Below are 54,080 nucleotides of genomic sequence, written 5' to 3' on the forward strand. Positions count from 1 at the left end.
GCTGCCCGACGCGCTGGTGGAGGGGCCCATCGGGATGTCGGTGGTTCTGGCCGGGATCAAGCTGGGCACCTACGGTTTTCTGCGGTTCAGCTTCCCGCTGCTGCCGGACGCTTCGCAGAACGCCACGGTCGTCACGATCGTCATGGCTCTCGGGCTGGCCGCGATCCTCTACGGGGCGATCATCGCCCTGATCCAGCCGGACTTCCGCCGGCTCCTGGCCTTCAGCAGCGTGAGCCACCTCGGCTTCGTCGTGGTCGGGCTGTTCGCGCTGAACTTCCAGGGGCTGCAGGGGAGCCTGCTGACGATGATCAACCTGGGATTCAGCACGGCGGGCCTGTTCTTCGTCGCCGGCTTTTTGTACTCGCGACGCCAGACGACCAACCTCTCGGCCTTCGGCGGGCTGGCGGCCAAGGTGCCGCTGCTGGCGACGTTCTTGCTCATCATCGGGCTGGCCTCGATCGGGCTGCCGGGCACGAACGGGTTCGTCGGCGAGTTCCTGATCCTGCTCGGGGCCTTCAAGGCGCACTGGCTGTACGGGGCGATCGCGGTCACCGGCGTGATCGTCGGCGCGGCCTACTTCCTCTGGTACTACGAGCGCGCCATGTTCGGGCCCCTGACGCCGGGCGCCGCGCAGGCCATCCCGGACCTCACGAGCCGGGAGAAGGTGATCGTGACGGCCTTGAGCGTGATGATCTTCTGGATCGGGCTCTACCCCGCGCCGTTCCTGCGGATGATGAACGGTTCGGTGCAGGCCGTGGTCGAGCGGCTGGACAAGCGAGGGCCGGCGGTGGCGCAGCAATCGTTAGGCGCAAGGGGGCGGGGGGCGGGGAATCGGTCGGGGGCGAGGAGTGAGCGGGGCGGGGCATCGAGCTCCACCGTTCTGTCTGCCTCGCCGCACTCCTTACCCCGTACTCCTTACCGGTTGTAAGCGATGGGCGACTCCACGCTGCTCGTCATCCTCTTCGCGCCCTTCGTCGGGGCCATCGCGCTGATCTTCGTGCCGAACCGGCAGGCGCTCCAGGTGCGCCTCGTCGCCGCGGCCTCGGCCTTCATCTCGATGATCGCCTCCTTCTACCTCTTCTACGCCTTCGATACGGCCCGGGGCGGCTACCAGTTCATCCAGCGGTTCGAATGGTCCAAGGAATTGGGCATCGCCTTCTACCTGGGCGTGGATGGGGTGGGCACGCCGCTGGTCCTGGCCTCCGCGATCCTCCTGTTCGCCGGCGTCCTCGTCTCCTGGCACATCAAGGACCGGACGAAGGAGTTCTACATCTTCCTGCTGATCCTGGCGGCGGCCACGATCGGCGTGTTCATGTCGCTGGACCTGTTCTTCCTGTACTTCTTCTACGAGATGTCCGTGATCCCGATGTACCTCCTGTTGGGCGTCTGGGGCAGCCACACCAAGGGCTACCTGGAGATGACCGACCCGGAGGGGCTCAAGAAGCGCGACTCGGTCGGCTTCATCTTCAACTTCGCGGCCAACAGCAAGGAATACGCCGCGATGAAGCTGACGCTCTTCCTCTCGGCGGGCGCCGTGGTGGCGCTCATGGGCATCCTGCTGATCTACAAGTTCTCGGGGCTGCACACCTTCGACATCCTGGTGCTCCGCGAGCAGGCGCATTTCTCCGGCGGCCTCGCGACGCTGATCTGGCTGCTGATCTTCTTCGGCTTCGCGTCCATCGCGCCGATCTGGCCGCTGCACTCCTGGTCGCCGGTCGGCCACGCGGCCGCGCCGGCCGCCACGAGCATGCTCCACGCGGGCGTGCTGATGAAGCTGGGGCACTTCTCGATCATCCGCGTCGCCTACGAGATCCTGCCGGAGACGACGCGGGAGCTGATGCCGATCGCGGCGGTGCTCTGCATCTTCAGCATCGTCTACGGCGGGTTCGTGGCCTTCTACGCCAAGGACACCAAGTACGTCATCGGCTATTCCAGCTCCAGCCACATGGGGTACGTCTTCCTCGGTATGGCGGCCCTGGACTACATCAGCCTCAGCGGCGCGGTGCTGTACATGTTCGCGCACGCGCTGGCCACGGGGATGCTCTTCGCCATGGCCGGCTGGGTCTACGACCAGACGCACACGCGCGACATCCCCTCGCTGGGCGGCCTCGTCAACCGCATGCCCTTCGTGGCCGGCTGCTTCCTGGTGGCCTGCATGGCTTCGATCGGCATGCCGGGGACGGTGAATTTCATCGCCGAGGTCATGATCCTGGTCGGGAGCTGGAATAAGTATCCCTTCCAGGTGTTCGTCGCCGTCGTCGGCATCGTGCTCACGATGGCCTATCTGTTCCGGATGATGCGCGGGGTGTTCTACGGACCGATGGACGCCCACTACACCCACGCCCACGACGCGATCGCGGCCGTGGACCGGGCCCCGCTGCTGCTGATGATCGCCTGCAGCATCACGTTCGGGCTCTTCCCGGGCCGGTTCTACGACGTGATCCGCGCGGGGACGGACCCGCTGGTCGCGCGCATCGCGAAGGTCGTGCCGCTCGCGGCCCAGAGCGGCGAGGCGTCAGGGGTGAGGCGTGAGGCGAACGCCCTCGACAATCCGAGCCCGATGGAGGTCACCGCCGGCAACTCCTCGCTCCCCGCCCCTCACCCCTCACGAGGATTGGAATGACCTTCAACCTCACGTTATCGGGCTCCGATCTCCTGCTCATGCTGCCGGAGCTGTTCCTCACGCTCTGGCTCTGCGTGGTGCTGGCGGTGGACTTCCTCATGCCGCGGCTGCCCAAGGAGCGCATCGCCTACCTGAGCGCGGCCGGGCTGGGGGTGGTGCTCGCGACCCTCGTCTGCTTCGACGTCCAGGGGATCACCGGCTCGCTGTTCAACCGGATGTTCGTCCTGGACCGGCTCTCGCTCTTCTTCAAGATCTTCGTCGTCGCGGCGACCCTGTTCGTCGTGCTCGCCTCGATCGACTACGTCCGGCGCTTCCGATTCTTCAAGGGCGAATACTACTTCCTCGTCCTCATGTCCGCGCTGGGCATGATGTTCATGGCCTCGGCCAACGACCTCCTCTCGGTCTTCATCACCCTGGAGTTCTCGACCTTCGGCTTCTACGTGCTCGTGGCCTACCTGCGGGAGGACGTGGCGTCCAACGAAGCGGGGCTCAAATTCTTCATCCTCGGCGTGTTCGCCGCCGGCCTGCTGGCCTACGGCATCAGCCTCGTCTACGGCGAGACGGGCAAGCTGGTGTTCGCCGACATCGCAGGCGCCCCGGTGACGCCGGGGCTGGTGATCGGCTTCCTGTTGATCTTCGCCGCGCTGGGCTTCAAGGTCGGGGCGGTGCCGTTCCACTCCTGGATTCCCGACACCTACCACGGCGCGCCGACGCCCGTGACCGCGTTTTTGTCCATCGCGCCCAAGGGGGCCGCCTTCGCCATCCTGCTCCGCATGTTCCTGGTGTCGCTCGCGACGCTGAAGCCGGCCTGGGTGCTGCTGCTGGTGGGGGCCTCGATCCTCTCGATGACCTACGGGAACATCGTCGCGATCGCCCAGAAGAACATCAAGCGGCTGCTCGCCTACTCCGGCATCGCGCAGATCGGCAACGTCCTGATCGGCCTGGCGGCCGGCACGAAGATGGGCGAGGACGCGATCCTGTTCTACCTGCTGACCTACCTGTTCGCCAACCTGGGCGCCTTCGCGATCGTCATCGCGATCGGCAACCTGATCAACAGCGACGAGATCGAGGACTACAACGGCCTGAACCGGCGGTCGCCCTTCCTCGCCTTCGCGATGCTGGTCTTCCTGCTCTCCCTGGCCGGCGTGCCGCCGCTCGCCGGCTTCATCGGCAAGCTGTACATCTTCCTCGCCGCGATCAACGAGGGGCTCTACACGCTCATCCTCGTCGGGCTCGTCAACATCGTGATCTCGATGTACTACTACCTGATCGTGGTCAAGAAGATGTACATCAACGAGCCGCACGACCCCTCGCCCCTGACCATCTCCACGCCGATGAAGGCGGTGGTCTACGCGGGCCTGGCCGGCACGTTGATCCTGGGCATCTACCCCAAGCCCTTCATCGAATGGGTCATCGCCGCGACCATGATGGTCTCGAACCTCGCCGCTCCGGCCGCCTCCCTGCCTCCGACACTGCCCTTCGGCGGCTGATGACCGGCCGCCTGGCCGAGGGTGGACGTACCCGCAGGGCTCCGGCCCTGGCGTGTGCCTGCGCGCTCGCGGCCTGCGCGGCGATGGCGCCGAGCCTGTCCGCCGAGGAGGTCCGATGGGAGCGGCTCGCGGACGGCCTCGATGCGGCCTGGTGGGCGCCCGGCGAGGGGTGCGGGCAGCGGGTGCCGCCGCTCGTCGTCGTGCGCGTGGACCCGGAGCGGTACCGGTTCGCGACCTATCATTACCGTGACGAGGGGCTGGCGGAGCCGCCGACGATCGAGCAGTGGCGGCAACGGGTCGGCGCGATCCTGCTCGTCAACGCGGGCCAGTTCGCGGAGGACTACGCCTACCTGGGCTTGCTCTATAAAGATGGCCGGTCGCTCGGCGGGAAGCGGCATCCGCAGTGGCAGGGCCTGTTCGTCGCGGAGCCGGCCGAGCCCGGCCTGCGCAAGGCGCGCGTGCTCGACCTGACGGCGGAGCCCCTGGCGCCCAAACAGCCTGCCTACCGCGAGGCAGCCCAATCCCTGATGCTGGTGGACCGCGCGGGAAGGCCCCGGGTGAAGCAATCGGGCAAGCGCGCGCACCAGACGGTAGTGGGGGAGGACGGGGCGGGGAACATCCTCCTGCTCAAGACCGCGGAGGCGGTGACGCTCTGGGACCTGGCCCTCTGTCTACGGGATCGGCTGCCGTCCCTGGTCCAGGCGATGGCGATGGACGGGGGCAATTCGTCCGACCTGCTGATGGCCGGGTCGCTGCTGGAGCGGCGGGCGGGGCGGGGGGGCGAGGCGCCGCCTTGGGTGGCGCTGGCGGACGGGAGCGGAACGGGACACATCCCGCTCCCGGCGGTGATCGGGATCTTCCCGAGGAACTAGCCGACGGCGGGCGGTGGGGGCAGCTCACCGCGGCGGGGGCGCGATCGGGTAGCCGGCCGCCTGCCAGGCGTTCATGCTGCCCGCCACGTTGTACACGTTCTTGTAGCCGAGGTCGGCCAGCGTCTCCGCGGCGATGTTGCTGCGCTTTCCGGACTGGCAGTAAACGACGATGTGGTCGTCCGGCTTGGCGCCGATCTCCCTGTGGCGTTGTTTGATCTGCGTGTATTCGATGTTCATGTCCGTGCCCGGGATGACGCCGCCCGCATGCTCCTCGGGCGAGCGGACGTCGATGAGGAAGAAGCCCTTGTTCTGGTTCCTGGCCTTCTCCAGCCCGGCCCGGAGCTGGGAGACGGTCAGCACGTAGGAGTGATAGGCCTGGACGCCGCCGCCGACGGCCAGGATCAACGCCAGCCCCAGCCCGAGGCCGGCGAGCGCGGTGCGGGGTGTCATGGTCAGCCTCCTGTGAAACCTGGTGAGGGGGAATGAACCGGTGCCGCCATCATAAGATTGCGGAGAAAGCCCGGTCAAGGGTGCTCCTGGTCTGTCTCCTGCTGTGCGCGGGCTGTGGCGAGGGGGCGAAGCTCGTCCGGTCCGATGACCGGGGCGGCATCGTCACCTATCCCTACCGCGAGGAGGTCGGCCACATGGTGACGAAGTTCCGCGGCGAGGCGATCGCGCTCATCGAGCAGCAATGTCCGCGGGGCTATCAGATCGTCCGGGAGGGGGAGGCCAGGGGACGGGGGCGGATCGTCCAGAGCGCGGCGGGCGCGGAGGTCGTCGCTGAACACCGCTGGGCGATGCAGTTTAGCTGCCAATAGGGGTGGCGCGCCGCCTCGGTTTCAGCGCCGGCCGCCGTCCCAGACCGCCATCAGGTCGTCGATCGTCAGCAGGCTGTAGAGCGTCACGCCCTCCGCTTCCACCCGCGCCCGCCCGCTCTGCTCCCTGCGGTCCACGATCACCAGCGCGTGCTCGACCTTGAGGCCGAAGTCCCGCGCCGCCGCGAGGGCCTTGAGCACCGACCCGCCGCTCGTCAGCACGTCGTCCACGATCAGCGCCCGGTCCCCCGGTCGCGCCGCCCCCTCGATCAGCTTGCCGAGCCCATGGCCCTTGGCCTGCTTGCGCACGACGAAGGTCCGCCACTCCCGACGGTCCTTCGCGCGGAAGGCCTCGTCCGAGATGGCGGTCGCGATCGCGATGGCGCCGAGCTCCAGCCCGCCGAGGCAGTCGAACGACAGGCCGGCCAGCCGCTCGCAGGCCAGTTGCGCGACCAGGAGCCGCGGTCCGGGATGGGCCATCAGGCTCCGGCAGTCCACGTAGAAGGGACTGACCGCGCCAGAGGCCAGCGTGAAGCCCGCGCCGCGGTCCCACTTGAAGGACTGGGTGGCGAGAAAGGTGCGGGCCAGGTCGTCCGTCAGCATGCGCGGGTTCTTCCTGCGGCCGTGATGGGGGCGATCATACAGGGGGGAGAGCCGAGCGATCAAGCCGGCACGGCGCCCGGCCCTCCGGTCACTTACCGTTGACCGCCGCGTAGTCCTTGGCGAACTGGTCCGCCTTCCGCGCCACGATGTCGCGGATCTGCTTGAGGTTATCGTCCGGGACCGCGGTGATGAGCGCGGGCGGGGACCAGGTGACGGCCGTGACCTGCGCCTCCTCGTCGCGCATGAGCCGGACCCGCTGCCGGAGCTCCAGCTCGACGCAGAGGAAATAGCGGCCGATCTTGTCGTGGAGCGTGCTGACGCGGATGATCAGGGCCGCCGCCGGCGCCGTCTTGAGCCGGTCCTTCCGGCCGAGCAGGGGCACGCCGACCTTCCGCAGCCGTTCCCTGGCGGCCTCCTCGATCTCGGAGGGGCGCAGGCCCGCGTCCTGGACGTCGGGGCTCAGCTCGTCCACGATCACTTCCAGGCCCGGCAGGCCGCGGAGCGACTCCCGGCCCTGCTGCTCCGCCGCACCCTCCGCCCAGGCCGGCGCGGCCACGCACAGGAGTAGTCCCAGCGCCGGCGCCAGGCTGCGGCACAGGGCCGGGCGATTCATCCCCGCGAGCGACATGGCCTCCTCCTCCTCTCCGGTGACGATGTGTGGCCAGTGTACGTCAGCGTGCGGTCGGTGGCAACGGGCTGGCGAGGCGGCCGGGCGCTGGGACTCGCGGGCCTCCTGATGCTGGCCGCGCAGCCGGCGCTCGCGGCGGAGGGTCTGCCGCCGGGCCAGTCCAACTGCTATGTCTACCTGCCCAACGCGACGTCTCTCGGGGCGATCCTCTCGCAGGCGGACGGCACTGACCGGGCGATGAGCCAGGAGGTCGAGGGTGCCTACCAGTTCGCCGCCGCGACGGGCCCGGTGATCTGGAAGGACAAGCCGCCCCTCGGCTTCGAGGTCGCCATCCTGGAGGCCGGCCCCACGGCCGCCAAGCTCCGCCTCTATCGGACCGCGGCGGATGCCGGCAAGAAGTGGAAGGCCACCATGTGCTCACTGCAGAAGGAGAAGCCGTGAGGGGGCTTCGCCCCGGCCCTGGATGCGGACTTGGTAGACGTGCTGGGGATCGTAGGGCATCGGCTTGCCGGCGAGGTCGGGAAGCCCCCTGTCGTCGATCCGGAGCTGGTTCCAGCCCTGGCCCTCCTTGCCGCAGCGCCATTCGGCGGAGCACCACAGGGCGTCCAGCCCGTCCGTTTTGTCCCTCCAGTCGCTGATCACGCCGCTCGCCTCGATCACGTACCAGCGGCCACGCTCCAGGGCCGTCGCGCTCCTCACCTTGACGGGCTTGTCGTTGGGGATGACCAGGGTCTTGCCCGCGGCGCCCTTCTCGACGAAGGTGATGGAGCCGACGTCCTCCTTGCTCACCGGCACCGTCACGACCGTCCCGTCCTTGAGGTCGACCGTCATCTCCGCGTGCGCCTGGCCCCACGGTCCGAAGAACGCCAGGCCGGCCAGGGTGATGATGAGACGTTTCGACACGGCGCCTCCTTATCTGACCAACGGCCACCGCCTCGCCGAATCGCGTTGCCCATGCTGTTGTGGAGCCTTCGCCGAAAAGGTCACGCGGATGGCGTGGGAAAGTCCGTGAGTCGAGCGAGGCCGGGAGGACGATGGGGGGAATGATGGAGAAGCGCCCGCCTCGTGCGGCGTCCCGTCATTCAGTTCGTCATTCCGGCAAGGGCCGCCAGGCAGCCGCGAGCCGGAATCCAACGTCCTTACGCGAGCCTGGATGCCGGCTTCCGCCGGCATGACCATGCCACGAACTTGTGGGACGAAGCACTAGCCCGCATTACGCACGAACGCTTCTGCTGCAATCGCACATGCGCGGCTGCGACAAGCCTGGTCGCGGAGTCTGTGCGGCCAGGCGGGCGGGCTCGCCCCTCAGTCGGTCAACGTACTGGCAAGGAGTACGCTTCCCGCCCTCGGGGCTCCACGCGCCCGTCTCGCCAGCGACTGCGCGATTTCGCGACGAACCGCCGTGAATAATGTGGGATGGGATGAAAGGTGGTGCCGAAGCCGGGATTTGAACCCGGACACCCTTGCGGGCGCCAGACCCTGAATCTGGTGCGTCTGCCAGTTCCGCCACTTCGGCACTTGAGGGATGCTGAAATAAGCCTATAACTTCGTTCTCGCGTCGCTCAAGCCCTCGACGTACCGACCAAAGAGTACGCCTCGGGCTCTCGCGCGCTGCGGCCTTAGTTCTAGGCGCATTCGAGCATCCCTGAAGGATGCGAAGCCACCTCGGAGGCGGCATTATCACTGATCGGCCGCGGTCGCGTCAAGGCGAGCCGGCGGGCTGCGGCAGCCCGGCGATGGCGCTCGTCGGCCGCCAGCCCTCGGCGGGAATGTGGCGGGTGTCGCCGCAGAGGACGATCCGCTCGCGGGCGAGGCCGGCCGCGCCGAGCAGGAAGGGGGCGGGGATCAGGGGCGCCTCGTCGGCGAGCAGCACGTCGAAGCGGACGCGGCTGAAGAGCGGGTCGGAGACGACGCGCGCAGCCGAGGTGACGACCAGCCGCCGGTTCTGGATGAAGCCCTGGCGGTTGGTCCCTTCCTCCGCGGCGAGCAGCTCCCGGATCTTCCTGGTCCCGCCCAGCCGGATGATCTCCTCCTTCAGCTCGTTGTACTCCGGCCGCAGCTCCTTGGGGATCGCCGCCTCCGGCTTGAGCTCCTCGATGCGGTGCTGGGCGACCTCCAGCTCCTTCATGAGCCGCTGCACCTGCTCCTCGTGCAACCGCCGGTACTCCGGCAGCGACTGCTGGTTCTTGCCCACGGTCTGCATGCCGAGCCGCTTCCAGATCGGGAGCGCCTCGTACTCGGCCAGCGTCTTGTCGATCTCCTTGATCTTGCCCTGCAGCTCGCTGAGCTGGTGGAGCAGGCGCCATTCCAGGTGCTTGACCTCGTCGAGGTCCTTCTGCTTCTCGGCCTTGTAGGCGAGCAGGGGCGTCAGCTCGCGGAACCGCTCGTACTTGCGCCGGAGCGACGCCTTGCCGGCGCGCGCCTTGGCGAAGAACTGGTGCATCTGGGCTTCGAAACCCAGGTCCTGGAGCGCCATCCCGGCGGCCTCCCCCGACACGGCCAGCTCGTAGCGGCAGAGCAGGCTCTTGTACGTGGTCAGGCCGCCGGCCCGCATGGCGCGGGCCAGGAGGCCGAGCAGCTCATCCGCGTCCCGGTGGCTCGGGCTGACGAGCAGCAGCCGCTTGTTGGCGCGGACCAGTTCCACCGCCAGCGTGACGAGCTTCGCCCGCCGCGCGCCGGGGTCGTCGGCCCAGATGGTGGTGAAGGCGGCCGAGCCGGTCGCGGCGCGCGCCTCCGGAGCCCCCGCCTGGTCCGGGTCGAGCCAGGGGAGCAGCCGCTCGGCCGGCCCGAGCGTATACCAGTCGGTCTTGACCTCCATCTCGGCGAGCCGCTTGGCGGCCCCGTCGAAGAAGGCGGTGGCGTCCGGCACGATGGTGGCCGACGCGAGCGTCTGCCCGATCGCATCGAAGGTCTGGACCCAGGCCAGACCCTCGGCGCGGCCGACGACGACGCCCTCGGTCGGCTCCGTGTCGTCCGGCGGAATGACGGTGACGGGCAGGTCCTCGAACAGGGGCGCGTCGGCGGGCACGGACAGGGTATAGAGGTGGAGGGCGCCGACCGTCGCCAGGCGGCGGCCGCCGCTAGAGGCGATCGGCCGATCCAGGCCGCGCGGGGCGGCGGCGTCGCGCTCCGCGGCCAGGGCGCGGGCGAAATGGTCGAGGAGCTCCAGGGTGGTCATGGGGGTGAAGGCTCGGAGATCAACCGGCACGGCGCCCGCCGGCCGTCACCTTGAGGTCGCGACCTCCGTGGGGCGCCGTCGGGGCGCTATCTTACCCGCCGGCCTTCGGGCCTGTCCACTGGCCGGAGGCGCGAATCGCCGCGTTGACATTTGACCATGCGATCTATATGATTTCTGCTTTCTCAAGAAGGAGTTAGCCCTATGAAGGTGATTCTGCAAGAGAACGTGGACGGCGTCGGGCACGTGGGGGACCTGCTGGATGTCTCCGCGGGGTTCGCGCGCAACTTCCTCCTCCCCCGCAAAAAGGCGCTGGAGGCCAACCCCCGCAACGTGAGGGCCCTGGAGCACGCGAAGCGGGTGACGGCGGAGAAGGCCAGGAAGGAGAAGCTGGAGTTCGAGGCCCTCGCCAAGAAGCTCTCCGCGGTGTCCCTGACCTTCACCGTCCAGGCCGGCAAGGAGGACAAGCTCTTCGGCTCGGTGACGAGCAAGGACCTCGCCGAGGCGTTGGCCGAGAAGGGCTTCGAGGTGGACCGCAAGAAAATCCAGCTCTCCCAGCCCATCAAGGAGCTGGGCACCTCCACGGTGCCGGTCAAGCTCCATCGGGACGTGACCGCGACGATCTCCGTTCAGGTGATCAAGAAGGAAGAGCCGAAGAAGGAAGAGACGGAGGCCGCGCCCGCGGAGGCGTGAGCCTGTCCCCTCCCCGCCCCTCCGCAGGGGACGACACCACGACCCGTGACCGCCCAAGCCAGGAGCATGCATGCGTAACGCCGTCGGCTCGTTGAAAGCGCTGAAGCAGACCGACCCCGCCGTCTACAAGGCCATCCAGGGCGAGGAGCGCCGCCAGAAGGAGAAGGTGCTCCTGATCGCCTCGGAGAACTTCGCCAGCCCCGCGGTCCTGGCCGCCCAGGGCTGCCTGATGACGAACAAGTACGCCGAGGGCTACCCGGGCAAGCGCTACTACGGCGGCTGCCAGTACGTGGACGCGGTCGAAGAGCTGGCGATCCAGCGCTGCCGGCAGATCTTCGGCGCGGACCACGTGAACGTGCAGCCCCACTGCGGCTCCCAGGCCAACATGGCGGCCTACCTCTCGGTGCTCAAGGCCGGCGACGTGATCCTGGGCATGGACCTCTCGCAGGGCGGCCACCTCACGCACGGCAGCCGGGTGAACTTCTCCGGCATCCTGTTCCGCTCCTATTTCTACGGCGTGGACCGGGCCACGGAGACGATCGACTACGACGCGGTCCGGAAGATCGCCGAGGAGTGTCGGCCCCGGATGATCGTGGTCGGGGCGAGTGCCTACCCCCGCGTGCTGGATTTCCCGAAGTTCCGGGCGATCGCCGACGCGGTCGGCGCCTACCTGCTCGTGGACATCGCCCACATCGCCGGGCTGATCGCCGCGGGGCTGCACCCGAACCCAGTGCCCTACGCGGACTTCGTCACGACCACCACCCACAAGACGCTGCGCGGTCCGCGCGGCGGGATCATCATGTGCAAGGCCGAGCACGCCAAGGCCGTGGACAAGGCCATCTTCCCCGGCATCCAGGGCGGGCCGCTGATGCACGTGATCGCGGCCAAGGCCGTGGCGCTCCAGGAAGCGCTGTCGCCCTCGTTCACGGCCTACCAGACGCAGGTGCTCGCCAACGCGCGGGCACTGGCCTCGGGGCTCGCCGAGCGCGGCTATCGCGTGGTGTCGGGCGGCACCGACACCCATCTCCTGCTCATCAACCTGAGCGGCAAGGGGCTGACCGGCAAGGAGGCCGAGGCGGCGCTGGACCACGCCGGCATCGTCGTGAACAAAAACACCGTCCCTTACGACGAGAAGCCGCCCGCCGTCGCGAGCGGCATCCGCATCGGTGCGCCCATCGTCACCACGCGCGGCATGCGCGAGCCCGAGATGGCCGAGATCGTCGGGATGATCGACCGCGTGCTCGCGAACGTGAAGGACAAGGCTGCGCAGCGCGAGGTCCGGCAGCAGGCCAAGGCGCTGTGCAAGCGGTTTCCCTTCTTTTACACCGACGGAGCGTCGCCCGCCTGAGCCGGGGGGATCCTCGTGAAGTGTCCCTTCTGCGATGAGGTCGAGGACAAGGTGGTGGACTCCCGGATGGCCAAGGAGGGCGAGGTCATCCGGCGCCGCCGCGAGTGCCTCGGCTGCAAGCGGCGGTACACGACCTACGAGCGGATCGAAGAGAGCCTGCCCGTCGTCGTCAAGAAGGACGGGCGTCGCGAGCCCTTCGATCGCGCCAAGATCCTGGCCGGTCTCAAGAAGGCCTGCGAGAAGCGCCCCATCAGCACGGCCACCATCGAGGCCGTGGCGGACCGCCTGGAGAAGCGGTTCCAGGAGCTGGGGGAGACGGAAATCTCGAGCCGGGCCATCGGCGAGGAGGTCATGAAGGAGCTGCACCAGCTCGACCAAGTCGCCTACGTCCGGTTTGCGTCCGTCTACCGGGAGTTCAAGGACATCGACCAGTTCATGGACGAGCTCAAGGCCCTGGCCCGCGAGCGGCGGGAAAAGTAGCGCCCCGTCCATGCCGCCCCCTCGCCCATCCCCCTCGCCGTCCCCCGCCTCGCGGGCCGGGAGCCTACGCCGCGGGCCGGGTCGCCGTGCGGGGGAAGAGCCCAGGCCCGCCAAGCGCGCCGGGCCCAAGGCCGCCCGGTCTCGGAAGGCCGCCGAATCCACCGCCGCCACGCACGTCGCCATCATCGGCGCCGGCCGCGGCGGGACCGCCCTCATGGAGATCTTCGCGAAGGACCCGCTCGTGAAGATCGTGGGCGTGGCGGAGACCAACCCCCTCGCGCCCGGCGTCCCGCTCGCCCGCAAGCTCGGCATTCCCCTCACGCGGAACTACAAGGAGCTGCTCGCGCTGGAGTCGGTGGACCTGGTCATCGACGTCAGTGGGAGCCCCGAGGTGGGACGCAGCCTCCAGGCCTTCCACCGGATGGGCGTCGCGGTCATCGGCGGCGCGAGCGCCAAGTTCATGTGGCAGCTCATCGAGGCGAGGATCCGCGCGACCTCCGAGATCGAGAAGACGCTGAACAAGTACCAATCGCTCTACCGGCTCTACGTCAAGGAGTCCGGCGCCGCGGTCACCGAGGAGCGGACCCGGATCGCCTGCGAGATCCACGACGGCCTGGTGCAGAACCTGGCTGGCGTCAACTTCAAGCTGGACCTCTGCCAGGAGTTGCTGGAGCGGGACCCCAAGGCCTGCATGACCACGCTGCGCGAGACGCGGCAGCAGCTCAAGCTGGCCATCCAGGAAGCGCGGCAGGTGATCTTCAACCTGCGGCCGGTCCACTACGACAAGCTGGACCTCATCCCCGCCCTGACGAATTACCTGAAGTCCTACGAGAGCCAGTACCACATCAAGACGGAATTCGCCGTCTCGGGGGACGAGACGACTCTGTTTCCGAAGACCAAGATCTTCCTGTTCCGCATCGTCCAGGAGGCGTTGAGCAACGTCCAGAAGCATGCGCGGGCCGACGGCGTGTCGGTCGAGCTGGCGATCGAGCGGGACGCGCTGACGGTGACGATCACCGACAACGGCATCGGCTTCGACGTGGAAGCGGCGTCGTGCGACCCGGAGAAGTGGGATCACTTCGGGCTGCGCGGCATCGTCGAGCGCGCGCGGCTCATCGGTGGCGAGGCGCGGATCGAGTCATGGAAGGGGCGGGGCACCCGGATCGCCATCTCGGTGCCGTTGGTCAAGAAGGAGGCCGGTCGCGATGGAGCGGATTAAGGTCCTGATCGCCGACGACCACCGGGTGGTGCGGGAGGGGCTGGCGGCGATCCTGAAAACCAAGGAGAACATCCAGGTGGTCGGCGAGGCGCAGGACGGCCAGGAGGCCGTGGAGAAGGCCCGCGCCCTCCTGCCCGACGTGATCCTCATGGACGTGAGCATGCCCCGGATGACCGGCGTGGAGGCCACGCGGATCATCAAGCGCGAGTTCCCGCACATCGGGGTCGTCGCGCTGACCATGTACGAGGAGCAGCAGTACATCTTCGACCTCGTGCGGGCGGGGGCGACGGGCTACCTGCTCAAGGACACGGACTCGGCCCAGATCGTGGCGGCCATCCGGGCCATCTATCGCGGGGAATCGCTGATCCATCCCTCGGTGGCGAGCAAGATCCTGGCGGAGTTCTCGCTGCTGACGCAGAAGGGGAAGGGTAAGAAGCCCGCGTGGGTGGAGCACGACCTCACCGAGCGCGAGATCACCGTGCTCAAGCTCGTCGCGGACGGGAAGACCAACAAGGAGATCGCCAACAGCCTCGACCTGTCCGAGAAGACGGTCAAGAACCACGTCCGCAACATCTTCCACAAGCTTCAGGTCTACGACCGGACCCAGGCGGCCATCCTGGCCATCCGCAAGGGGCTCATCCAGCTCGAGCCGCATCCCTAGCGAAGCGATCGGTGCCGGCATCACGGCGCAATCCGTCATCCCGGCGCAAGCCGGGATCCAGCCCCCGGTCCTGGACCCCGGCGTCCGCCGGGGTGACGGGGCGGGAGCGCGACCGACGCCCAGGAGTGGGTTCCATCCGGGGCCGGGTGACGCATGAATGAGAGCCCCCGGCGCCGGCGGCCGAGGCCCGAGCGCGTCTTACCCGTAGCGGTCTTCGTCCCACGGCAGCGCGGTGTTCGAGTAGCCGCGCACTTCCCAATAGCCCGGCCGGTCCTGTTCCAGAAACGTGATCGTCTTCACCCACTTGGCCCCCTTCCAAGCATAGCGCTTGGGTACGAGCACGCGGGCCGGGCCCCCGTGCTCGCGGGGCAGGGGCTCGCCGTTCCAGGTCGCGGCGAGCAAGACATCCTCATCGTCGCAGGCGTCGAGGGGGAGATTGGTCGTATAGCCGTCGTAGGAGGTGAAGAAGACGAAGCGGGCCTCGGGGCGGGGACGCGCGAGATGCAGGAGATGGCGGAAGGCGACGCCAGTCCACTCGTTGTCGAAGGTGCTCCACGTCGTCACGCAATGAAAGTCGGAGACGATCTGCGTCTGGGGTTGGGACAGAAAGTCTCGCCAGGTCCAGGTCAGGGGCCGTTCGACCGATCCCCCCACTGTCAGGGTCCAGGTCGCCGGGTCGATCTCCGGATGGATGCCGAGGTCCAGGACGGGCCAGCCCTTGGTCACGTGTTGGCCTGGCGGCAGCCGGTCGCGCCTGGGCCGCAGATCCTGGGTCACCCCTTCTTCAACCAGGCCTCGCTTGAGCCTGGCCCATTCTTCTTTCTTGGTGATCAAGCGGTCGTTCGGTTCCATGCGGTGGCCTCCGGCGAGCGGCGGGCACTCTAGCACGGGCTTGTCGGAACTCGCAACGGACATGGGAAAGGGCCTCGGTTCCCCGTGAAAAAGCCACACCTGTTAGGTTTTTACCACAGCCTGAACCGGCTACACGCTAATCGTCGTCGTGTTTTCAAGGACTTGCGGAGAATTTTATTGGCACGCCAGTTGCTTTTTCTTCGACGCACCATTGGAGGGAGGGGGTATGCGTCAGCAACAGACTGTGGCTCGGACGGTGACGTGCTCGGGGATCGGGCTCCATTCCGGCAAGCCGGCGACGCTCACCCTTCGTCCTGCGCCCGTCGAGACGGGCATCATGTTCATTCGACTCCATAACGGCCGGCCGGTGGCGGTCCGGGCGGCGGTTTCCAACCTGGTGCCGACGGAGCTCTGCACGGCGATCCAGGTCAACGGCAGCGAGATCAAGACGATCGAGCATGTGCTCGCCGCGTTGGCGGGGCTGGAGATCGACAACGTCTATGTCGAAGTGGATGCCGGCGAAGTGCCGGCGATGGATGGGAGCGCGGCGGCCTTCGTCCAGTTGGTGCGCGCGGCGGGCATCGCCCGCCAGGGCCGGCCGCAGCCCTACCTCAAGATTCTCGAACCGATCGAGGTGAGCGACGGGGCGCGCCGGGTGGTCATCGAGCCGGCCGCGAGCCCGCGCATCACCTATACGATCAGCTATCCCCATCCGCTCATCCAGACCCAGACCTGCGCGTTCGAGTTGTCGGCCGCGTCGTTCGCGGAGCAGATCGCCTCGGCGCGGACCTTCGGCTTCCTGCGGGAGGTGCAGTGGCTCTGGTCCAAGGGGTTGGGGCTGGGCGGCTCGCTGGACAACACGATCGTCCTGTCCGAGGACGGCATCCTGAATGCCTCGGGGCTGCGCTTCGCGGACGAGTTCGTCCGGCACAAGGTGCTCGATCTGATCGGCGACCTGGCCTTGCTGGGCATGCCCTTCATCGGCCATCTCACCGCCGACCGCTCGGGCCACGCGATGCACACGCGATTGGTGGAACAGATCCTCAAGCGGGAGGACGCGTGGGTGCTCGTGAACACCGCCGAGGAGGCGCAGGCGGCGGTCGCGAAGCCCAGGCGCCCCGCCTTCATCGGCGCGGCCGGCGCGACCCTCCACGCCTCGACCCCCTGCTGACCGACTTTCCCCACCGAAGACGTTCAGACCTCGGTCTGACCCTTTCAGCGCGCGGGCAAAAAGAAACGCCGGGAGCGGGTGGCCCCACTCCCGGCGTCGCTGTAGGGGAGGCTTACTTCTTCTTCTTCTTCGCAGCCTTCTTCGTCGCCAAGACCCTCACCTCCTTTCGTGGGCTAAACGGCGTCCACTGCCTCAGCGTGGCTCCGACGTCAGACCGCTTCCGAGAACGGAGCCTCCAACACCTCGAACGTATTCGGCCCGACTTTCTTGAACCGCCGGTCCCGCTTCAGCGAGGTGGCCACAGAGGTCAGGGGGGTTTTCCCCTTGATCTGCATGCCGCCCTCGACTAGGCGCTGGAACAGCTCCTTGGCGTGCATGGCGCGGCGGGCCTCCCGGAGGATCTGGTAGGCGGCTTCGGGCACGCTCATCCCCACGTACTTGCTTCGACCGAGCAGGATTTCGCGGGATTGGTCCGTGACGTCGGTGACGGGAAGGGGGCGCGCCCCCTTTTCGTCGGTGATGATCTGGCTCGACAGGCTGGCGAGCTTGGCCTTGTCGGCCTCGACCCGGTAGAGGGTTTCGGCGAGCTCCAGGTATTTCTTAATGGTGGCAATTTCCTCTTCGAGTCGGCCGCGCTTTTTTTCCAGTTCCTGCAGGCGGTTTTTGTAGACACTGATGCGCTGCTCAAGGCCGACGATGATGTCTTTCAGCTCTTCCACAAGCAAGTCCTCTTGACAGCATGCTTGCTTTGTAGCAGAGCTTCAGAATCCTGTCAACAAAATTTTTTACAAACCGCCATGATATTTTTTGAGCGAAAGGAACAAGCCATCGAATACATTGATTCACCGATATGTCAAGGCTTGATCGTCCCGTATGTCCGCCTTCGCAGAGGCCCGCACCGCCTCAGGTGGGCGGGTTCTCCTGGCCACCCCCAATCGCCTGTGGTAAAGTGAGCGCTCGAACAAGCATCATGCTTACGACCAAGGAGGAGGCTATGCGATTCCCCACCGGTTCCATCCTCGCCCTCGCGCTGCTGATTCCAGTCGGCTGCAGCGCGCCCTACCACGGCGCCGGCCACGGCATGTCCATGGAAAAGGGGCTGGGCGAGGTCAAGGCGATCATCGCCAAGAACGTGAAGGATCAGGACAAGGCGGCGAAGGCCCAAGCCCTCCTCGACGAGATCGTCGCGGAGGTGAAGGCGGTGCGTGAGGAGAACAGGAAGCTGCACGGGCGGCTCTACGAGCTGAACGCCGACTACAACGCCCCGCCCGAGGACTTCACCAAGGTCCTGGACGAGCTGAGCAACAGCCGCATGCGGTCCGCCACGAAGATCCTCGGGCTCCGTTTCAAGATGAAGGAGCTGATGACGGCCGAGGAGTGGAAGGCGGTCAACGACGGAATGAACGAGTATCGCGGGAACTATCAGCGGAAGGAGGCGGGAGGGGACGCGCGGGGCGGCTACTGACCGGGCCGGCGCGCGTCCGCGTCCGGCACGCGGTTCAGGAAGAGCAGTTCCGCCTCGCTCTCGTGCAGGCGCAGGGCGGTCAGCGAGGCGTGGTCGATCCGCAGTTGTCGGCTGGTCCGCAGGCTGAGCGACAGATAGTGGGCGACGACGGCGCGCACGACGTCCGCGTGGGAGACGCAGAGGAGCGGGCCGTCCGGCTGGCGGGCCAGGGCCCGCTCCACCGCCGCCACCGCCCGCGCCTGCACCTCGCCCAACGTCTCGCCCCCCGGCGGCCTCGTCCGCTCCGGCGCCAGGTACAGGTCGCGCCGCGCGATCTCATCCGCGAGGTCCCGCCAGAACAGGCCCTCCCACTCGCCCACCCCGATCTCCGTGAGCCCGCCGTCCTGCTCCACCGGCAGCCGAAGCCGTTCGGCCAGGAGCTCCGCCGTCTCACGCGCCCGGGCCACCGGGCTGGAGAGGAGCAGGCGGACGCCCAGGCCCTCGACGTCGTAGGCGAGCCGCCGCGCCTGCTCGCGACCCCGCTCGTTCAAGGGCACGGGCCGCTCGCCCATGATTTGCCCGCTGACGTTCCAGTCCGTCTCCCCGTGTCTGGCGAGGTACAAGATCGGCATGGGATCTACTTCGCCTCCGCGGCCGTTCCGGCGATCGGGACGCGCGTCCAGGCCTTCCCCCCGTCCCGGCTCACGTAGAGCCCGCTGCCGTTCGTGCCGCAGTAGAGGAGGTTCCGGTCCGCCGGGCTCATGACGAGGGTCCGGATGTTCAGCGTCTCCAGCCCCTCGTTCATCGGCTGCCAGGTCCGCCCGCCGTCGGTGCTCTTCTGCACGCCGGCCCGCCCGCCCGCGTAGAGGATGCGGGCATCGGCGGGGTCGATCACCAGGACGCTCACGAACTGGTCGCCGAGCGATGCGCCGATCCTCGTCCAGACTTCGCCCTGGTTGGTCGTCTTGAACAGGCCCTTGGTCGTGCCCGCGTAGACCGTGCGCGGGTCCGCCGGGTCCACGGCGAGCGTGTTGATGCCGAGGGACAGGGAGGCTTCCAGGACCTCCGCGGGGATCAGGCCGTTGTTGATCTTCTGCCAGGAGGCGGCCCCGTCGGTCGAGCGGTAGGCGCCGCCCGTCGTGCCCGCGTAGAGGATACGCGGGTTCGCGGGGTTGATCGCGAGGGTCACGACGATGTGCACCTCCTTCATCCCGCTCATCATCTCCTCCCAGGTGCGGCCGCCGTCGGTGGTCCCGAAGACGCCGACCGTCGTGGCGGCGTAGAGCGTATCGGGCTGGGTGGGATGGAAGACGAACTGGTTGACGTATGAGACGTGCTCCTTCAGCCCGACGTTGTGGGGGAGCCAGTGCTGGCCGCCGTCGGGGCTCTTGTAGACGGCGTCGCCCATCGTGCCGGCGTAGATCGTCGCGGGGAATCGCGGATCGATCGCCAGCGTCGTCACGCGCCTGGCGCTGAAGTTCGGAAACCGCTCCCAGGTCGCGCCGCCGTCGCGCGTCTTATAGACCGCGTCGTTGGTCGCCACGTACCAGATGCGGGGGTTCGTCGGGTGGATGGCGATCGAAGCCACCGTGTCGCTCTGCCCGCCGCAGGCGGTGAGCCACAGGGAGCAGAGGGCGAGGAGGAGCGGAATCGTGCGCATCGGTTTCCCGGCGGCGGCCGGCCAACCTAACCACAGGGCTCCCCGGGAGTCAAGGACGCGCGCGCCGCGTGCGCCGGCTTCACAGCCGCTCGCGGAACCGCTCCGCGTAGCCGGTCAGCTCGACGTAGCCCTGTCCCGTCGCCGGTCCGCCGCCGGCCCGGCCGGAGACGCCGACCGCTCCCTCCCAGTAGGTCACCTGGGTGCTCCCGCTGGTCACCAGCTCCTGGTCGGCGAGCAGGGGCGTCACGTCGAGCGAGAGGTCGAGGCTCGGCACGGTAAGACGCCAACGGCTCGGATACCGGGCGCCGCTCCTGGGGCTGGTCCAGGTGTCGAGGACCTCCACCCGGATGTCGCCGGCGGTCAAGGGCTGCGATCGGCCGTCGGGCCGGACGATCGTCCCGCTGGACACGGGATCGGCGCTCCCGTCCTTGCGGCGCAGCCGGTAGAACATCAGCTCGGTTCGGTCGTCGAGCTGCACGCTGTACCAATCCCACCCCACCAACTCCTCGCCCAGGTCCGCCGAGCCGAACTCGTGGTCCATCCAGCTCGCTCCCGTGACCGGCAGCGCCCGGCCCTCCACCGTCACCGTGCCGGCGGTTTCCAGCCTCGTGAGCGAATAGTAGTGGGAGGCTTGGCCGGGCTGGGCGCCCTTGCGGCTCACCCCCTCCGCGCCGTGGATCACGGGGGGCTTGGTCGGCGTCAAGGTCAGGTCGATCGCGAAGCCGTCGGCCGCGGCCGTCAGATGGTGGCGGCCGCCCGTCTCCTCCGCGAGCCAGCGGTCGGTCCACACGTGGAGCCGGCCGGGCTCGGCGCCGGCCTTCCCGATGCCCGCGCGGCTGATCTTCTCGGCCCAGCGGAAGCGCTCCTCCGCGAGGTCGGCGAGGGCGAAGTGGGCGAGGTATAGGTGCCGGACGGCCCAGCGGGAGGGATTGTCCCGGATCGATCGGCGTGCGACGCCGCGGCGGAAGAAGGTGAGCTGGTAGCCGAACCGCCGGCCGTCCGCCGCGGTGAGGTGGCCGGTGTAGTACCACCACTCGGTCCGGAAGTCCTCGTGCGAGCCGTGGTCCCGTGGGAACTGATAGACGTAGCCGGGCGACGCCGGCCGGAACCGCAGGGCCTCGTCGTCCGGCCGTGCCGGCATCGCGGCGAGGGCGAGCAGCGCGCCGAGCAGGAGGCAGGCGAGCCGCCGCGACCTCGCCCCCGTCGAGTCCCGCCGGGTTCCTGGTTCGCCGTCGTTCCTCGTCACGGCGGGGGTTATAGCACGCGCCCTCGACGCGCGCCAATCCGCAGGACTGAGGCCGCGATCAGCCGCGTCGTTCCTGCGTGGAACGAGGCTGCGGCCGGTTGACAAGGTTCGAGACCATCGGCTATCGTGGGGCATGCCAAGGGAGTCGGACTGTCCGCGGCCGGGCGTGACGGAGGGAGGGCGCATCCCCGAGCGCCTTCCCCTGTTCCCGCTGCCCAACGTCGTCTTCTTTCCCCGGACGTATCTCCCGCTCCACATCTTCGAGCCGCGCTATCGCGCGATGGTGGCCGACGCCGCGGCGGGGGGCCGGTGCATCGGCATGGCCCTGCTCAAGGAGGGCTGGGAGGCGGACTACTACGGCGCGCCGCCGATCCACGCGGTCGGCTGCGTCGGGCGGCTGGTCGCCGTCGAGCCGCTGTCCGACGGCCGCTCCAACATCATCCTGCAGGGCCTCTCTCGCTACGAGATCCGGGAGGAGCTGCACGAGAAGCCCTACCGCGAGGCCAGGGTCGCGCTCCTGCCCGACGATCCGGGGCCGCTGGCCCCGGCCGTGCGGGCCGAGCTGCTCGGCCTGCTCGGCGAGTACCTGCGCGCGCGCAAGCAGGACCCGCGGTGGGGGGAGCACGGCCGGCTGGAGGCGCCCGACGAGGTGCTCGTCAACTCGATCTCGACCTTCCTGGACTTCACGCCACTGGAGAAGCAGTTCCTGCTCGAGGCGGAGAGCCTCCTGCAGCGGGCCCGCCGCGCCATCGACCTGATCCAGTTCAGACTCTGCGAAGGCCACCCGGCCCCGGGCCGGGAGCGCTGAGGAACCCGATGGGCGCCGCGATCGAAGCCTCCGGGCTGGGCAAGCGGTATGGCGCCGTCACGGCGATCGAGGGACTGTCCTTCCGGGTGGACGCCGGCGAGGTCTTCGGGCTCCTGGGCCCGAACGGCGCCGGCAAGAGCACGACGCTGCGCATCCTCGTCACGCTCCTGCGGCCCACCGCCGGGCGGGCGACCGTGCTGGGGCACGACGTCCTCCACGAGGCGGACCGGGTCCGCCGCCTGATCGGCTACGTCCCCCAAGAGCGCGCGATCGACCGCTTCCTCACCGGCCGCGAGCACCTGGAGCTCCTCGCCGCCCTCTACCATCTGTCGAAGGACGAGACCCAGCGGCGGATTCCCGAGCTGCTCAAGCTCGTCGACCTCGAGGCGCAGGCCGACCGACCCGCCAAGACCTATTCCGGCGGCATGAAGCGCAAGCTGGACATCGCCTGCGGGCTGCTGCCCGACCCCAAGATCGTCTTCCTCGACGAGCCGACGCTCGGGCTGGACGTGCAGAGCCGCCTGCGCATCTGGGACTATGTCCGCCGGCTCAAGGAGCGCGGCATCACGGTCGTGATGACCACCAACTACCTGGACGAGGCGGACCAGCTCTGCGACCGCCTGGCGATCATCGACGGGGGGAAGATCAAGGCCCTGGGCTCGCCGGCCGAGCTCAAGGCCGGGCTCGGCGGCGACATCGTGTCGCTGACCGTCGCCGCGGCGGACCTGGACCGGGTCGAGGCGCTCGCCGCCGCGGTCAAGAGCGGGCCCGCCATCAAGTCCGTCAGCACGAAGCCCTCCGGGCTGGACATTCGGGTCGAGTCGCCGGAGAAGGCGCTGCCGCCGGTCCTGGAAGCGGCCAACCGGCTCGGCTGCCGGCTGGAGTTCATCGAGTACCACCGGCCGCGCCTCGACGACGTCTTCGTCGCGCACACGGGGCACGCGATTCGGGAGGAGTTTCCGCCGGAAGACGTGACGAATTGAAAGGACGCGGGATCGAATCCTTGAAGGATTGCCCCCATGACGCAATCAACGAGGCCGAACCAATCAATGCCTCCAGGCGTCGATGAATCAACTCCATCGAGCACATTGATGAGCGAATATCTCCAAGAGATCGGCGCCCTGACGATGCGGTGGGTGCGGCGGCTGAGCCGGGAGAAGTTCAGCATGCTGTTCACGCTCGTCCAGCCCATGCTGTTCTGGCTGATCTTCTTCGGCAACCTGTTCCAGCGGGCGGCGGACCGGCAGGTCATGCAGGCGCCGAACTACATCAGCTTCCTCGCGGCGGGCGTCGTGGTCATGACCGTGCTCAACAACGGGCTGGCCGGCGGGGTGGACCTCCTCTTCGACAAGGAGAACGGCTTCCTGGAGCGGTTGATGGCCACGCCCATCCGCCGCACGTCCGTCGTGCTCAGCCGATTCCTGTTCGTCACCACCATTACCTGCCTGCAGGTGCTCGTGATCCTGGGCGTCGCCTTTCTGTTCGGCGTCCAGCCGGCCACCGGCCTCGCGGGGGTCGCGGTGATCCTGGTCATCGCCATGCTGTTCGGCGTGGGGCTGACCGCCATCTCCATGGCGATGGCCTTTTCGGTCAAGAGCCACGGCGATTTCTTCTCCGTCCTGGGGTTCCTTTCGCTGCCGATGATCTTCTTGAGCTCCGCGCTCGTGCCGCTCTCGGCCATGCCGGACTGGATGGCGTTCCTGGCCCGATTCAACCCGATGACCTGGGCGATCGACGCCGTCCGGCCGCTGATCCTCTCCGGCTGGGCGGAGGCGCTCCCGAAGCTGGGCATGGTGGTGCTCGTCATGGCGGTGTTCGACGCCCTGTGCCTGTACGGCAGCTCGCGGGCCTTCCGGCGCGCGCTGGGGTGATCGGGCGGGCTCGCCGGCGCACGTGACCATGGCCACCATCGGAGGCAACCAGATCAAGGCGCTCATCCGGCTGTTGTCGGACGACAACGAGCGCGTCCTTCGGACCATCAGGACCAAGCTCGTCGAGGCCGGCGAGGAGGCGGTGCCGCTGCTGCTCGAGGCCGAGATCGAGCAGCCCGCGATGGCCTGCCGGATCGAGCAGGTCCTCGACGAGATCAGGGGCAACCGCCTGGAGGAAGAGCTGCGCCAGCTCGTGCGTGCGCCCGACGAGCAGCCCGACCTGGAGGCCGGCGCCTTCCTCATCGCGCGCTACGCCTACCCCGGCCTGGACGTCGAGCGGTACCGCCGTCAGCTCGACGACATGGCCGCCGAGATCCGCGACCGGCTGGGCCGGCGGGTGTCCGGCGAGGAGGCGGTCAAGACCGTGAGCCGCTACCTCTTCACGGAGCAGGGCTTCCGCGGGAACAGCAAGAACTACTACGAGGCGGAGAACAGCTACCTGAACCGCGTGCTCGACCGCCGCACCGGCATCCCCATCAGCCTCTCGACCCTCTACCTGCTCGTGGCGCGGCGGCTGGGGCTGCCCGTCCACGGGATCGGCATGCCCGGCCATTTCCTCGTCAAGTTCGAGTCCGACCGCTACAAGGTCTTCGTGGACTGCTTCAACGCCGGGGCGCTGTTGACCGAGAAGGACTGCGCCCGGTTCCTCATCCAGGCCGGCTACGGCTTCGACCAGAAGTACCTGCAGCGCAGCACGTCGCGCGCGATCCTCGTCCGGACCCTCAAGAACCTGATCGCCATCTACCACAAGCTGGATGAATGCGTGAAGGAGACCCGGCTCGCGCGGTTTATGTCCATCCTGGACGGGCCGAAGCAGGACGAGTGCGAGTCCGACTCGTAGTCAGACCTTCAGCGACAGCAGGTCCTTCCCCAGCACGATCTTCCCCTTGAACGCGCGCCCCGCCTGGCGGCGCACGTCCGCCCGCTCCGCGACCGGATAAAAATGAGAGAGCACCAGGCGGCCGACGCCGGCCTCGGCGGCCACGCGCCCGCACTCATCCGCCCGCAGGTGGCCGGTCCCCGGATGGCCGGCGGGGAAGGAGCAGTCCAGCACCGCTAGGTCCGCGCCTGCGCACAGGCGCACGAGCGCCGGGCAGTCCACCGCGTCGCCGGAGTAGGCCAGGCTGTGCCCGCCCCGCTCGATCCGGTAGCCCAGGCAGTGCAACCGGGGGCTGTGGACGACCGTCCGCGGCGTGACGCGCGTCTCGCCGATCTGAAAGCTGCGGTCCGCGACCTCGCGCAGGCGCACGCGGAACCGCGCCTGGCGGAAGCCGGGGAAGGAGGACAGGATCGCGTGGAACAGCCGCCTGGTCCCGCGCGAGCCGATGATCGTCAGGTCCGGCCGCGGGGCGACGTGGCGGGCGTAGGAGACCTCGTCGAAGAAGAAGGTGATGAAGTCCGAGAAGTGGTCCGCGTGGAAGTGCGAGAAGAGGAGGTGGGTGAGCCGGTGCCGGTCCACGCCGGTCCGGATCAGGTTCATCAGGGTCCGCGGGCCGAGGTCCAGCAGGAGCGTCTGGTCCGTCTGGACCAAATAGCCCGCCGCCGCCCTGGTCGGATGGACGTTGGTCCCGGAGCCGAGGATGGTCAGGCGCATGAGAGCCTACCGCCCGTTCCTCGCCGCCCTGTCCCCCTGAAAACTATCCCGAATCCGCACCAGCAGCGCCCGTGCCTGGTCGGCTTCGCGCGGCGTGAGGGCACGTTGGAAAAATGGCCGCAGGAAGTCGGCGTGGGCCTTGAAGGTCTTGCGGAAGAGGGCCTCGCCCTTCTCGGTCAGGCTGATCCTGCTGCGGCGGCGGTCCTCGGCGACCGTGTCGCGCCGGATCAGGCCCTTGCGCTCCAGCCGGTCGAGCACGCCGGTCAGCGTGCCCTTGGTGACGAGCGTGGCCTCGGAGAGCTCCGAGCAGGTCATCCCCTCCGTGTCCCCCAGCGTGGCGATCACGTCGAACTGCGAGGGCGTCAGGCGCATGGCGCGGATGTGCCGGTTGTCCAGCCGCGCGAAGGCCAGGTAGGCCTCGACGAGCGGGCGCAGCACCTTGAGGTGGGGATCGTCCTTAAAGTCCGGGAGCTGCTCCATGGCGGGTCCATGGTAGGACTAGCTAGGAGCACAGTCAAGGTGGCGGATTTCCGGACCATCCGTTATGATGCGGCCGCCATGGCGACGGACGCGCGGCAGGGCCAGCCCAACCTCATCCTCATCCTGGCCGTGGTCGGCCTGATCGTCGCGGCGGTCTGGGTCTGGAAGCGCCTTCCCCTGGACCTGCGGGACGAGATCGTCGAGCGCGGCGTGCCGATCGCGCTGGCGACGCTCGCGGCGGGCGTGGCGGTCCTGGCCGTGGTCCGGAAGGTCCGCCGCCGCCGGCAGGTGCGCCGCCGCCTGGCGCAGCTCATCGCGCGGTTCCAGCGCGAGCCGTCGCCCGAGAAGCGCCTGGACCTGGCCTTCGAGCTGATCGAGTTGAACGACTACCGGCGCGAGGGACTGGAGGGGGTCGCGCCGGCCCTCCTGGAGCTGTTCACCCGGACCCTCAAGACCGCGCTCGGCGACAAGCAGCACCGCGTGCGCGGCATGGCCGCCAGCCACCTGGGCGTGCTGCAGGACGCCTCGGTGATTCCCCTCCTGCTGAAGGCTTTGGAGGACGACCACGCCTATGTCCGGGGCTGCGCCGCCCTGGCGCTCGGGCGCATGCGCGCCGCGGTCGCGAAGGCGCGGCTGGAGGAAGTCGCGAAGGACGACTGGGATCAGACGGTGCGGAGCCGTGCGCGAGAGGCGTTAGAACGAATCAAGTAACGAGGACTATTCCGCCCATTCGATCAGGAGGATCTCCGGCGGGCAGTTGAGCCGGATGGGGAGCCCCGACCAGCCGAGCCCGCGGTTCACGTAGAGCCGGTGGCCGTTGCGCTCGTGCAGGCCGGCGATGCGGCCGCGGCAGCCGTAGGGCGTCCAGAAGGGCCGGATGCCGGGAATCCGCCACTGGCCGCCGTGGCTGTGGCCGCTGAGGATGAGGTCCACGGCGTGGGAGTCGTGCAGCAGGTCCAGCACCATCGGAGCGTGGGCCAGCAGCACCGTGAAACGGTCCGGCGCGGGCGGGGGAATGCAGCGCAGGTCCGCCCGGTTCGTCGAGGGATCGTCGAGCCCGACGATGGACAGCTCGCCGCCGGGGAGGGGGATGAACGTCGCCTCGTTGACGAGCAGCGTCAGCTTATGCCGGTCCGCCAGCTCCTTGAAACGGTCCACGCCGACGCGGCTGAAGTGGTCGTGGTTGCCCAGCGTCATGAAGACCGGCGCGATCCGGCGCAGCCCGGCCAGGAATCGGAAGGCGTGCGGCAGCCCGGCCGATCGGTTGATCAGGTCGCCGGTGACGAAGATCCAGTCGGGCTCCAGCCGCTCGATCTCGCGCAGCGTGTCGTCGTGGCGCGGCCGGTATTGGTGGACGTGCAGGTCGGTGACCTGCACGGCCCGGCGTCCGGCGAGGGGCCCGTGGCGGGGATCGAGCTTCGTCACATGAGGGGGGAAGAGGCCCACCTCGAAGTGCGGCAGGCAGGCCAGCGTCGCGTGCAGGCCGCGCTCCACCACCTCGGAAGCCGCGAACCAAGCCCGGCGGTACCAGGGGATCGGGGCCGGGATCATCCGGACACCCGGTTCAGCGTCGCCATGTCCTGCTCCGTGAAGCGGTAGCCGCGATCGAACAGGGCGCTGAGGCTCGCCATGACCGCCTCCATGTCGCCGTCCCCGCGCAACGTGTCGAACTTGTCGCTCAGCACGGCGAGGTGGGCCGAAGGGGCGAGCCGCGCGTCGTAGGGAAGGCCGAAGGATTCGAGGAGGTCCCGGATCTCCCCGGCGCTGTAGGCCAGGTCGTCGTTCCGGTCCCCGACGAGCGCCAGCTCGTAGAAGGTCAGGCTGATGGAGAGCGTGGACTGCCGGCGGCTGAAGTCGTCGCGCGCGGACTCGAGGCCGCCCGGATAGCGCTGGTCGCACTCCCGGGCCTCCAGGGTTCGTACGCCGGGAGCCCGCCGCGTCGCCGACACCCCCTGGGCCTGCGGGCGCGGCGGCTTCTGAAAGCGTTTTTGGTAAAACCATTCCGTGCAGAGCTGGGCGTCGAGAAAGGTGCGCTTGTCCGCCTGGATCTGCCGGCCGATGTGGGCGGTGAAGTCGCCGAACAGGTCGCCGGGCTCGTCGCCGACCGTCAGGGGCAGGGCCGGGAGGGGGGCGGCCCAGGCGGCGAGCGCAAGGGTGAACGGCAGGATGGCTGAGGCGGTCTTCTGGCGCATGGATCGGATGGATATCGGCGTGCGGCCTGAGTATACCATGGCGCCGGCGCCGCCTGTAGGGCCGGGGCGGCCATGAGGGCCGAGGCCGGCGACCTCCGCGCGCCCCTGCCCTACCTGACGGGGGACATTCCCGGCATCGGCGGGGTCATCCGCGCGATTCCGGAGGACTTTCGGGTGGAGGAGCGGCCCCTGTACCTGCCCTGCGGGGAGGGGGAGCATCTCTACCTGCGGATCACCAAGCGCGGCCTCTCCACGCCGGAACTCGTCAAGCGCCTCTCCTCGACCTTCGGCGTCAAGGCCGTGGGCATCGGCGTCGCCGGCCTCAAGGACGCCCAGGCCGTCACGACCCAGATGGTCTCGGTGCACGGGCTCGCGTCCGACACGGTGGCACGGCTCCGGCCGGACGGCGAGGTGCTGGCCGTCGAGGTCCTGGGCCGCCACCGCAACCGGCTGCGGCCCGGCCACCACGCGGGCAACGTCTTCCGGCTCGTCGTCCGGCAGGTGGACCCACGCGCGGCGGCCTCCGTGCCCCTGGTTCTGGAGGTCCTCGCCCGCCGGGGCCTGCCGAACTTCTTCGGCCCGCAGCGGCAGGGCCGCGGGGGGCTGAACTACCGTCTCGGGGAGGCGTTGCTGCACGACGCGGGGCGTCGGGCCGGGATGTCGCGGTCCAAACGGATGTGGTACGTGAACGCCTACCAGTCGGAGATCTTCAACCGGGTGCTCGCCCGGCGGCTCGACTCGTTCGACCGCGTGATGGCCGGCGACTGGGCGATGAAGCACGAGAACGGCGCCTGCTTTCCCGTCGAGGACGCGGAGCGGGAGCAGCCCCGCGCGGCGGCCTTCGAGATCAGCCCCACCGGCCCCCTCTTCGGCTCGCGCGCGCCCTGGGCGACCGGCGAGCCGGGGCGGATCGAGCGGGAGGTCGTGCGCGAGTTCGGGGCGACGGAGGAGTCGCTGAAGCAGGCGGCGACCGCCTGCGGGTTCCGCGGCGAGCGCCGTCCCTTCCGCGTGCCGCTCCGGGACCTCACCTGGTCGCTGGAGGGAACCGCTCTCACGGTGTCGTTCATGCTGCCGCCGGGCGCCTACGCGACGAGCCTCCTCCGCGAATTGATGAAAACCGGCTAGTGTTGCGTCCCACGAGTTCGCAGCCGCGTCATGCCGGCGGAAGTTTACCCCGGACCTGTTCAATCCGGGGCCGGCATCCAGGATCTTGCCACGTCGCTGGATTCCGGCTCGCGGCCGCTCAGTGCCTTGTCCGCAATGACGAAAGGAACTGACGGGACGCGACCCTAGCCCGCATGATTCATGACGGTTCGTCGCGAAACCGTGGAGTCGCGTCGCGAGACGGGCGCGTGGAGCCGCGAATCCGGGCTCCTGCGACCCGAGAGCATCCTGGATGCCGGCCTCCGCCGGCATGACGCGGCTGCGAACTCGTGGGACGCAACACTCGTGCGCGGGCGTGGTAGAATTTCGGCGTGGTCGCCGTGAGGAGCCTATGGCCGCCTTCCAAGAGACCGTCGTCCTCCACGGGCACATCATCGACTCGCTGATCCTCGCGAAGGTGCTGGACACCATCCTGATGATGGGCGGCGCCTTCGACTTCGCCGAGGTGCGGATCGGCAAGACCCGCGAGGAGCCTTCCCGCGCCAGGATCATCGTCCGTGCTCCCTCGGCGGAGCTGCTGGCCGAGATCCTCCGGGCGATCCAGCCGCACGGCGCGGCGGTGGAGCGGGAGGCCGACTGCGTGCTGGAGCCCGCCCCGGCGGACGGCGTCCTGCCGGAGGAGTTCTACGCGACGAGCCACTTCCCCACCCAGGTCTGTCTCCAGGGCCGATGGGTCGAGGTGGAGGGCATTGAGATGGACCTGGCGGTCCGCGTGGAGCCGGGACTGACGGCGGCGCGTGCCCTGCCCATGGGCGGGGTGAGGCGGGGCGACCTCATCGTGACGGGCCGGCAGGGGATCCGCGTGCTCCCGCTCGAGCGGCCGAAGGAGCGGGACGTCTTCAGCTTCATGCAGGCGCAGGTGTCGGCCGAACGCCCGCACGGCCACATCATCGCCGACATCGCCAAGCGCATGCGGGCGATCCGCGAGGCGCGCGAACGGCTCGGCGAGGGCGCGGGCGGGCGCGTGCTGCTGGTCGGCGGGCCGGCGATCATCCACGCGGGCGGGCGGGAGGCCGCGGCCTGGCTGATCGAGGCCGGCTTCATCCATCTCCTGTTCTGCGGCAACGCCCTCGCGGCCCACGACATGGAGGCGCACCTGTTCGGCACGTCGCTCGGCTACGCGCTCTCGGCCGGCCGCGTCGTCCCGCACGGGCACGAGCACCACCTGCGGACCATCAACCGTATCCGCGCGATCGGCGGCATCACGCAGGCCGTCGAGACGGGGGTGATCACGACCGGCATCATGGCCGCCTGCGTCCGCCGCCGCGTCCCCTTCGTTCTGGCCGGGTCCATCCGCGACGACGGACCGCTCCCCGGCGTCATCACGGACACGATGGCGGCGCAGGCCGCCATGCGGGCGGCGCTGCCGGGGGTCAGCCTCGCGCTGCTCGTCGCCTCGACCCTCCATGCCGTCGCCGTCGGCAACCTCCTCCCGGCGACGGTGGCGACCGTCTGCGTGGACGTGAACCCCGCCGTGCCGACCAAGCTGGCCGACCGCGGGAGCTTCCAGGCGGTCGGGCTCGTGATGGACGCCGCCTCTTTTCTGCGGGAGGTGGCCCGGGAGCTGGGCTGGAAGGGGTAACGCCCGCGGAGGTCCGATGGCCCGCCTGCTCGTCTGCCCGCCCGACTACTTCCGCATCGCCTACGAGATCAACCCCTGGATGCGCCGCGCCAACCGCGTGGACCCGACCCGCGCGCGCCGCCAGTGGGAGGCCCTCATGGCGACGCTGGAGAAGGAAGTCGGCGTCACCCTCGAGCGGATGACGCCGGTGCCGGATCAGCCGGATCTGGTCTTCACGGCCAACGCGGGATCGGTCCTGGGGCGGCGGGCCGTGCCGAGCCGGTTCCGGCATCCGGAGCGGCAGGGCGAGGAGCGGCACTTCGAGGCCTGGTTCCGGGACCACGGCTACGAGGTCCACCGTTTGGAGGCGGGGCTGTACTTCGAGGGCGCGGGGGACCTCCTGGGTCTGCCCGAGCTCTGGTGCGGCGGCTACCGCCAGCGCTCGGACATCCGGTCCTACGTGCGGTTGAGCGAGATCTTCGGCCGGGAGATCATCCCCGTCGAGCTGGTGGACCCGCGCTTCTATCACCTGGACACCTGCTTCTGCCCCCTGAGCGGCGGGGAGCTGCTCTACTATCCCCCGGCCTTCGACGAGTATGCGCGGACGGTGATCGCCGACCGCGTGCCCGCCGACCGTCGGCTCGTCGTGCCGGAGGCGGAGGCGCTGCGGTTCGCCTGCAACGCGGTCTGCGTGGGGCGGGACGTGGTGTTGCCGACCGGCTGTCCCGAGACGGTGCGATGGCTGGCGGCGCGCGGCTACCGGCCGCGGCCGGTCGAGCTGGACGAGTTCATGAAGGCGGGCGGGTCGGCCAAGTGTCTGACTCTGGCGCTGGAGTGAGGCTGTTGGAAATCCGCGTCGTGCTTCGACAGGCTCGGCACGAGCGGCCAAGGGTGAATGGATGGGGTACCGACCGTTCGCCCTGAGCCAGTCGAAGGGTGAACGGAGAGCATCGCAACAGACTTAGCCCGACTTGGTGCGCGGCTCGGTCGTCTTTGCCGCCTCCCGCCAGAGCGCGATGCCGCCGAGCAGCCCGGCCCGGTTCGAGACGATCCTGGCGTTGGCCGGGAGCGTGACCGTGATCTTCTCCGCGTTGCCGCCGCCGATGAACAGGCGGTCGTAGTTGAAGAGCCCTTCGAGCTGGGCGATGGCGCGGAGCAAGCGCTTGTTCCATTTCTTCGGCCCGGCCTTCTTGAGCGCCGCGTTGCCCAGCCGCTGCTCGTAGGTCTTGCCGTTCTCGAAGGGATGGTGGGCGACCTCCAGGTTCGGCACCAGCCTCCCGTCCACGAAGAGGGCCGAGCCGAGGCCGGTGCCCAGCGTGATGACCATCTCGACGTCCCGGCCCTCGATCGCGCCATAGCCCTGGACGTCGCCGTCGTTGGCGACGCGGACCGGCGTGCCGAGCCGCTTGGCGAGGCTGTCGGCGAGCCGATAGCCCTTCCAGGCGTGGTGGAGGTTCGGCGCGGTCTCGGTCACCCCGTGCCGGACGACGCCCGGAAAGCCGACCGAGACGCGCTCGAACTCGCCCCGCCCCTTCGCGAGGGCGACGATGGCGGCGAGCACCGCGGCCGGCGTGGCGGGGCGCGGCGTCGCGACGCGGGCCCGCTCGGTGAGGGGGCGCCCCTCCGCGTCCAGCACCATCATCTTAATGCCGCTCCCGCCGATGTCCACCGCGAGAGTGCGCGGCAAGCGGCCGGGGCGGGTCGTGGGCGTGTCGCTCGGCATGGGGACCCTCCTCATGATTCAGGACGGGGCGGCCGGGGATCGGGGTCCTGCGGCCCGGATCGGCCGTGCGGCTCGGCCTTCGGACGGCTGCGGAGCAGCCAGGAGATATAGAAGCCAGCGGTCGCGATCGTCATGAGCTCGATCGTGAGGAGCCCGCGGCTGATGATGCCCGTTCCGGCTCCCGGCACCTCGGGCGGGCTCAGGAAAAAGTGGAAGCCCAGGAACTCCGGCGACGCGCCGGGCGGCGTCTCCCAGGGCGGGACCAACCCCGCCAGCCCCAAGCAGGCGACCATGACGTAGAGCGCCGTCATGTTCATCTCCTCCGGCTGGCGCTCGTCGGGCGACGGGCCGGCGGAGGCGAAGAGGGGACGGCCGCACCCGATGCAGAAGCGACTGTCGGGCGGCAGCTCCTGGTCGCAGTCGGCGCAACGCGGCATCCGGTGACCTCGCAGGGGGCGGACTGTCCGGCGGAAGAAGCCTACCCGGAATCGCGACGGGAATCCAGCCCGACCCGATCGAGACGGTTCCCGCCCAAAGCGGGGACTGGCGAGGTCCCCTAGGGTCGGCTAGCATGGGTCGGGAACGGAGACGATGGGCATGATCGAACGGCGGCTCGGCCTCGGTCTCCTGCTGTGCCTCCTCGTGGGCCCGGGGGCCTGCGCGGGGGATCGGCGGCCGGCGGCCCTCCCCCACGTCCCGGCCGCGCCGCTCGGCGGACAGCCCGCGCGGGTGGCGATCCTGGTGCCCCGTCCGCCGGACCACATGTTGGCCGGGGCCTACGCCAAGCTGGAGTCCCGAACCGCCACCCTCTTCCAGGCCGTCCTCGGCAGCCAGGTCGTCGAGCGCGGCGACCTTTCCTCCGTCCAGGCGGAACAGGCCTGGCAGTACAGCCATGCCGCGGCCGAGCAGAGCGTGGTGTCGGTGGGCAAGCTGGTCGGGGCCGACGCGCTCGTGCTCTACCGCATCGTCACCCCGGACCTCGCGGAGCGGCTCTTCGCCGAGGCGGGCGACTCGCTCTCGCCCGTGACCGTGCTGGCCAAGGTCGTGGGCGTCGAGACCGGCCTCATCCTCTGGACCCATGAGGTGACGGAGCCGGTCCGCTCGGCGGGCCGGCACCTCTCGCACGAGGGCGGGTACGATCCCGGCGTCCAGCAGGCGCTCGACCGCGGGGTGGACGAGATGCTGGCCGCGCTGGCCGAGGCCATCGTCTGCGAGCAGGCCCACTGCGACCGCGCGTCATCCGGCGCTCCCGCCCCGCCTCGCTAATTTCCCCGGAAGGCAGGTATAATCCGCCCCGCCGCCCGGCCCCGCGCCGCGCGGCGAAGGAGCGTTCATGGCCGACGTCGGGAATCGCGAGGACGGATGGCGGCGGGCCGCGGTGATCGGCGCGGGGGCCTGGGGCACCACGCTGAGCCGGCACCTGGCCGGCGTCGGCTGCCGCGTCCGGCTCTGGGCCTACGAGCCGGAGGTCGTCGCAGCGATCCGGGGCAAGGGCGAGAACAGCCTGTTTCTCCCGGGCGTGCCCCTCCCTTCCTCGGTCGAGGCGACCGGCTCGCTGGACGAGGCGGCCGGCGACGCGGAGCTGCTGGTCTTTGCCGTCCCCTCCCACGCGGCCCGATCGGTCCTGCGACGCCTGGCGCCGGCGCTCGCACGGCCCCTTCCCCTGATCAGCGCGACCAAGGGCATCGAAGAGGGCAGCTTCGCGCTCATGACGCAGGTCATGGCCGAGGAATTGCCGGGCTCGATGCACGGGCTGCTGACCGTGCTGTCCGGTCCGAGCTTCGCCGCGGAGGTGGCCGAAGGACGGCCGACGGCGGTCGTCCTGGCCGGCGCGGACGCCGCGCTGGTCCGGCGGCTCCAGGGACGACTCATGACCCCGGCCTTCCGGGTCTACGCGGGCGCGGATGTGATCGGCGTCCAGCTCGGCGGCGCGCTCAAGAACGTCATGGCGGTCGCGGCCGGCGTCGTGGACGGGTTGGGACTCGGCCACAATGCCCGCGCCGCGCTGATCACGCGCGGCCTGGCCGAGATGGTCCGGCTGGGGACGGCGATGGGGGCGGACCCCCGGACCTTCCAGGGCCTCTCGGGGCTGGGCGACTTGGTCCTGACCTGTACGGGCCCCCTGAGCCGCAACCATGCGGTGGGCCTGCGGCTGGGGCGGGGCGAGCCGCTCGAGCTGGTGCTCCGGGACGGCAAGGCCGTGGCCGAGGGGGTGAGGACCTCCCGCGCCGCGCTGGGGCTGGCCGCCCGCCTGGGGGTGGAGATGCCCATCGTGCGGGAGGTCTGCGCCCTCCTGTTCGAGGGGAAGGCGCCGCGGCGGGCCGCCGCCGACCTCATGGAGCGGTCCGCCAAGGCGGAGTCGGGCGGAGGGTGATGGGCGATGGACCGGGCGAGACTGACGCGGCTCCTCAAGGACTTCAAGCAAGGGCGGATCGACGCCGCCGGGGTGATCGAGCGCCTTCGATCGCTGCCGTACGAGGACCTCGGCTTCGCCTCGGTGGACCACCATCGCGCGATCCGTCAGGGCTTCCCCGAGGTCATCTTCTGCGAGGGCAAGACGCCGGCGCAGACCGTGGCGATCGCGCGGGGGCTCCTGAAGTCCGGCGTGCCGCTCCTCGCCACGCGGGCGACGCCGGAGGTCGCGCGCGCCCTCGCGACGCTCGACCGCCGGGCCGTCTATCACGAGCTGGCCAGGACCGTCGTCGTGCGGACGGGCCGGCCGCGGCCGCGCGGCCATGTCCTGATCGTCTCGGCCGGCACCGCCGACCTGCCGGTCGCGGAGGAGGCCCGCGTGACGGCCGAGACGATGGGCAGCCGGGTCGCGGTCCTCTACGACGTGGGGGTGGCCGGCCTGCACCGGCTCCTGGGGCGGCACGACCGCCTGCTGAAGGCGCGCGTGCTGGTCGTGGTCGCGGGCATGGACGGCGTGCTGCCGAGCGTGGTCGGCGGGCTGGTGGAGCGCCCCGTGATCGCCGTGCCGACGAGCCGGGGCTACGGGGCGAGCTTCGGCGGCCTGGCCGCGCTGCTGACGATGCTGAACTCCTGCGCGGCCGGCGTGGGCGTGGTGAACATCGACAACGGCTTCGGCGCCGGCTGCCTGGCGCACAAGATCAACGTGCTGGGATCGGAGTAGGGGGAGCGGTGTTGAGTGGCGAGTGTTGAGTTGAAAGCCTGCTTTCAACCGAACACTCAGCACTCCCGACTATTTCACTTCGAGCAGCCCCCGCTTCGGCCAGGCGACCATCTGCGTGCGGACGCCGTTGTCGTCGGAGGCCAGGAGCTTGGCGCGTACCTCGTAGTGATAGTGGCCCCGTCCGACGACCTGCTTCGTCTGGTCGGTCCCATCCCAGGTCAACGTCACCTCGATGAGGCCGGCGGTCGCGTCGCCGTCGGGCCGCGGGTCGGCGGACTGGGGAGCGGCCTGCCGGTCCGTCGGGGCCGCCGGTCCCACGGGCTGGCGACGGGACAGGAAGCGCATCGAGCGCATCGAGGGCGAGCTGATCAGCGAGGACACCTCCAGGACGGGCGCACCGGCGAGATCGCGCGGCAACTGGACTCGGACGGCGAGGTCGAGGCTGCCGTCCTTCGGGCTGTAGGGGAGGGGCGAGAGCGTGACCGAGAGGATCTTGAGGTCGGGCTCCTTGACCGGACCCCGCTTGCGTTTGGCCAGGGCCTGGTCCTCGGCGCCGACCAGCAGGAGCGCGAGCGCGCAGAGCGCCGCCGCGAGGGATCGGGTGGGCGCGCGCTCGGCGGGCGCGAGGCGGAGGTCGTTAGATCGGGACATGGGGGTGTGGGACGTCGGGGTGTCGGTGGTCCGGGGCCGATGCCGCCACGTGGATACCACAGGGCGCCCACCGTGTCAACTTCGGTGCGGGCGGGGGGCGCGTTGCCGCCCCGCTCCGGATGCGTGTAAGATGGCCGCAGGTTTTTGCGTAGGGGGGCCTCGGCGGGGGCGGATCGGCGGCGATGACCCATCTGCACTTTGACTGCTTCTCGGGGATCAGCGGCGACATGGTGCTCGGCGCCTTGGTGGACGCCGGGCTGCCGCTCACGGACCTGGCGCGCGGCCTCAAGGCCCTGCCGGCGGACGGTTACCGGCTGCGGGCGCGCCCCGTCCGTCGCGCGGGCCTGCACGCGACCAAGGTGGACGTCGTCGTCGCGCGCGGCTATCGCGAGCCCCTGAGCCTGCGGCGGATTCTCCGGCTCATCGGGACCAGCCGGCTGCCCGCGCCGGTGAAGGACCGGGCCCGCGAGACCTTCGAGCGGTTGGCCCGCGCCGAGGGCCTCGCCCATCGGGTGGCGGCGGAGGACGTGCGGTTCCACGAGGTCGGCGTCATTGATTCGCTCGTGGACGTGGTCGGGGGCATCCTCGGCTGCCACCTCCTCGGAGTCGGGCGGATCACCGCCTCGGCCGTGAACCTGGGCGGCGGGCTCATGGAGTCGTCCCACGGCACGCTGCCGGTCCCCGGGCCGGCCGTGGCCGCGCTCGCGCGCGGGCTGCCCGTCTATAGCGGAGGCCCGAGCCGCGAGCTGACGACGCCGACGGGCCTCGCGCTGCTGCGCGTCCTGGCCGGCGGGTTCGGCCCGCTGCCCGTCATGACGCCGTCGGCCGTCGGCCACGGCGCGGGCGACGCGGACCCGGAAGGCTGGCCCAACGTACTCCGTGTCTTCATCGGCGAGGCGGCGTCGGCCGGGCGGTCCGATCGCGTGGTCGAGGTCGAGACGAACCTGGACGACCTGAGCCCCCAGGCCTACGACCTGGTCATGGACCGGCTGTTCGCGGCCGGCGCGCTGGACGTGACGCTCACGCCCGTGATCATGAAACAGGGGCGGCCGGGGATCGTGCTCGCGGCCCTGGCCCCGCCGGCGCGGACCGAGGCGGTGGCGGACGTGATCCTCAAGGAGACGACCAGCCTCGGTGTGCGGGTGCGGGAGGTGGATCGGCTGGTGCTGCCCCGACGGTCGGTGTCCCTGCGGACGAAGCTCGGGCCAGTCCGGCTCAAGGTGGCCGACCTCGGCGACGGGCGGGTCAAGGCGGCGCCGGAATACCAGGACTGCAGGCGGCTGGCGGAACGGACGGGGCGGCCGCTGCGGGACGTGATGGAAGCCGCCATGCTCGCGTTTTCGAAGACACGCAGCAAGTAAGCAAGTCGGCAAGGCAGCGGGAACAGGGAACAGGGAACAGGGAACAGGGAACCGATGAATCCTTACTGCTCGCTTGCCGCTTGCCGCTTGCCACTCCTTCAGGGGTTTCCATGACCGTCCTGCTCTACGTGGGCCTCTTCCTGGCCTCCGTCGTGGTGACGCTGGCCGGCTGCGCGCTGTTCACGAACGCGATCGAGTGGCTGGGCAAGCGGCTCAAGGTGCCGGAGGGCGCGGTGGGGAGCATCTTCGCCGCCGTCGGGACCACGCTGCCGGAGACCTCCATCCCGGTCATCGCGATCTTTTTCGGCGAGGGTGCGGAGCGGACGGAGGTCGGCCTCGGCGCCATCCTCGGGGCGCCCTTCATGCTGAGCACCCTGGTGCTGCCGATCCTGGCGGGACTCCTGGTGCTCTACGCCAGGCTGGGGAAGCGCGCCGCGCGGTTCTCGCTGGACTACCAAGAGGTCCGGACGGATCTCGCGTTTTTCGTCACGGCCTACGGGCTGGCCCTCGCCTGCGTGTTCGTGCCCGTGAAGGCCGTCCACTACGCGGTCGCGGCGACGCTGGTCCTGCTCTACCTGCGCTACGCGTACCTGAAGTTCTCGGCCGAGCCGGATGCGGCGCCGGTGGGCCTCGACCCGCTGCTGTTCGCGCGGCGCGCCGCTCGCCCGGCCTACGCGATGATCGGGCTGCAGGCGGCGGTCGGCCTCGGGGCGCTGGTCGCTGGCGCGCACCTGTTCGTCACGGCGGTCAAGTCCATCTCGGCCGAGCTGGCCGTGTCGCCCCTGCTGCTCGCGCTCCTGATCGCGCCGCTCGCCACGGAGCTGCCGGAGATGTCCAACAGCTTCCTGTGGCTCTACCGGCGGAAGGACGCGCTGGCCGTGGGCAACGTCACCGGCGCGATGGTGTTCCAGGGGACCTTTCCCGTATCGGTGGGACTGATCGGCACGTCCTGGACCCTCGCGCCCTCCGCCACGGTCACGATGGCCCTGTCCCTGGTCGCGGCCCTGGCCGGCCTGGGGCAGGTCCTATGGGCCGGCCACTGGCGGCCCTGGTTGCTCGGCGCCGGCGCGGCGCTGTACGCGGGCTACACGGTGTACCTGGCGGGATGAGGGGAAAGAGTAGGCCGGCGGAGGGCCGTTACCCCGGAGAACGGGCGTCGCCCCGGCGGAAGCCGTGGCCCCGTCCGGGTTCGTGGGAGCTGTCCTGGATCCCGGCGTTCGCCGGGATGCCCTGCGCCGGGATGACGCGGGATGATGAGTCTTCGACCATGAAACGCCCCCTTCACGACAAGCCGATCCTAGGGATCACGATGGGCGATCCGGCGGGGATCGGCCCCGAGGTCGTCGCCAAGGCCTTCGCCGGCCGGGACCTCTTCCGGCTGGGCCGGCCGGTCGTCATCGGCTCGCTGCCCGTCATGGAGGCGACGGTCCGGGCCCTGCGGCTGCCGCTGCGGGTCGCGCGGGTGCGCGGGCACGAGCACCGGCTGGGCCGGCGCGGCGAGGTGCCGGTGGTGGACCCGCTCAAGCGGCCGCTGGGTCGCATCCGCATGGGCGCGCCGGCCAGGGCCACGGGCGCGGCCTCGGTCGCCTTCATCGAGGCGGCGGTGCGGCTGGCGGAGAACGGCTGCCTCGACGCGATCGTCACGGCGCCGATCAACAAGGAAGCGATGAACCTGGCGGGCCACGCCTACCCGGGCCATACCGAGCTGCTGGCCGACCTGACCCGCAGCAAGGAGGTGGGGATGATGATCGTCGGCGGCCCGCTCAAGATCCTCTTCGCCACGACTCACGTGGCGCTCGCGCGGCTGCCGGCGGCGCTCACACCGGCCTGCGTGGGGCGGGCGATCCGGCTGGCCCACCGGGCGATGCGCGAGCTGTTCGGCGTCGCGCGGCCGAGGCTCGGGGTCGCGGCCCTGAACCCCCACGCGGGCGAGGGCGGGCTCTTCGGCCGGGAGGAGCGCCGGATCATCCTGCCGGCGGCGCGCCGGGCGCGCGCGGCGGGCCTCGACGCGAGCGACCCGTTGCCGGCCGACACGCTGTTCGTCAAGGCGGCGCGGGGCGACTTCGACGCGGTGGTCGCGATGTACCACGACCAGGGGCTCATCCCGCTCAAGCTCCTGGCCTTCGGCACCTGCGTGAACCTCACGGTCGGCCTCCCGATCATCCGGACTTCCGTGGACCACGGGACCGCCTACGACATCGCGGGCAAGGGCCTGGCCGACTGCGGGAGCCTGATCGAGGCGGCCCGCCTCGCGGCGCGGCTCGCCGCGGCCCGGCGGGGAAGGGGGACGACATGACCGACGCGACGGCGGCGGCCGAGACGATCCGGCGGCAGCTCAAGGAGCTGGACCAGGTCGTGGCCCTGGCGCTCAAGGACCTGAACGCGGTCCGCGGCATGGAGAACATCGAGAAGTGGAAGGCCCGGACGGCGGCCCTGCTCCGCGCGCAGGTCGGCGAGGACGAGGCGCTGCGCTTCGCCAAGCAGGGCACGGGGCCGGCCTTCGCCAACGACCTGCAGGAAGAAATGCAGGACAAGGCGGAGGACTGCCGGACCTTCCTGCTGGCGCTGATCGAGGAACTGGGTCGGCGGGCGACTCCGCCGCCGGCCTGAGCGACATGAGCGCCCCCCTCCCGCCGCCCCTCAAACGCCTCGGCCAGCACTTCCTCATCGACCGGAACATCGTCCGCAAGATCGTCGCGGCGGCGGCGCTGCGTCCGGAGGACACCGTCCTGGAGGTCGGGCCGGGCCGAGGCATCCTGACGCGGGACCTCTGCGCGGCGGCCCGGCGGGTCATCGCCGTCGAGCTGGACCCGAAGCTGGCCGCCTGGCTGGCCGAGTCCCTGGCCGACTGCGGGAACCTCGACCTCCGGGCGGGCGACGCCCTCGTCTTCGACTACGGCGGCCTCCCCACCGGGACAGTCGTGGTCGCCAACCTGCCCTACAACGTCTCGACGCCGCTCCTGTTCCGCTTCTTCGAGGCGGCGGACCGGCTCGATCGCCTGGTGCTGATGCTCCAGGTGGAGGTCGCGCGCCGGCTGGCGGCCGGGCCGGGCTCGCCCGACTACGGCGTGCTCTCGGTCCTCGCGCAGTTCTACGCCGCGACCCGGCTGGCGTTCACCGTCTCGCGCCGGTGTTTCCGGCCGCGGCCGGAGGTCGAGTCCGCCGTGGTCACGCTGACCATCCGGCGCCGGCGCGCGGCGGTCCGGAGCGAGGCCGGGTTCGTCCGGACGGTCCGCGCGGCCTTCGCGCACCGGCGCAAGACGCTCGCCAACTCGCTCCGCGACGAGGGCTACCCCTCGGAGCGGATCGCCGCGGCGCTGGCCGGGGCCGGCATCGCGGCCGCGCGGCGGGCCGAGACCCTGGGCCTGGAAGAGTTCGCGGCGCTGGCGGACGCGCTGGAGACGGCCGTGGATGGAGGGGATGCGACGCGGCCGCCGCGCGCGCCCGTCGGCTGACACTGTCCCGGCGTTTGTGCTAGCATGCGCCGCATGGGGGGTTCCACCCAGGCGAAACGCGGCGAGGCCCGCGGCGCGTCCCGCCCGACGACCCATCGGAAACACGAGGTGATCGGGGTCCTGCTGATCACCCTGAGCCTGTTGATTCTCCTCAGCCTGATCTCCTTCGCCCCGACCGACGTGCCCCTGTTCGGCGCGCCGCCGGCCGACGCGACCGGGCCGGTGCGGACCCAGAACATGATCGGCCTGGTCGGGGCCACGCTCTCGGCTCTCCTGTTCTGGTTCGCCGGCGCCGGCGCCTATCTCCTGCCCTTCCTCCTCGTGTCCCTGGGGACCCGCTGCTTCTTCGAGGGGGAGCTGCGGCTCACGCCGCGGAGCGTGGCCGGCGCGGTCGTCGCGCTGCTGTTCCTGAGCGGCCTGCTGCACCTGGAGGTGACGGCCGTCCCGACCCTGTTCAGCGGGCTCGTGTACCGGGGGCGGGCCGGCGGGGTCGGCGGCGCGTTCCTCGCGGACCTCCTGCGGGGCTACTTCGCGAGCACGGGCGCCCACATCGTGCTCTTGGCGGGCCTGGTCGTCTCCCTGCTGGTGACCACGCCCGTCTCCCTGCTCGACCTGATGGGCCGGCTCGGCGAGCGGTGGGACGCCCTGCGCGAGGGGGCGGCCGCCCTGCTGCCCGGGCGGGACGAACGGGAGGCGAAGGCCGAGGGGAAGAAGAAACGGAAGGACAAGGGTAAGCCCGTCACGATCACGCGGTCCGTCGAGGACGAGGCAGCCGCCGAGGTCCTTCCGTTCGTCGAAGAGCCGCCGCCCGCTCCGCCGGTGATCGCGGCGGCGACCGCGCGGCCGGCGCCCGTCGAGGAGAAGGACGAGCCCGAGCCGGCGACCGTCATGAGCCCGGCCGTCTCGACCGGCTACCTGCTGCCGGACCCGCGCGAGCTGCTCGACGACCCGGCCCAGCCGTCGCAGCGCCTGACCGACGAGCAGCTCAAGGCCCAGTCCGAGGTGCTCACCCGCGCGCTCCAGAACTTCGGGATCGAGGGGAAGGTGACGGAGGTGCGGCCCGGGCCGGTCGTGACGATGTTCGAGTTCGAGCCCGCGCCGGGGGTGAAGGTGGCGCGGATCGTCAACCTGGCCGACGACCTCGCGCTCGCGATGAAGGCCGCCAGCCTGCGGATCGTCGCGCCGCTGCCGGGGAAATCGGTCGTGGGCATCGAGGTGCCCAACCCCTACCGCGAGATCGTGGCCTTCAAGGAGGTCATCACGAGCGAGCCCTTCGGCCGCGCGCGGTCCAAGCTGATGCTGGCGCTCGGCAAGGACATCTTCGGCGCCCCGCTCTGCGCCGACCTCAAGGCCATGCCGCATCTGCTCGTCGCCGGGGCGACGGGGACGGGCAAGAGCGTCTGCCTGAACGCGATGCTCCTGAGCCTGCTCTTCAACGCCAGGCCGGACGAGGTGAAGCTGCTGCTCGTGGACCCCAAGATGCTGGAGCTAAAGACCTACGACGGCATCCCCCACCTGCTCCGTCCGGTGATCACGGACCCCAAGTCCGCGGCGCGCGGGCTGACCTGGGTCGTGCAGGAGATGGAGCGGCGCTACAAGCTCCTGGCGGAGGCGGGCGTGCGCAACATCGACGCCTACAACCGCCGGGTGCACGAGGCGCAGGGCCTGGCCGAGCCCCGGCCGGCCGGCGGGACCGCGAGGCCGGAGGACCCGCCGATGGAGTTCCTCTCCGAAGAGGAGCGGCTGTCGGCGGGCGAGAGCGTGGCGCCGGAGCCGTCGGGCCCCGCCGACCGGCCGGAGACGCCGCCCGCGCCGCTCCCCTACATCGTCGTGATGATCGACGAGCTGGCCGACCTGATGATGGTCGCGCCCAAGGAGGTCGAGGAGAAGATCGCGCGGCTGGCGCAGATGGCCCGGGCCTCGGGCATCCACCTCGTGCTCGCGACGCAGCGCCCCTCGGTGGACGTGCTGACCGGGCTGATCAAGGCCAACTTCCCCGCCCGGATCGCCTTCCAGGTGTCCTCCAAGACCGACTCGCGGACGATCCTCGACGCGAACGGCGCGGAGGCCCTGCTGGGGCGAGGGGACATGCTGTACCTGGCCTCCGGGACGGGCCGCCTGACGCGCGTCCACGGCTCCTTCGTGGCCGACGAGGACGTGCACCGGGTGGTGGAATTCGTCAAGCGGCAGGCCTCGCCCAGCTACAGCGAGGAGCTGAGCGCCTCGCTCAAGCAGGAGGATGCGGCGGAGGAGGGGGAGAAGGACGAGGTCTACGAGCAGGCGAAGGACCTCGTCATCTCGACCGGGCAGGCCTCCGCCTCGCTGATCCAGCGGCGCCTGCGCGTGGGCTATCCGCGGGCGGCGCGCATGGTCGAGCGGATGCAGGAGGAGGGGATCGTGGGCGCGGCCGGACGGGACGGGCGTCGCGAGGTGCTGGTGCGGCGCGGGCCCGCGGGAGGGGATCAGGCGTGACGCCGAGCGAACAAAGAAAAGCGACGAGGAAGCGAGTCATCTCGTTCTGTCTCTTCACGGGCCTCGTGTCCCTGGTCGCGTGCGTCGGGTCGGCCTCGTCCGCTTCGGCGGACGAGGTCAAGGATGCGGTCAGGAAGCTCCAGGCCCGGTACGAGCAGACGAAGGACCTCAAGGCCGACTTCGTCCAGAAGACGCGGATCGAGGGGTTCGCCTCGCCGATCGAGTCGAGCGGGCGGCTCTACATCAAGAAGCCGGGCCGCCTGCGCTGGGACTACCTGCAGCCGAACGTCGAGGAGATCTACGTCAAGCAGAACGACGTCCAGATGTACGTGCCGGAGCACAAGCAGGTGCTCGTGGGCAAGCTGACGCAGATGGCGGCGTCCCAGGCGCCGCTCCAACTGCTGCAGGGCGTGGGTCGCTTGGAGGAGCAGTTCGACGTCCAGCCCGCCGAGGGCGGCGCGAAGGGGGCGGGCGGCCTGCCGCTGCTGGTGCTCACGCCCAAGGCGGACGTGCCGGACACGGTGCGGACCGTCGCGCGGATCGTCCTGGAGCTGCAGCCCAAGACCTACTTCATCAAGAGCCTGGCCATCCACGAGGTGAGCGGGAACGTCGCGACCTTCGAGTTCTCCGGCCTCAAGCCGAACGGGGGGCTCAAGAACGAGCTGTTCGAGTTCACGCCGCCGCCCGGCGTCGAGGTCGTCAAGGCGCCGATGCTCACACCGCCCTGATCGGGCCGGCCCCGGCGGGATGGTTGAACGCGGCGGGCCGCCGCGGGTAGGATAGGCGGCCTGTCGGGGGGCCGGAGAAAGGACGGACAGATGGTGAGTGCCGCGGCAGTATCCGTCGGGGAGGCGGTCGAGCAGGCCGTCGCCGCCCTGGATTTTGAGCGGGTCCGCAAGGAGTATTGGGAGCAGAACGAGTTCATCGTCCTGCCCCGGTTTCTTCCGAGGGAGACGGTGGAGGCCGCGCTCGTGCCCGTCGTCGAGCGGCTCAAGCCGGAGCTGAATCGCAACTACATCCCCAAACACAAGAAGGGCGGGAGCGTCAGCTACTTCACCGTGAGGGAGAAGGGGAGGCCCTTCCTGGAGTTCTACCGCTCGGCGGCCTTCCGGAGCTTCCTGGAGCGGCTCGTCGGGACGACGCTCATGCTCTGTCCGGACGACGATCCCCACGCCTGCGCCCTTTACTACTACACGGAGCCGGGCGATCATATCGGGTTCCACTACGACACCTCCTATTACAGGGGCGCGCGCTACACGATCCTGATGGGGCTCGTGGACCGCTCGGCGCACTGCCGCCTGGTCTGCCAGCTCTACAAGGACGACCCCTCCCGCGAGACGAAGGAGCTGTCGCTGATCACCGCGCCGGGCGACCTGGTCATCTTCAACGGGGACAAGCTCTGGCACGCGGTGACGCCGCTGGGCGAGGGCGAGGAGCGGGCGGTGCTCACGATGGAATACGTGACGAGCCAGGAGATGGGGCCGTTCAAGCGGCTCTACTCGAACCTGAAGGACGCCTTCGCCTACTTCGGGCTCCGCGCCGTCTTCAGGCGAACCCGCTGAGCCGTCCGTCTGTCGGACCTCCCGGCCCGCCCGCGAGGGGCAGGGCGAAGGTGAACCGGCTGCCCCCGGCGGGCAGGGGCTCCGCCCAGATGCGCCCGCCGTGCAGCTCCACCAAGCTCCGGGCGATGGCGAGGCCGAGCCCCGCCCCGCGAGCCTCGGCCGGCGCTCCGCTCCCCCGGTAGAACTTCTCGAAGATCCGTTCGGCCTCCTCCGGCGCAATCCCGCACCCCGTGTCCGTCACGCTGGTCAGGAGCGCTCCGCTGTCCAGGCGCGCGTCCACCGCGATCATCCCGCCGGGCGGCGTGAACTTGACCGCGTTCTGGAGGAGGTTCGTCAGGACCTGGTGCAGCTTGTCCCGGTCCCCACGGAGGAGCGGCAGGCCGGGGCATGGGCGCGCTTCGATGGCCAGCCCCTTGTCCCTCGCCAGCGGCAGCAGGCCTTCGACCACCTCGTGCACGAGGTCGGCCAGGGACAGGGGCGCGGGCCTGAGCTCGACCTGGCCGGCTTCGATCCGGGAGAGATCCAGCAGGTCGTTGATCAGCCGGGTGAGGCGTCCGACGTTGTGGGCCACCCGCTCGAGGCAGGCGGCCTGCTTCTCGGCGAGGGGCCCGGCCAAGCCGTCCAGCAGGTTGTCCACGTACCCCTTGATCGAGGTCATGGGCGTCCGCAGCTCGTGCGAGACGATGGACACGAAGACCGACTTGAGCCGGTCGAGCTCCTGGAGCCGCCGGTTGGCCGATTCCAGGTCGGCCGTGCGCGCCCGGACCTTGGCCTCCAACCCCACGTTCAGCTCCTCGATCTGCCGGTAGGCGTCCGTCTTGTCGAGCGCGACGGCGACCTGGGCCGCGACCGTCGCCATCAGCTCGAGGTCGTCCGCGGTCAGGCTGTGCCGCTGGATGCGGTCCACGGTGAGCGCCCCGATGACCCGGTCACGGACGAGCAGGGGTACCGAGATGATCGAGCGGGCGTCCGTGGCGTCGGCCAGCTCGCGATGGAGGGGGTGGAGGCGGAGCCGCTCCTCCCGGATGTCGCCGACCAGGACCGGCCGGCCCTGGACGTGCACGCGGTGCTCGATGCCGTCGGGGTCCTCGATCCGGATCGGCAACCGACCGATGAGCGCCGCGACCTCCGCGGGGACGCCCATGATCCAGGCGTCGCGGATGACGCCCTCCGCTTGGTCCGAGAAGGAGAGCATCGCGCGGTCGTACCGCAGCTCGCGGAGCAGCGTTTCCAGCACGGAGCGGATGAGGGTGTCGCGGTCCAGGGTCGAGTTGAAGATGAGCCCCGTCCGGTGCAGGGTCGCGAGCCGGCTGACCGTGCGCCGCAATTGGACCGTCGCGTGGCCCTGCTCCAGGTAGGCCCGGCGCAGCTCCTCATGGCGGGCCTCCACGGACTCCAGTTGCTCACGGATGAGGGCTTCCCGGCTCCTGACATCCCCCCGGAGCCGGCGCGAGCGGTGTGCGAGCCACACGGCGGCCGCCGGCAGGAGGGAGACGACGAGGCTTTCCAGGGGGGCGATCTGGGGATGGAGCAGGCGCAGGTAGGCGAAGGCCGCCGCGCCGGTGAGGCCCGCCGCCATCGGTCCCAGCAACCCCGGCCGGGGCTCCGGCGCCCAGGTGAACTCCCATTCGCAGTATTCATCCCCCGCGGCGATGCACCGGAGGTCTCTGACCGCGGCCGGGGCCAGGCCGTGGACCAGCTTGGGCACCGCCATGAGCCCCCCCTTCGCCGATTGGCAGATCAGCGAGGTGCAGCGCTTGCGGTAGCGGCCGAACTGGACGTAGACGTGGTCGGCGAACTTCATGCGGAGGACGGCGGAGCGGTCGGTGACGAGCCCGACGCCGAAGTGGATGGACCCCTTCGCGAACTTCTCGCCGAAGTGGGGGAACATGCGGTAGATCTGCGGGACGGTGAAGGGCCGGCCCAAGGTCCGCACCTGCGGCGTGATGCGCTTCTCCTGCCCGACGTGCAGGGCGAAATCCTGGTCGCCGGAGAGCATCAGGCAGAACTCGGTCAGGAAGGCCGCGAACTCGTAGGCGTAGCTGTTCCAGGGGCTCCGGAGGAACTCCGGCGTGACGTGGTAGGCCGGGTCGCGGATCCGCTCGTTGAGCAGCCGGCAGAGCTCGGCCACGGCGCGGGCGGCCTCCTCCGGCCCGCGACCGGCCGCGACCACCTCCTCCAGGTAGTCCACGTTGGCGCGGATCGTGATGCCGCTCACGTCCACGATGCTCCGCCCGTCCTCGTCCAGACCGAAGGGCCGGAACTCCATGAAGCCCTTCTCGAGGATCGAGCGGTCCTGGGGCAGCAGCTCGTCCATGGACGGACCGCAGCCTACCCCCTCCCGGCGGCGGACGGCATTCCCGTTCATGGCCCCGCCGAATTGAACGGGGCGAAGCGGGAGGAGGCGGAGGAGGGCTATGAGTGGAGGTGCTTGAGGGCGGCCGCGCAGAGAATGATGAGGACGCCCATCCAGAGGGCGACGCGCTGGAAGGGGATCGGCTCGTGGAGCTGTTCTTCGCGCTCCTCGTCGGTCTCCTGGCCGGTCGCCTCGGTCCGGAAGATGACCGTGTAGAGGTAGATCGTCGCGACGCCGAGGACGAGCCCCAGCTTGATGAAGAAGATGGTGAGGTACTTGGGGTTGTTCGAGATCCCCAGGCCGGTCTGGGAGAGCATGAGCTGGCTGACGTAGTGGAGGTTGACCCCGCCGGTGAACAGGATGACCGCGAGCAGGACGCCCACGACGCGCTTGAAGGACTTGTAGAAGGTGTCGCTGATCGGCTTGACCAGCTCCCGCGGTACGGCGGTCCGCAGGCCGGGGGTCACGGCCATGACGAAGAAGGCCAACCCGCCGATCCAGACCACGGCCGAGAGGAGGTGCAGCCAGTGGTTGATGATCGGGAGGAGCTGATTGACGTCGGTGAGGAGTTCCTGCAGCGCGCTCATCGCTCGAACTTGAAGACGGGGGCGTCGTTGCCGAAGCGCTTCTTGCGCAGCTCTTCCATCAGCTCGACCGTGATCACCGGGATGCCCTGCTCCCGCGCGTGGCGCTCGACGCCCTTCTTGACCATGGCGCGGAGGAAGTAGGGGATGCGCGACAGCCTCGCCTGCGCCGCCTCGTCCCACTCGCCCGCGTACTCCTCCGCCGTGTTGAAGGCGACGCGGACCTTTTCGCCGCCCTTGGGCGTGTAGAGGCACCACTGGTCCTCGTCCAGCCAGTCCCCGTGGTCCACGTAGGGGCGGGCGCGGCAGCCGCCGCAGATCTCGCTGTACTCGCAGTCGCCGCACTTGCCCTTGAGGTGGGGATAGCGGAACGAGTCGAAGATGTCGGAATGCTCCCACAGCTCGACGAAGGACTTCTCCCGGATGTTCCCCGCGGACAGGGGCATGTAGGGGCAGGGCGTGACCTCGCCGTTCGGGGTCACCCGCGCGTAGTTGGTGCCGGCCAGACAGCCGCCGCCCATGTAGCCCGTGGCCTTGGTGATCGGGCTGTTGGGGTCCCGCTCGTAGGCGAGCCGCTTGAAGTGGGGTGCGCAGCGGGCCCGGACGAGCATGTCCTTGTACCGGTCTTGGCACTCGACGAGATAGCCGAGGACCTCCTCGTACTGGGCCGGGGTGATGTCGGTCAGCTCCTCGCCGCGGCCGGTGCAGACCATGAAGAAGACGTTCAGCACCCTGGCGCCCATCTCGTGCGCCCAGGTCACGACGGCGGGCAGCTCCCGGTAGTTCATCGGTTGCGCGCTGAAGTGGACCTGGAACTGCAGGCCGTTGCGCTTGCAGGCCTCGATGCCCGCCACGGCGCCCTGCCAGGCGCCCGGGAGCCCCCGGAACCGGTCGTGCTTCTCGGGATCGAGCGAGTCGATGCTGATGCCGACGCCCATGACGCCGATCTCGACCAGCGCCGTGGCCATCCGGTCGTTGATCAGCATGCCGTTCGTGCCGAAGACGACCATGAAGCCCAGCCGCACCGCGTGGCGGGCGAGGTCGAGGATGTCCGGGCGGACGAGCGGCTCGCCGCCCGTGATGACGAGCAGGCAGCCCTTGTTGACCTCGGCGATCTGGTCGATGAGCCGGAGGCACTCCTCCGTGGTCAGCTCATCGGCCCCGCCGCCGGCCTTGGTGGTGGCGTCCAGGTAGCAGTGGTCGCACTTGAGGTTGCAGCGCTTGGTGAGGTTGAGCGCGATCAGGAAGGGCTTGAAGTCGTCCACCGTCCGGCCGTCGGCGGGAGCGGACCCCGGCGCGGCGATGAACCGCTTGATCTGCCCCTCGAGCTGCCCGAACCGTCCGGCGAGGTGCTCGAAGTTGAAGACCGGAAGGGATTTGCCCATCGTTCAGCGCCCGCTCAGGAGGCGCCGGCGCCGGTGAGGCGGGCGACGATGTCCTTGAGGTTGCCGGATTTCATCGCCTCTTCCATCGTGGTCTTGGCCTCGGCGATGCCCGCGTTCGCCACCTCGATGGTGATCGTGGTGGTGCCGAGCTTGTCCGCGTGCTTCTGGATGAGGGCGCGCGTGCAGTCCCGCATGAAGCCCTCCGGCACGCGGTCGAGCCGCTGCCGGGCCTCGGGCGTCCAGGCGTAGCCGGCGTCCTTGGCCGGGGGCGGCGCCTCCGCGCCGCCGGGTCCCGTCGCGGCGGCCACCGCCGCCAGCTTGGCCTGGGCCTCGGGCGCGACGCCGGCGCCCTTGTTGGCGAAGATCGGGGTGTAGTCCTCGGCGGCGGCCTCGCGGATCATCGGGCCGGCGAACTCCAGGGTGATCGTGGTCATGCCGAGCTTGCGCGCGCTCTTCTCGATCTTGGCTTTCGCGCGCCGCCGCTGGAAACCCGCGGGCACCGCCCGGATCGCCTCCTTGGCGTCCTTGGTCCACTGCATGGGGATGTCGTCGTAGGCCACGTCGGTCTCGACGCCGCCCTCGGCCTTGGCCGCCGCCTCGAAGAGGCTCTTGTCCACCTCGCGGAACCGGGAACCCTCCGCGCCGCAGACCGGGCACTTGACCGGGGTGTCGCCCTTGCCGATGTAGCCGCACCCCTCGCAGACGAAGTAGGTCTGGCTCATCCGGTCGAGGTAGGCCTGGTTGCTCGCGCTCAGGGCCGGCTTCTTCTCCTCGACGATCCCCGCCACCATGCCGCTGAGCGTGTTGCCCATGAGGTCCTTGGCGACCTCGTCGGCCGCCTGCATCTTGTTCCGGTCGATGCCGGCCGCGTCCAGGCTGCCGCCGAGGGCCTTCATGGCCTCCATCGCGCCCTTGGGCAGGATGTGCCCGACCGCCGCGTCCACGACCGAGTTGCTGATGATCGTGTGGCCCTTCTCGATCGCGTAGCGGTGGATGGCCGTCTTGGCCACCCCGCGTGCGAAGACGGGGATGCGCTCCATGCGGGCGAGGGCCTCCTCCGTCCAGGCGATGGTGTACTCCGCCTGCGTGTCGATCGGCGGCACGTACTTGCGGTTGGACACCAGGACGTGGCAGGGGGCGCTGCGGAGCAGGTTCTCGGTGTTGCTCCCGATGTCCATGTCCTCGTCGCTGTGCACGCCGATGCGGCCGACGATCAGGAGCCAGGGGTTCTCCTTGCGGACGTACTGGATGATCTTCTCGAAGGCCTTGCCGTCGAGCAGGGTGGTCTTGATGTCCGTCTTCTCGGCCTGGGCGATCTCGCGCGAGATGTCGAGGTGGGACTGGTAGATCTTGGCCAGCCCGCTGTCGATCACCTCCTCGTGCAGCTTCTCCTGCTCCTTGAAGCGGAAGACCTTGCCGGCCTCCTCGTTGAGGACGCCGGAGATGCTGTGGAACGCCGCGTAGTGGAAGTAGGGGTCGAAGGCCGAGATGGCCTCCACGGGCTTGTCCAGCGCCTTGCCGAGGGCCAGCCCGGTCATCAGGCCGCCGAAGGAATAGGGCGAGCCGTCCACGGCGACGACGATCTTGCCGCCGTTGAAGGGCTGGGTGTGCTTGATGACGAGCATGTCGGAGGTGCGCACGCGGCGGACCACCCGCTCGGTGTTGCTGCCGATCACGCTGTCCTTGACGGCGCCGACGCCCAAGGCGCCCATGATGACGAGGTCGTAGCCGCTGGTGTTGATGTCCTCGACGAGCACCTTCCAGTTGCGGCCCTCCAGGGACTTGCGCTCCAGGGGCAGGTTGGCCTCGCTGCACTTCTTGTCCACGTAGTCCAGGTAGGAATCCGTGATGATCTGCAGGCCGCGGGTGATCAGCGAGTCGTGGATCTGCCGCTGCCGCTCCAGCTCCTTCTCGTCGTGGTACTCCTCCGGCAGCCCCGCCTCCATCTGCTTGAAGCGCTTGTCGTGCATCTTGGCCGCGTAGACGTGGCTGCCCACGATCTTGGCCCCGAACGTCCTGGCCAGCCGTACCCCGAGGTCAACAGCCATGTTGGAATGGTCCGAGTTGTCGACCGGGATATAGATCGTCTTGTACATCGGAGACGCCTCCTTCAGGACCCGCGAGCGGCCCGAGGAACTCGGAAAACCGTAAGGAAATTAAAACGATTTGCGAGCGTCCCGGGCTGAAAAGACCAGGCATCTTAGCACCGGCCTGCGCGCGATTGCAAGCAAGATGTCGGGTGGTCCGACCGCGCGTCGCGCGCGGGCGACGGCGGTTTTTCAGCGGGTTGCGCGCGAGGGGTTACGGCGCGGTCGGCGTGCCCTCACGGCGGCGGGACCGGAGGATTTCCTCCAGCGTGAGCAGGGCGTCGCGCCCGGAATTTTGCTCGATCCCCCTGATGAGGTTGGCATCGGCATAGGCGGCGGAGGCGGCGCCGTCCTGGGCCTGCCGGCTCAAGGAGCCGGACCAGGCGCGGGGGTCGTGGCTGCCGTGTTTCTTGTGCCAGGCGGCGAGGCAGGCCTTGGCGATCAGCTTGTTGAGGGGGGCCGGGTTATAGAGCAGCTTGCGGATGCTCGTCGGCGTGAGCATGAGGGGGTTGTAGCCGGCCGACAGGTAGCCCTCCTCCAGCAGGCGGTGCTCCAGGTCCGTGTTCGGCTGGATGCCCAGGAAGAACATGAGGGGAAACACCCGCTCCTCCCCGAGGATCGACGCGACCGCCTTGTAGGACTCGACGCTCTGCAGGAGCGTCTCCTCGGTCTCCTTGGGCGAATTCAGCGAGTAGTTCAGGATGACCTTGCCCCGGAACCCCGCCTCGGCCAGGTAGCGGCAGCCGTCGTAGAGCCGCTCCAGCTTGAACCCCATGTGCAGGTTGTTCAGGACCTCCTGCGAGCCGGAGGTGATGGCCACCTCCAGGTCGCCCACGCCGGAGCGGACCATCAGCCGCGCCAGCTCCGGGGTGATCAGCGAGGTCCGGATGTAGCCGGACCACTCGATCTCCAGGCCCTCGCGGATGATCCGTTCCAGGATCTCCGTGCACTGGGGGTAGGCCTCCTTCCCCGTGATGAACTGCGCGTCGGTGAACCAGAACCGGCGGGCGCCCCACTGGCGGTAGTGCTGGGCGAGGTCGCGCACGACCATCTCCGGCGGCCGGTAGCGGACGCGCTTGCCCTCGATGTAGGGGTAGAGGCAGAAGGCGCAGTCGTAGGGGCAGCCGCGCTTGGTCTGCACGCCGATGCTCTCGCCGACGTAGGCGCGGTACTGCGGGAAGATCTCCGTCAGGTAGGGCAGGTCCACGGTCAGGGCGTCGAGGAGGGCGGGGGCCCGCTGCTCGCCCTTGTGGACGCGGCCGCCCTCGCGGACGATGAACCGCTCGCCGTCCAGCGGCCGGCCCTCGACCACCTTCAGGATCGCGTCCTCCCCCTCGCCCAGGATGCCGATCACGCCCTCGGGCAGCTTCTCGATGAGCTGGTCGGCGAAGGCGGTGAAGGCCCCGCCCCCGATCATGATGGTCGCCCGGGGCCGCTCCTTCCGGATCAGCCAGGGATAGGACAGGTTCGCCCGGATGTCGCGGTAGTAGCGGTAGAGGTGCGCGAGCCCCTGGAAGGACGCCGCCACGCGCTTGAGCGGGTTGCTCGCGAAGTAGAAGTTGAAGGCGTGCTCCAGCGAGGCGTCGCCCTCGTGGGGCGAGAAGATCTGGATGTCCCGCCAGGAGAAGCAGACGAGGTCGGGCGCGAAGGCCGCCGCCGCGTCCCGCAGGGCCCGCGGCCGCTCGGCCTGCGGATAGAGCGAGAGGTCCAGGATGCGCTGCCGCACCTCCGGATGCCGGCGGTGGATGAAATCCGCCAGGTAGGTGATCCCGAGGGGGTACACCTGCTTGCACGGGAGGAAGACGTAGAGGATCGACTTCATCGGTAAGCTATCAGTGCGCAGTCGCCAGCCTCGTCGTTCCGCGAGGCCGGGCCCGGCAAGCTCCAAGCCGCAATCCGTCATCCCGGCGAAGCCGGGGTCCAGAATTCAGACTGGGCCCCGGCTTCCGCCGGGGCGACGTGACTGGGCCCCGGTCCCGGATAATGTCCGGAGGGCACTTCCGCCGGGGCGGCGACCCCGGATCGTCAAATGTCCGGGGCAACCCCCTTCCGTCTGGGTGACGACACGGCTGAAGACTGATGCCGGCCCAGCTCATTTGACGGCCACGTGGATCGCCACGATGCCGCCGCTCAGGTTGCGGTAGGTCACCTCCCGGAAGCCGGCCTCGCGCAGGAGGCGGCAGAGGCCCTCCTGGTCGGGAAAGGTCCGGATCGAGGCCGGCAGGTACTCGTACACCCCCGTGCGGTCGCGCGCGACCAGCGTGCCGATCGCGGGCAGCAGGCGGAAGGAGTACCAGTCGTAGAGCCCCCGGAGCCAGGCCGGCGCCGGCCGCGAGAACTCCAGGCAGACAAACCGGCCGCCGGGCTTGAGCACCCGGCGGATCTCCGCGAAGGCCGCCGGGACGTCGCCGACGTTCCGGATGCAGAAGCCGGCGGTCACCGCGTCCAGGCTGCCGTCGCGGAAGCCGAGGCGCTCCGCGTTGCCCCGAAAGCAGCCGATCCGGCCGGCCAGGCCCCGGCGTGCGATCTTGCGCCGGCCCTCGCGGAGCATGGCGGCGTTCAGGTCGAGCGCCGCGACGCGCCCGCCGCCGCCCATGCGCG

55 protein-coding genes and 1 tRNA gene (2 of these 56 running past the window's edge) are annotated in these 54,080 nt (G+C 69.6%); 32 read left to right on the forward strand and 24 right to left on the reverse strand.

All coding sequences use genetic code 11. The annotated features are described in order from the left end of the window. The 4 genes in view from AC1U7O_RS02820 to AC1U7O_RS02835 are tightly spaced (at most 3 nt apart) and all read left to right on the forward strand, a layout consistent with a single transcriptional unit that may run on beyond the window. Window positions 1-928, forward strand: partial view of a complex I subunit 4 family protein gene (locus AC1U7O_RS02820; RefSeq protein WP_479893053.1) — the 3' portion only. Its footprint begins 737 nt before the window's first position; the window shows 928 of its 1,665 coding nt (coding positions 738-1,665); its start codon lies off the left edge, out of view; the stop codon is at window positions 926-928. Between the two features lie 3 nt (window positions 929-931). Beyond that, window positions 932-2,623, forward strand: coding sequence for a complex I subunit 4 family protein (locus AC1U7O_RS02825; protein ID WP_479893054.1), 1,692 nt, complete (start codon window positions 932-934; stop codon window positions 2,621-2,623). Further along, complete coding sequence (locus AC1U7O_RS02830) at window positions 2,620-4,113, forward strand: NADH-quinone oxidoreductase subunit N (RefSeq protein ID WP_479893055.1); 1,494 nt, start codon at window positions 2,620-2,622, stop codon at window positions 4,111-4,113. The genes AC1U7O_RS02825 and AC1U7O_RS02830 overlap by 4 nt, the downstream gene beginning before the upstream one ends. After that, window positions 4,113-4,985: a phosphodiester glycosidase family protein gene (locus AC1U7O_RS02835; protein WP_479893056.1), complete on the forward strand. Its 873-nt coding sequence runs from the start codon at window positions 4,113-4,115 to the stop codon at window positions 4,983-4,985. The genes AC1U7O_RS02830 and AC1U7O_RS02835 overlap by 1 nt, the downstream gene beginning before the upstream one ends. Before the next feature lie 24 nt (window positions 4,986-5,009). Here the strand turns inward: AC1U7O_RS02835 and AC1U7O_RS02840 are convergent, their stop codons facing one another. Continuing rightward, window positions 5,010-5,435: a rhodanese-like domain-containing protein gene (locus AC1U7O_RS02840; RefSeq protein WP_479893057.1), complete on the reverse strand. Its 426-nt coding sequence runs from the start codon at window positions 5,433-5,435 to the stop codon at window positions 5,010-5,012. An 80-nt stretch (window positions 5,436-5,515) separates the two neighbouring features. Between AC1U7O_RS02840 and AC1U7O_RS02845 the strand changes: the two genes are divergently transcribed. After that, window positions 5,516-5,803: a hypothetical protein gene (locus AC1U7O_RS02845; RefSeq protein WP_479893058.1), complete on the forward strand. Its 288-nt coding sequence runs from the start codon at window positions 5,516-5,518 to the stop codon at window positions 5,801-5,803. A 21-nt stretch (window positions 5,804-5,824) separates the two neighbouring features. Here the strand turns inward: AC1U7O_RS02845 and pyrE are convergent, their stop codons facing one another. Then, window positions 5,825-6,403 carry an orotate phosphoribosyltransferase gene (pyrE, locus tag AC1U7O_RS02850; protein ID WP_479893059.1) on the reverse strand — a complete coding sequence of 193 codons (579 nt, stop codon included), beginning with the start codon at window positions 6,401-6,403 and terminating at the stop codon, window positions 5,825-5,827. 88 nt (window positions 6,404-6,491) lie between these two features. Then, the gene (locus AC1U7O_RS02855) at window positions 6,492-7,031 is read right to left on the reverse strand and encodes a hypothetical protein (RefSeq protein ID WP_479893060.1); all 540 of its coding nucleotides are present in this window, start codon (window positions 7,029-7,031) and stop codon (window positions 6,492-6,494) included. A 36-nt stretch (window positions 7,032-7,067) separates the two neighbouring features. Here AC1U7O_RS02855 and AC1U7O_RS02860 point away from each other — a divergent pair, with 36 nt between their 5' ends. Next, window positions 7,068-7,472 carry a hypothetical protein gene (locus tag AC1U7O_RS02860; protein WP_479893061.1) on the forward strand — a complete coding sequence of 135 codons (405 nt, stop codon included), beginning with the start codon at window positions 7,068-7,070 and terminating at the stop codon, window positions 7,470-7,472. Here the strand turns inward: AC1U7O_RS02860 and AC1U7O_RS02865 are convergent. From AC1U7O_RS02865 to AC1U7O_RS02875, 3 genes are all read right to left on the reverse strand, one after another. Then, window positions 7,449-7,934: a hypothetical protein gene (locus AC1U7O_RS02865; protein ID WP_479893062.1), complete on the reverse strand. Its 486-nt coding sequence runs from the start codon at window positions 7,932-7,934 to the stop codon at window positions 7,449-7,451. The two genes, AC1U7O_RS02860 and AC1U7O_RS02865, sit on opposite strands and share 24 nt — an antisense overlap. Window positions 7,935-8,460: 526 nt before the next feature. Further along, window positions 8,461-8,547 (reverse strand) — tRNA-Leu (locus AC1U7O_RS02870). 186 nt (window positions 8,548-8,733) lie between these two features. Beyond that, complete coding sequence (locus AC1U7O_RS02875; RefSeq protein ID WP_479893063.1) at window positions 8,734-10,209, reverse strand: AAA domain-containing protein; 1,476 nt, start codon at window positions 10,207-10,209, stop codon at window positions 8,734-8,736. A gap of 201 nt (window positions 10,210-10,410) precedes the next feature. Here AC1U7O_RS02875 and rplI point away from each other — a divergent pair, with 201 nt between their 5' ends. The 5 genes from rplI (at window position 10,411) to AC1U7O_RS02900 (ending at window position 14,607) form a co-directional block, all read left to right on the forward strand. Continuing rightward, the gene (rplI, locus tag AC1U7O_RS02880; RefSeq protein WP_479893064.1) at window positions 10,411-10,899 is read left to right on the forward strand and encodes a 50S ribosomal protein L9; all 489 of its coding nucleotides are present in this window, start codon (window positions 10,411-10,413) and stop codon (window positions 10,897-10,899) included. A 91-nt stretch (window positions 10,900-10,990) separates the two neighbouring features. Continuing rightward, on the forward strand, window positions 10,991-12,247 hold the full coding sequence (locus AC1U7O_RS02885) for a serine hydroxymethyltransferase (protein WP_479893110.1): 1,257 nt from the start codon (window positions 10,991-10,993) through the stop codon (window positions 12,245-12,247). 15 nt (window positions 12,248-12,262) lie between these two features. Further along, window positions 12,263-12,727, forward strand: a complete 465-nt coding sequence (nrdR, locus tag AC1U7O_RS02890; protein ID WP_479893065.1) for a transcriptional regulator NrdR — start codon at window positions 12,263-12,265, stop codon at window positions 12,725-12,727. A 214-nt stretch (window positions 12,728-12,941) separates the two neighbouring features. Next, a complete protein-coding gene (locus AC1U7O_RS02895) occupies window positions 12,942-13,946 on the forward strand; it encodes a sensor histidine kinase (RefSeq protein WP_479893066.1) in 1,005 nt (334 codons plus the stop codon). Next, a complete protein-coding gene (locus AC1U7O_RS02900) occupies window positions 13,933-14,607 on the forward strand; it encodes a response regulator transcription factor (protein ID WP_479893067.1) in 675 nt (224 codons plus the stop codon). The genes AC1U7O_RS02895 and AC1U7O_RS02900 overlap by 14 nt, the downstream gene beginning before the upstream one ends. A gap of 198 nt (window positions 14,608-14,805) precedes the next feature. On the opposite strand, the gene AC1U7O_RS02905 is transcribed toward AC1U7O_RS02900, so the two are convergent. After that, entirely contained in the window at window positions 14,806-15,459 is a 654-nt protein-coding gene (locus AC1U7O_RS02905; protein WP_479893068.1) for a sulfite oxidase-like oxidoreductase, read from the reverse strand. Between the two features lie 226 nt (window positions 15,460-15,685). Here AC1U7O_RS02905 and lpxC point away from each other — a divergent pair, with 226 nt between their 5' ends. Continuing rightward, a complete protein-coding gene (gene lpxC / locus AC1U7O_RS02910) occupies window positions 15,686-16,630 on the forward strand; it encodes a UDP-3-O-acyl-N-acetylglucosamine deacetylase (protein ID WP_479893069.1) in 945 nt (314 codons plus the stop codon). Window positions 16,631-16,839: 209 nt separating this feature from the next. On the opposite strand, the gene AC1U7O_RS02915 is transcribed toward lpxC, so the two are convergent. Beyond that, the gene (locus AC1U7O_RS02915; protein WP_479893070.1) at window positions 16,840-17,349 is read right to left on the reverse strand and encodes a winged helix-turn-helix domain-containing protein; all 510 of its coding nucleotides are present in this window, start codon (window positions 17,347-17,349) and stop codon (window positions 16,840-16,842) included. Between the two features lie 275 nt (window positions 17,350-17,624). Between AC1U7O_RS02915 and AC1U7O_RS02920 the strand changes: the two genes are divergently transcribed. Continuing rightward, window positions 17,625-18,095 (forward strand): hypothetical protein, encoded by a 471-nt coding sequence (locus AC1U7O_RS02920; protein WP_479893071.1) that lies wholly within the window; start codon window positions 17,625-17,627, stop codon window positions 18,093-18,095. Here the strand turns inward: AC1U7O_RS02920 and AC1U7O_RS02925 are convergent. From AC1U7O_RS02925 to AC1U7O_RS02935, 3 genes are all read right to left on the reverse strand, one after another. Continuing rightward, window positions 18,089-18,706 (reverse strand): histidine phosphatase family protein, encoded by a 618-nt coding sequence (locus tag AC1U7O_RS02925; protein WP_479893072.1) that lies wholly within the window; start codon window positions 18,704-18,706, stop codon window positions 18,089-18,091. The two genes, AC1U7O_RS02920 and AC1U7O_RS02925, sit on opposite strands and share 7 nt — an antisense overlap. Before the next feature lie 5 nt (window positions 18,707-18,711). Beyond that, window positions 18,712-19,734, reverse strand: coding sequence for a WD40/YVTN/BNR-like repeat-containing protein (locus tag AC1U7O_RS02930; protein ID WP_479893073.1), 1,023 nt, complete (start codon window positions 19,732-19,734; stop codon window positions 18,712-18,714). A 79-nt stretch (window positions 19,735-19,813) separates the two neighbouring features. After that, window positions 19,814-20,980 carry a lipocalin-like domain-containing protein gene (locus AC1U7O_RS02935; protein ID WP_479893074.1) on the reverse strand — a complete coding sequence of 389 codons (1,167 nt, stop codon included), beginning with the start codon at window positions 20,978-20,980 and terminating at the stop codon, window positions 19,814-19,816. A 133-nt stretch (window positions 20,981-21,113) separates the two neighbouring features. On the opposite strand from AC1U7O_RS02935, the gene AC1U7O_RS02940 reads away from it, so the two are divergent. The 4 genes from AC1U7O_RS02940 (at window position 21,114) to AC1U7O_RS02955 (ending at window position 24,560) form a co-directional block, all read left to right on the forward strand. Beyond that, window positions 21,114-21,788 carry an LON peptidase substrate-binding domain-containing protein gene (locus AC1U7O_RS02940; RefSeq protein WP_479893075.1) on the forward strand — a complete coding sequence of 225 codons (675 nt, stop codon included), beginning with the start codon at window positions 21,114-21,116 and terminating at the stop codon, window positions 21,786-21,788. Between the two features lie 8 nt (window positions 21,789-21,796). Further along, entirely contained in the window at window positions 21,797-22,771 is a 975-nt protein-coding gene (locus AC1U7O_RS02945; protein ID WP_479893076.1) for an ATP-binding cassette domain-containing protein, read from the forward strand. A 108-nt stretch (window positions 22,772-22,879) separates the two neighbouring features. Continuing rightward, complete coding sequence (locus AC1U7O_RS02950; protein ID WP_479893077.1) at window positions 22,880-23,659, forward strand: ABC transporter permease; 780 nt, start codon at window positions 22,880-22,882, stop codon at window positions 23,657-23,659. Between the two features lie 28 nt (window positions 23,660-23,687). After that, entirely contained in the window at window positions 23,688-24,560 is an 873-nt protein-coding gene (locus tag AC1U7O_RS02955; protein ID WP_479893078.1) for a SirB1 family protein, read from the forward strand. On the opposite strand, the gene AC1U7O_RS02960 is transcribed toward AC1U7O_RS02955, so the two are convergent. Both AC1U7O_RS02960 and AC1U7O_RS02965 read right to left on the reverse strand, forming a co-directional pair. Continuing rightward, entirely contained in the window at window positions 24,561-25,313 is a 753-nt protein-coding gene (locus tag AC1U7O_RS02960; protein ID WP_479893079.1) for an MBL fold metallo-hydrolase, read from the reverse strand. It abuts the gene before it with no gap. A gap of 6 nt (window positions 25,314-25,319) precedes the next feature. Next, entirely contained in the window at window positions 25,320-25,793 is a 474-nt protein-coding gene (locus AC1U7O_RS02965) for a MarR family winged helix-turn-helix transcriptional regulator (protein ID WP_479893080.1), read from the reverse strand. Window positions 25,794-25,871: 78 nt separating this feature from the next. Here AC1U7O_RS02965 and AC1U7O_RS02970 point away from each other — a divergent pair, with 78 nt between their 5' ends. After that, window positions 25,872-26,504, forward strand: coding sequence for a HEAT repeat domain-containing protein (locus tag AC1U7O_RS02970; RefSeq protein WP_479893081.1), 633 nt, complete (start codon window positions 25,872-25,874; stop codon window positions 26,502-26,504). A 6-nt stretch (window positions 26,505-26,510) separates the two neighbouring features. On the opposite strand, the gene AC1U7O_RS02975 is transcribed toward AC1U7O_RS02970, so the two are convergent. Further along, window positions 26,511-27,344, reverse strand: a complete 834-nt coding sequence (locus tag AC1U7O_RS02975; protein ID WP_479893082.1) for a metallophosphoesterase — start codon at window positions 27,342-27,344, stop codon at window positions 26,511-26,513. Next, window positions 27,341-27,985, reverse strand: coding sequence for a hypothetical protein (locus tag AC1U7O_RS02980; protein WP_479893083.1), 645 nt, complete (start codon window positions 27,983-27,985; stop codon window positions 27,341-27,343). Before AC1U7O_RS02980 ends, AC1U7O_RS02975 begins: the two co-directional genes overlap by 4 nt. A gap of 72 nt (window positions 27,986-28,057) precedes the next feature. Between AC1U7O_RS02980 and truD the strand changes: the two genes are divergently transcribed. From truD to AC1U7O_RS02995, 3 genes are all read left to right on the forward strand, one after another. Further along, window positions 28,058-29,110 (forward strand): tRNA pseudouridine(13) synthase TruD, encoded by a 1,053-nt coding sequence (gene truD, locus AC1U7O_RS02985; protein ID WP_479893084.1) that lies wholly within the window; start codon window positions 28,058-28,060, stop codon window positions 29,108-29,110. Between the two features lie 370 nt (window positions 29,111-29,480). Then, window positions 29,481-30,731 carry an ornithine cyclodeaminase, nickel-pincer nucleotide-dependent gene (locus tag AC1U7O_RS02990; protein WP_479893085.1) on the forward strand — a complete coding sequence of 417 codons (1,251 nt, stop codon included), beginning with the start codon at window positions 29,481-29,483 and terminating at the stop codon, window positions 30,729-30,731. A gap of 16 nt (window positions 30,732-30,747) precedes the next feature. Then, window positions 30,748-31,548: a dimethylarginine dimethylaminohydrolase family protein gene (locus tag AC1U7O_RS02995; protein ID WP_479893086.1), complete on the forward strand. Its 801-nt coding sequence runs from the start codon at window positions 30,748-30,750 to the stop codon at window positions 31,546-31,548. A 123-nt stretch (window positions 31,549-31,671) separates the two neighbouring features. On the opposite strand, the gene AC1U7O_RS03000 is transcribed toward AC1U7O_RS02995, so the two are convergent. Next, complete coding sequence (locus tag AC1U7O_RS03000) at window positions 31,672-32,433, reverse strand: ROK family protein (RefSeq protein ID WP_479893087.1); 762 nt, start codon at window positions 32,431-32,433, stop codon at window positions 31,672-31,674. Window positions 32,434-32,444: 11 nt separating this feature from the next. Then, a complete protein-coding gene (locus AC1U7O_RS03005) occupies window positions 32,445-32,870 on the reverse strand; it encodes a hypothetical protein (protein WP_479893088.1) in 426 nt (141 codons plus the stop codon). Window positions 32,871-33,030: 160 nt separating this feature from the next. Between AC1U7O_RS03005 and AC1U7O_RS03010 the strand changes: the two genes are divergently transcribed. The 3 genes from AC1U7O_RS03010 to larB all read left to right on the forward strand — a co-directional run bounded on the left by AC1U7O_RS03010 (window position 33,031) and on the right by larB (window position 35,566). Beyond that, window positions 33,031-33,699 carry a hypothetical protein gene (locus AC1U7O_RS03010; RefSeq protein WP_479893089.1) on the forward strand — a complete coding sequence of 223 codons (669 nt, stop codon included), beginning with the start codon at window positions 33,031-33,033 and terminating at the stop codon, window positions 33,697-33,699. A 67-nt stretch (window positions 33,700-33,766) separates the two neighbouring features. Further along, entirely contained in the window at window positions 33,767-34,807 is a 1,041-nt protein-coding gene (locus tag AC1U7O_RS03015) for an NAD(P)H-dependent glycerol-3-phosphate dehydrogenase (RefSeq protein ID WP_479893090.1), read from the forward strand. A gap of 6 nt (window positions 34,808-34,813) precedes the next feature. Next, the gene (gene larB, locus AC1U7O_RS03020) at window positions 34,814-35,566 is read left to right on the forward strand and encodes a nickel pincer cofactor biosynthesis protein LarB (protein ID WP_479893091.1); all 753 of its coding nucleotides are present in this window, start codon (window positions 34,814-34,816) and stop codon (window positions 35,564-35,566) included. 69 nt (window positions 35,567-35,635) lie between these two features. Here larB and AC1U7O_RS03025 read toward each other — a convergent pair whose 3' ends face one another. Continuing rightward, on the reverse strand, window positions 35,636-36,217 hold the full coding sequence (locus AC1U7O_RS03025) for a hypothetical protein (protein ID WP_479893092.1): 582 nt from the start codon (window positions 36,215-36,217) through the stop codon (window positions 35,636-35,638). Between the two features lie 182 nt (window positions 36,218-36,399). Here AC1U7O_RS03025 and larC point away from each other — a divergent pair, with 182 nt between their 5' ends. The 8 genes from larC (at window position 36,400) to AC1U7O_RS03065 (ending at window position 45,067) form a co-directional block, all read left to right on the forward strand. Next, window positions 36,400-37,578, forward strand: coding sequence for a nickel pincer cofactor biosynthesis protein LarC (larC, locus tag AC1U7O_RS03030; RefSeq protein ID WP_479893093.1), 1,179 nt, complete (start codon window positions 36,400-36,402; stop codon window positions 37,576-37,578). A 110-nt stretch (window positions 37,579-37,688) separates the two neighbouring features. Continuing rightward, window positions 37,689-38,687 carry a sodium:calcium antiporter gene (locus tag AC1U7O_RS03035; protein WP_479893094.1) on the forward strand — a complete coding sequence of 333 codons (999 nt, stop codon included), beginning with the start codon at window positions 37,689-37,691 and terminating at the stop codon, window positions 38,685-38,687. Between the two features lie 158 nt (window positions 38,688-38,845). Then, window positions 38,846-39,874 (forward strand): 4-hydroxythreonine-4-phosphate dehydrogenase PdxA, encoded by a 1,029-nt coding sequence (gene pdxA, locus AC1U7O_RS03040; RefSeq protein ID WP_479893095.1) that lies wholly within the window; start codon window positions 38,846-38,848, stop codon window positions 39,872-39,874. Then, window positions 39,871-40,188 (forward strand): hypothetical protein, encoded by a 318-nt coding sequence (locus AC1U7O_RS03045; RefSeq protein ID WP_479893096.1) that lies wholly within the window; start codon window positions 39,871-39,873, stop codon window positions 40,186-40,188. Before pdxA ends, AC1U7O_RS03045 begins: the two co-directional genes overlap by 4 nt. Before the next feature lie 5 nt (window positions 40,189-40,193). After that, a complete protein-coding gene (rsmA, locus tag AC1U7O_RS03050) occupies window positions 40,194-41,033 on the forward strand; it encodes a 16S rRNA (adenine(1518)-N(6)/adenine(1519)-N(6))-dimethyltransferase RsmA (protein WP_479893097.1) in 840 nt (279 codons plus the stop codon). A gap of 33 nt (window positions 41,034-41,066) precedes the next feature. After that, complete coding sequence (locus AC1U7O_RS03055; RefSeq protein WP_479893098.1) at window positions 41,067-43,505, forward strand: FtsK/SpoIIIE family DNA translocase; 2,439 nt, start codon at window positions 41,067-41,069, stop codon at window positions 43,503-43,505. Beyond that, window positions 43,502-44,233 (forward strand): outer membrane lipoprotein periplasmic chaperone LolA, encoded by a 732-nt coding sequence (gene lolA / locus AC1U7O_RS03060; RefSeq protein WP_479893099.1) that lies wholly within the window; start codon window positions 43,502-43,504, stop codon window positions 44,231-44,233. Before AC1U7O_RS03055 ends, lolA begins: the two co-directional genes overlap by 4 nt. Window positions 44,234-44,323: 90 nt before the next feature. Further along, complete coding sequence (locus AC1U7O_RS03065; RefSeq protein WP_479893100.1) at window positions 44,324-45,067, forward strand: 2OG-Fe(II) oxygenase family protein; 744 nt, start codon at window positions 44,324-44,326, stop codon at window positions 45,065-45,067. On the opposite strand, the gene AC1U7O_RS03070 is transcribed toward AC1U7O_RS03065, so the two are convergent. The 6 genes from AC1U7O_RS03070 to mpqE form a co-directional block, all read right to left on the reverse strand. Beyond that, a complete protein-coding gene (locus AC1U7O_RS03070; RefSeq protein WP_479893101.1) occupies window positions 45,051-47,384 on the reverse strand; it encodes a sensor histidine kinase in 2,334 nt (777 codons plus the stop codon). The two genes, AC1U7O_RS03065 and AC1U7O_RS03070, sit on opposite strands and share 17 nt — an antisense overlap. Window positions 47,385-47,482: 98 nt before the next feature. Then, window positions 47,483-48,010, reverse strand: a complete 528-nt coding sequence (locus AC1U7O_RS03075) for a hypothetical protein (RefSeq protein WP_479893102.1) — start codon at window positions 48,008-48,010, stop codon at window positions 47,483-47,485. Beyond that, entirely contained in the window at window positions 48,007-49,392 is a 1,386-nt protein-coding gene (locus tag AC1U7O_RS03080) for a radical SAM protein (RefSeq protein WP_479893103.1), read from the reverse strand. The genes AC1U7O_RS03075 and AC1U7O_RS03080 overlap by 4 nt, the downstream gene beginning before the upstream one ends. A 14-nt stretch (window positions 49,393-49,406) precedes the next feature. Then, window positions 49,407-51,488 carry a universal stress protein gene (locus AC1U7O_RS03085; RefSeq protein WP_479893104.1) on the reverse strand — a complete coding sequence of 694 codons (2,082 nt, stop codon included), beginning with the start codon at window positions 51,486-51,488 and terminating at the stop codon, window positions 49,407-49,409. Window positions 51,489-51,693: 205 nt separating this feature from the next. Continuing rightward, on the reverse strand, window positions 51,694-53,301 hold the full coding sequence (locus AC1U7O_RS03090; RefSeq protein WP_479893105.1) for a B12-binding domain-containing radical SAM protein: 1,608 nt from the start codon (window positions 53,299-53,301) through the stop codon (window positions 51,694-51,696). 270 nt (window positions 53,302-53,571) lie between these two features. Further along, window positions 53,572-54,080 carry the 3' portion of a methyl-plastoquinone biosynthesis methyltransferase MpqE gene (mpqE, locus tag AC1U7O_RS03095; RefSeq protein ID WP_479893106.1) on the reverse strand. It continues 259 nt past the right edge of the window, so 509 of the gene's 768 nt are visible here — the last part of the coding sequence; its start codon lies off the right edge, out of view — the gene reads right to left on this strand; the stop codon is at window positions 53,572-53,574.

Source organism: Candidatus Nitrospira neuquenensis (assembly GCF_979578155.1).

Excerpts from the sequence above, each read along its gene's own strand:
- AC1U7O_RS02825 (WP_479893054.1), top strand. The coding sequence starts at position 932 with ATGGGCGACTCCACGCTGCTCGTCATCCTCTTCGCGCCCTTCGTCGGG.
- AC1U7O_RS02830 (WP_479893055.1), top strand. The coding sequence starts at position 2,620 with ATGACCTTCAACCTCACGTTATCGGGCTCCGATCTCCTGCTCATGCTG.
- AC1U7O_RS02835 (WP_479893056.1), top strand. The coding sequence starts at position 4,113 with ATGACCGGCCGCCTGGCCGAGGGTGGACGTACCCGCAGGGCTCCGGCC.
- AC1U7O_RS02840 (WP_479893057.1), bottom strand. The coding sequence starts at position 5,435 with ATGACACCCCGCACCGCGCTCGCCGGCCTCGGGCTGGGGCTGGCGTTG.
- pyrE (WP_479893059.1), bottom strand. The coding sequence starts at position 6,403 with ATGCTGACGGACGACCTGGCCCGCACCTTTCTCGCCACCCAGTCCTTC.
- AC1U7O_RS02855 (WP_479893060.1), bottom strand. The coding sequence starts at position 7,031 with ATGTCGCTCGCGGGGATGAATCGCCCGGCCCTGTGCCGCAGCCTGGCG.
- AC1U7O_RS02875 (WP_479893063.1), bottom strand. The coding sequence starts at position 10,209 with ATGACCACCCTGGAGCTCCTCGACCATTTCGCCCGCGCCCTGGCCGCG.
- rplI (WP_479893064.1), top strand. The coding sequence starts at position 10,411 with ATGAAGGTGATTCTGCAAGAGAACGTGGACGGCGTCGGGCACGTGGGG.
- AC1U7O_RS02895 (WP_479893066.1), top strand. The coding sequence starts at position 12,942 with ATGGAGATCTTCGCGAAGGACCCGCTCGTGAAGATCGTGGGCGTGGCG.
- AC1U7O_RS02900 (WP_479893067.1), top strand. The coding sequence starts at position 13,933 with ATGGAGCGGATTAAGGTCCTGATCGCCGACGACCACCGGGTGGTGCGG.
- AC1U7O_RS02905 (WP_479893068.1), bottom strand. The coding sequence starts at position 15,459 with ATGGAACCGAACGACCGCTTGATCACCAAGAAAGAAGAATGGGCCAGG.
- lpxC (WP_479893069.1), top strand. The coding sequence starts at position 15,686 with ATGCGTCAGCAACAGACTGTGGCTCGGACGGTGACGTGCTCGGGGATC.
- AC1U7O_RS02920 (WP_479893071.1), top strand. The coding sequence starts at position 17,625 with ATGCGATTCCCCACCGGTTCCATCCTCGCCCTCGCGCTGCTGATTCCA.
- AC1U7O_RS02925 (WP_479893072.1), bottom strand. The coding sequence starts at position 18,706 with ATGCCGATCTTGTACCTCGCCAGACACGGGGAGACGGACTGGAACGTC.
- AC1U7O_RS02930 (WP_479893073.1), bottom strand. The coding sequence starts at position 19,734 with ATGCGCACGATTCCGCTCCTCCTCGCCCTCTGCTCCCTGTGGCTCACC.
- AC1U7O_RS02940 (WP_479893075.1), top strand. The coding sequence starts at position 21,114 with ATGCCAAGGGAGTCGGACTGTCCGCGGCCGGGCGTGACGGAGGGAGGG.
- AC1U7O_RS02945 (WP_479893076.1), top strand. The coding sequence starts at position 21,797 with ATGGGCGCCGCGATCGAAGCCTCCGGGCTGGGCAAGCGGTATGGCGCC.
- AC1U7O_RS02950 (WP_479893077.1), top strand. The coding sequence starts at position 22,880 with ATGAGCGAATATCTCCAAGAGATCGGCGCCCTGACGATGCGGTGGGTG.
- AC1U7O_RS02955 (WP_479893078.1), top strand. The coding sequence starts at position 23,688 with ATGGCCACCATCGGAGGCAACCAGATCAAGGCGCTCATCCGGCTGTTG.
- AC1U7O_RS02960 (WP_479893079.1), bottom strand. The coding sequence starts at position 25,313 with ATGCGCCTGACCATCCTCGGCTCCGGGACCAACGTCCATCCGACCAGG.
- AC1U7O_RS02965 (WP_479893080.1), bottom strand. The coding sequence starts at position 25,793 with ATGGAGCAGCTCCCGGACTTTAAGGACGATCCCCACCTCAAGGTGCTG.
- AC1U7O_RS02970 (WP_479893081.1), top strand. The coding sequence starts at position 25,872 with ATGGCGACGGACGCGCGGCAGGGCCAGCCCAACCTCATCCTCATCCTG.
- AC1U7O_RS02975 (WP_479893082.1), bottom strand. The coding sequence starts at position 27,344 with ATGATCCCGGCCCCGATCCCCTGGTACCGCCGGGCTTGGTTCGCGGCT.
- AC1U7O_RS02980 (WP_479893083.1), bottom strand. The coding sequence starts at position 27,985 with ATGCGCCAGAAGACCGCCTCAGCCATCCTGCCGTTCACCCTTGCGCTC.
- truD (WP_479893084.1), top strand. The coding sequence starts at position 28,058 with ATGAGGGCCGAGGCCGGCGACCTCCGCGCGCCCCTGCCCTACCTGACG.
- AC1U7O_RS02990 (WP_479893085.1), top strand. The coding sequence starts at position 29,481 with ATGGCCGCCTTCCAAGAGACCGTCGTCCTCCACGGGCACATCATCGAC.
- AC1U7O_RS02995 (WP_479893086.1), top strand. The coding sequence starts at position 30,748 with ATGGCCCGCCTGCTCGTCTGCCCGCCCGACTACTTCCGCATCGCCTAC.
- AC1U7O_RS03000 (WP_479893087.1), bottom strand. The coding sequence starts at position 32,433 with ATGCCGAGCGACACGCCCACGACCCGCCCCGGCCGCTTGCCGCGCACT.
- AC1U7O_RS03005 (WP_479893088.1), bottom strand. The coding sequence starts at position 32,870 with ATGCCGCGTTGCGCCGACTGCGACCAGGAGCTGCCGCCCGACAGTCGC.
- AC1U7O_RS03010 (WP_479893089.1), top strand. The coding sequence starts at position 33,031 with ATGATCGAACGGCGGCTCGGCCTCGGTCTCCTGCTGTGCCTCCTCGTG.
- AC1U7O_RS03015 (WP_479893090.1), top strand. The coding sequence starts at position 33,767 with ATGGCCGACGTCGGGAATCGCGAGGACGGATGGCGGCGGGCCGCGGTG.
- larB (WP_479893091.1), top strand. The coding sequence starts at position 34,814 with ATGGACCGGGCGAGACTGACGCGGCTCCTCAAGGACTTCAAGCAAGGG.
- AC1U7O_RS03025 (WP_479893092.1), bottom strand. The coding sequence starts at position 36,217 with ATGTCCCGATCTAACGACCTCCGCCTCGCGCCCGCCGAGCGCGCGCCC.
- larC (WP_479893093.1), top strand. The coding sequence starts at position 36,400 with ATGACCCATCTGCACTTTGACTGCTTCTCGGGGATCAGCGGCGACATG.
- AC1U7O_RS03035 (WP_479893094.1), top strand. The coding sequence starts at position 37,689 with ATGACCGTCCTGCTCTACGTGGGCCTCTTCCTGGCCTCCGTCGTGGTG.
- pdxA (WP_479893095.1), top strand. The coding sequence starts at position 38,846 with ATGAAACGCCCCCTTCACGACAAGCCGATCCTAGGGATCACGATGGGC.
- AC1U7O_RS03045 (WP_479893096.1), top strand. The coding sequence starts at position 39,871 with ATGACCGACGCGACGGCGGCGGCCGAGACGATCCGGCGGCAGCTCAAG.
- rsmA (WP_479893097.1), top strand. The coding sequence starts at position 40,194 with ATGAGCGCCCCCCTCCCGCCGCCCCTCAAACGCCTCGGCCAGCACTTC.
- AC1U7O_RS03055 (WP_479893098.1), top strand. The coding sequence starts at position 41,067 with ATGGGGGGTTCCACCCAGGCGAAACGCGGCGAGGCCCGCGGCGCGTCC.
- AC1U7O_RS03065 (WP_479893100.1), top strand. The coding sequence starts at position 44,324 with ATGGTGAGTGCCGCGGCAGTATCCGTCGGGGAGGCGGTCGAGCAGGCC.
- AC1U7O_RS03070 (WP_479893101.1), bottom strand. The coding sequence starts at position 47,384 with ATGGACGAGCTGCTGCCCCAGGACCGCTCGATCCTCGAGAAGGGCTTC.
- AC1U7O_RS03075 (WP_479893102.1), bottom strand. The coding sequence starts at position 48,010 with ATGAGCGCGCTGCAGGAACTCCTCACCGACGTCAATCAGCTCCTCCCG.
- AC1U7O_RS03080 (WP_479893103.1), bottom strand. The coding sequence starts at position 49,392 with ATGGGCAAATCCCTTCCGGTCTTCAACTTCGAGCACCTCGCCGGACGG.
- AC1U7O_RS03085 (WP_479893104.1), bottom strand. The coding sequence starts at position 51,488 with ATGTACAAGACGATCTATATCCCGGTCGACAACTCGGACCATTCCAAC.
- AC1U7O_RS03090 (WP_479893105.1), bottom strand. The coding sequence starts at position 53,301 with ATGAAGTCGATCCTCTACGTCTTCCTCCCGTGCAAGCAGGTGTACCCC.